We start from the raw sequence: 57,671 nt of genomic DNA, 5'->3' as shown, positions 1-57,671 counted from the left end.
CCGCCCACAATAGAGTGTGTGGTCGAGACTGGCAGACCTTTTTTGGATGCGTAAAATAGCCAAAGACCTGAGCTTAGAAGGGCTGAGATCATGATGATGACAAATTTCATCGGGTTTAGATCGCTTGGAAATTTCACGATCTCGTTTCTAATGGTATTTGTAACCTCAGATCCTGCAAATATCGCGCCGCTAAGCTCAAAAATGGCTGCGATGACAAGAGCTTGTTTTAGTGTGAGTGTTTTTGCGCCGACGCTTGTGCCAAAGCTGTTTGCAACGTCATTTCCGCCGATATTAAACGCCATAAAAAGACCAAACATGCCAGCGATCAAGAATAAAAAGTAGTTATTTGCCGGGATGTATTGATAGCCCCAGACGAAAAATCCAACGCTGCAAATCGCAAAAATAACTAACGCCAAGAAGTTATCTCGAAGCAATCAAGCCCCCTTGTAAGAGTTTTTGGCAAAATTATATCTTGAAAATTATTAAAGTTTTTAGAATTTTCTCACTTTAAATGATACTAAATTATCATATGTTAGAATTTGGCAAAAATATTAAGGATAAATTTTGGTTATAGCGATCGATCTTGGCTCAAACACCTTTCGCGTGGCACTTATAAAAAAGGTGCAAAATGGCTTTAGCAACGAGCAAATTTATGAAAAAATAGTTGGAGCTGCAAGGGGCTTAAACGAAAGTGGCAAGATAGGCTTTGAGGCTAAAAATAGGCTTTTTGAAGCGATAGCAGAGGCTAAAAGCAAATTTGACTTTACTAAATTTAAATGTGTGGCGGTTGCGACCGAGGCATTTAGAGTGGCATCAAATAGCGAAGAAATTTTTAGTGAGATAAGAGAGAAATTTGGCATAAATTTTCATATCATTGACGGGCAAGCTGAAGCAAAACTTACATTTTTAGGCGTGCAAAATGCCTTAAAAAAGCTTGGCATAAATGATAAATTTAGCCTGATCGACATCGGTGGTGCAAGCTCAGAGATAGGCGAAGATGGAAAATTTATAAGCTTTAAATTTGGCATCATCACCTTTTACGAGAGGTTTAAAATGCTTGATCTGATGCAAGAAAATGCAAAAATTTATACAAAAGAGGCAAGGGAATTTTTAACAAGCCTTAACAACAGGCTTATCGTGCTAACTTCTGGCGTGCCGACCACTATCGCAACACTAAAGCTTGGGCTAAACTACGAAAGCTACGATCCAAAAAAAGTGAGCGGATATGAGCTTAAAAATGACGATCTTGCTTGGTTTATAAATGAGCTTTTAAAGATGGATGACAAAAGCGCTGATGTGGCGGTTGGAAGAAGTAGAAAGTATCCGCTCATCGCTGGAACGCTGCTTTTAAAGGAGCTACTAAACGGGCAAAATGCGAAATTTATAGTAATAGATGACGGGCTTAGAGAGGGCGTTGGGGCGGCTTATCTGCAAGGCTTATTTCAAGAAATTATCACGAAATTTTAGTTATGATTTCAAAAATTTAAAGGAGAGAAAATGAGCATAAGAGAGCAAATTTTGGCCGACATAAAAGAGGCTATGAAAGCAAAAGATGAGTTTAAAAGAGACACCTTAAGGACGCTAAATGCAGCACTTAAACAGGTCGAAGTCGATCAAAGGATCGAGATGACTGACGAGGTCGTGCTCCCGCTACTTCAAAAAGAGATCAAAAAGAGAGCTGACTCGGTTGAGCTCTATCTAAAGGGAGCAAGAGAGGACCTAGCTAAAAAAGAGCAGAGCGAGATCGAGCTTATCAAGGCATATCTACCAGCTCAGCTAAGTGATGATGAGCTAAAAGAGAAGATTAAAAGTATCATTGAAAAGGTTGGTAAAAATTTAGGCGCTGTGATGAAAATGGCAAAAGATGAGATCGGAGCGAGCGCTGAAGCAAAACGCATAAGTATGATCGCAAAAGAGCTTTTGGCTTAAATTTTAAATACACTTTCTCAAAGCCTGTGCGTTAAATTTAATGTGCAGGCTTTAAAAATACTTCATTTTACATAAAATAGTGCGTATTATTTTACATAAAAACAAATTTTAGATAGAGTAAATTATAAATTTGGGCTAGTGTGGTTTTAAATTTATGTCTTGGAGTAGGGATTTAATTTTAACTATTTTTTGAGGCTTCAAATTTACAATCATTTTAGATTTGGTAGAAACAAAGAAAGGTTTATAAATTTGACTAAACGGTTATCAAATTTAAATTTATATTTTTAAAGTGGTGGTTAAGTTTAATCTTTTACTTTAAAACTAGAAATAAAACTCTACAGATTTTAAATTTGAAAAAAATTTGGTTTTACTAGTGCTAAGAAGTAAAATTTAAAGTAGAAAGTTGACTAAATTTGAGCTTTTGTTCTACAGCGACCAACTCATAAATTTGAAAATAAAATTTTCTATAGTTACTAAATTTATTTACACTTTAAAGAACAGAATTTAAAGTGGCAAGCTGGATAAATTTAAACTTTACTTTAAAATAATCATCTCACCACAAGATTTAAATTTAAAAATAAAAACTTTTAAAAGCAGAATTTAATGAAGCCTAATTAAATTTTTAACCTTGTTTTGTAGTGAAGAACTCGTAAATTTAAAAACAAAATCTCTTAAATTTACAGACCTTTTAAAACATACGCTCAAAACAAATCTAGCTAACCCTGACCTTATTTGATATATAAATTTAAAAAGCTAGACCCAAAGCGAGTCTAGCAAATTTGAAGTTATTTTGAAGCGACCATTTCGTTGTATGAGTTAAATATCTCTCTGCTAAGATCTTCGAGCTTTCTAAACTCAGTGACAAAATGTTTTAAATTTTTCTCGTTATAGCCCTTGCCAGCTTCTGTTAAGATGGCTTTGATGTTTTTGTTAAACTCATCAACTAAATGGCGTGATTTCTCGTATGTTTTAGTGTGGCTAAAGCTCTTTGCACACTCATTTTCATACCATGCTACAAGATCATCTGCGTCTTTTGCTATATCATCGCCGTAACCTTGCTCATTTACAGTGTCTGAATAAACACCCACTTTATAGACGATGATAGCTATCTTTGCGATGATGCCAAAGGTCTTGTCTTCTACATATTTTGATCTTTGAGCTGTCTCTTTTGCATTTTGATTAAAGCTAGCTAAAGTTTGCTTGAAATTTTCGACATTTGCTGTAGCGATCTTTGAAATTTCATCTATCTTTTTAGAGTTTTCATCTATATCTTTGGCTTCTTGCTGAAGTGTTTGGATATTTACGCCGATCTCGTGTGTCGCTTTTTGGGTATTTTCAGCTAGTTTTCTAACCTCATCAGCGACAACTGCAAAGCCGCGTCCATGCTCACCCGCTCGAGCTGCCTCGATAGCCGCGTTTAGAGCTAGTAAATTTGTCTGCTCAGCTATATCTTTTATCAAATTTACAACCGAAGTGATGTCATCTGTTCTGCTATTTAGCGTGCTTATAGCGTGGCTCGAGCCCTCTATCAGCTCCTCAAGCGAGCTCATATTTACGCTTAGTTCATTGATGCTTTGCGTCGTATCCTCAGCGATCCTAGCCGTATCTTGTGCCATGTGCGCCATTTGGCTTAGGTTTTTGATGCTCTCATTTAGATCGTTTCTAACATCTTCTATGCCGTCATTGCCATTGCCAAGTGTGTCGAGCTCTTTTGAAAGTAGGCCTCTTACTTTACTTTTGTGACTATCTTTTATACCAGTTACGCCGTTGCTCATAGAGATGGCATTTTGTTTAAATATACCGCGAAATCCCTCTGTAAAGATATTTCTATATGTTAGTCCGCTTTGAGCAGCGTCTATTGAGGTTGAAATTTCTCTTTGAAGTGCCTCAACTTGATCAAGCAAGTCATTTATACCAAGTGCTACTTCATAAAGAGGGTCATTTTCTTTTACATTTACTATCCTAGGCTCTAATATGCCGTTTCTAGCTGAGCCTACTACGCTTAAAATTTCATTTATAGAGTCAAGTTTTTTTCCAAACATCTTATAGCCTTTGTAGGTTATTTACAAATTCATCATAACTTATGTTTTTTTCTTTTAAAAATTCAGTTAAAAATTTCATCGAAGCATCCATGCCACCGCTCTTTTCTACCGATAACAAATTTTGATATATAGGCTCTATTATCTCAATCGCCTTTGGATTTGGCTTGCGCCTAACTGAGTAGTAGCCAACTGGATTGTTTTGCACATCAAGCGAAGTTGTGATATTTGCAAAAACCCAGTAGTACCCGCCATCAAAGCTTTTGTTTTTAACATAAGCGAAAATTTCTTCTTTATTTTTTATGCGCTCCCAAAGTAGCTTAAAAACAGCTCTTGGCATATCTGGGTGTCTTATGATGTTGTGAGGCTTACCCAAGACTTCAGCTTGTTTAGCTCCAACTATCTTTAAAAATGGCTCATTACAATACGTAATACGTCCTTTTAAGTCGGTCTTTGAGACCAAAAAGGCGCTCTCTTCGACCATGTGTTCTTTGTTTTCAGACATATTCTCTCCTTTAAGATTTTAATTATTTTAATTTTTAACGGCTTTTGATAGATCCCACATCGGTAAAAATATACCAAGAGCTAGTAAAAGCACCATACCTGCTATAAAAACAAGTAAGATAGGCTCTATATAGTTTGAGATGTTATCAATAATATCGTTAAATTTCATCCTGTAATAATCAGTTACTTTTCCTATCATATCATCCAAGCTACCGCTTTGCTCGCCAGCGCTTATCATCTGTATGAGCATATTTTCATATAAATTTGTATCTCTAAAAGCCTCTGTTAGGCTAACACCCCTACCAACAAGTATCTTAACGCTACTTAGCTTCTTTTTGATATCCTTGTTTGAAACCGTTATCACAGCCGTATCAAGGGCATCTGCTATAGGCAAACCAGCTCGAACAAGCTCTGTAAAGATGAGGTTAAACCTGCTCATATTCGAATAAAATATGATCTTGCCGATGAGATAGACTTTCAAAAGGTATTTATCGACCTTATCTTGAAATTCTTCACTCTCAAGGTAGTATTTTCTAAGCAAATATCCGATAAACGCAAGTGCTCCAAGGATATAAAAGCCGTAGTTTGTCATGACGTATTCGATATTTAGCAAAATTTTAGTTGGCAGTGGTAGCTCTGCATTTAACTGCTCGAAAATTTCTCTAAACTGCGGCACAACAAGTATCATAAGGATGACAAAGGCTATGATGATCGCGCAGATGACTGTTATCGGATAGCGGATAGCTTTTTTAAATTTTTGCTGATTGTCCCAGACCTCTTGCAAGATAGAGGCAAGCTTTGCAAGCGCGTCAGCCATATTACCAGTGCTTTCCCCTAGTCTTATCATCGCAAGCGTCACGTCGCCTAGCTCTTCTTTAAAATTTTCTATACTATTTGTGAGGCTTGAGCCTTGATTTAGCTCCTCATCTATAGTTTGAAATATAAATTTAAGGCGCTTATCCTCGGTGGAGTTTGCAACCTCTTTAATGCTATCGTGGATAGAAATTCCAGCATTTGTCATAACGCTAAGCTGCCTTATGGTGGCTACTAAATTTGGGATTTTCACCTTTGGATTAGTAAAAGCCTTTGCGATCACGTTTTGTAAATTTTCAAAGTTATTTATGCTAGAAGTTTGCGTCTCTTTGATCTTTACGATCATACCAGTAACATTTGCTTTGTCTTTGATCTCGCTTTTATTGTTCGCTCTTAGGCTCATCTTATGGCGTTTGCCGTTTTGGATGTACTCAACCTCAAAGTATTTCATATCTTAGCAACCCTATAAACTTCTTCAAGCGTGGTTATGCCATTTGCTGCCCTTATGACACCATCATGAAACATATCTATAAAGCCCTCTTCGCAAGCAACGCTTTTAAGCTCATCTTTAGAAGCGCCATTTGCGACCATGCTTGCTATATGGTCACTAATAGGTAAAATTTCACTTATCATCTCACGTCCCAAGTATCCTGTTTGTGAGCATTGCGGACATCCGACGCTTTTGTAAAACTGATAGTTTTCAGGGACAAATTTCTTAACCTCGTCAAATGCCTTTTGAGATAGTGTGATCTTTTGTTTGCAGTGTGGGCAGAGCTTTCTAACAAGCCTTTGAGCCTCTATACAAACGAGCGCGCCACTTACTAGATAAGGCTCGATGCCCATATCTATCATACGAGGAAGCGCGCTTATGGCGTCGTTTGTGTGAAGCGTAGAAAAGACAAGGTGACCAGTAAGTGCCGCTTGTATCGCTATGCGAAGCGTCTCTTGATCCCTGATCTCGCCTATCATTATGACGTCTGGATCTTGCCTCAAGATAGAGCGAAGAGCTGAGACAAAGGTAAGTCCAGCCTTTTCATTTACATGCACTTGTTGGATCATATTTAGCTGGTATTCGACCGGATCTTCAACTGTGATGATCTTAGTTTTTACGCTTTTTATATCATTTAGCGCACCGTAAAGTGTCGTAGTCTTACCTGATCCTGTTGGACCAGTGACTAGAATGATACCATAAGGCGCTTTCATGCTCTTTTTAAATTTAGCGAAATTATCTGGATGCATACCAAGATCTTCTAAATTTATAATGACCTTTGACTTATCCAAAATCCTTAAAACTATACTTTCACCATTTAAGATAGGTAGCGTCGAGATACGAAAATCATACTCTTTGTCTAAAATTTGAGCTGAAAATCTACCATCTTGTGGGCGGCGGCGCTCTGCGATGTCCATGTTTGATAGTAGCTTCATACGGCTAACCATCGGCGGATAGATATCTTTATCAAATATAAATGTCTCGCTTAGCATGCCATCGATCCTGCTTCTTACGATGCAGTTTGTTTCGGTTGGCTCGATGTGGATGTCGCTGGCTCTACTTTGGATAGATGTTTTTAAGATGATCTCTATTAGCTTTAAAATTCCAGAGTTTTCAGTGTTTTGACCTTGACTAGCTGAGCTTGAAAGCTCTCTTCTGATCTCTGTTATCACATCTTTTATGCTCTCATTTAGCGCTAGCTTGCTTATATATTTTTCTATCTGAGTTGGCTGAGCGATGGCAACTTTTAGTAGTTTTCTATTAAATAAATTTTGCACCTTATCTTGAGCGATAACATCAAATGGGTTTTTAAAAGCGACATATACGCTTATCTCATCCTCTTTTACTGGGATCGCGCTATATGTCTTTAGCTGAGCAGTGCTTAGCTTTTCGCTGATGCGGTAGTCGATATCGATATCATCAAGGTCAAAGTATAAAACCTTAAATTTCTCGCTTATAAATTTAACAAAAGCCTTTATATCAAGCTCAAGATCGTTTGAAATTTCATCGATATTTACATGTCCTCTTCTATAAATATCAGACAAAATTTCCATAAAATCTTCATCATTTAGTAAATTTTCATCTCTTAAAATTTTAACAAGACCTTTGCCTTCTTGCTCGCTTATCTGTTTTATCTTTTCTATATCTGATGTGCTTAGTTTGCCGTTTTGTTCTATATTTTTTAAGATTACATTTTCTACATTTTTCATTATCTATACTCTATTTGCGATTTCAGGTCGTTATTTTTAAAAATTTTAAGCACTAGCTTTGGTATTTGTCCATTTGTTGGGCTTATCTCATATCTTGTGTCAGAATTTGGCTCTTCAAAGATAAATGTGCCAAGCTCTTCGACATACTCTTTTTTTACAAATTTATCAAACAAAAATGAAAGTATATAATCACTCTTTGGAAGCCTGATATAGCTTATATCAACGCCATCTATCATAGCGTGAAATAAGAGCTTTTTCTTAAATAAGATGTCAGCAAAATAGGCAGCATTTTCTCTTGATTTTTCGCTCTTTACTAGCTTATCAATCGGAGTTGCTAACCTGTTTAGATCGTTCATCTTTATGCAAGCGATGCCAAACATAGAAATTTGCTCTTCGTTATTTTGTGTTTTTAAAAATTCCTCAACCTTTTGGTTGCAGACTTTTGCATAGTTTGCGCTATTAAAGTCATCCCTTATCTCAGTCAGGCTAACAGCAAAAACTTCACAAACAAAAACCAAAAAAATAACAAAAAATTTCATAATGTTCCACTTTTTATCTTATTTATAAGCTCATTTATCGAAGCTTTGTTTAAGTTTTTATTATACTCTCTTAGAGCTTTGACGGCATCATCACTTTGCTTTAGCTTATATTTTGACTTTGCAAAGATGATCCACGACTCCTCTAGGCTATTATCTATATCGTTTGCAGCAAGCGACCACTTTATAGCTTCTTTGAAATTATTATTTCTAAAATTTAATCTAGCAAGCTCAAGTGCGATAGTTGGATTATTGGTTTTTAAAAACTGCTCTCTTAACACGCTCTCTTCATTTGATGCTGAAGTTACTTGTATATTTACACGCTTTCTAGCTGGTTTTGACTCAAGATCTATCACTTCATCTTGTGGCACGCTTATGCCGTTTATGCCATTTTGTTCAGTAAGTGGCTCTTCATCAGGGATGTTTAGCTTAAGCCAACCTTGTGAGTTTCTTTGCCTTTTTTGGTCATTTTTTGAAGTATCGTTTGTTTCGTTTATCTTTACGACCTCTTCTAGCTTTTTAGCTATCTTGTCAGCTAGCTCATCTTGCTTTTTACCCTCTTCAAATTTAGCTTTAGCAACCTCGCTCTTTTGCTTTAGCTCGCTAAGAATGCTTGCATTTGTTTCGTTTTTTTCTACCATTTTTACTGCGGTTGCATTTTTGGCTAAAATTTTATCGCTTTTACTAGCAAGGCTTGGAGTTTTCTCTATGCTTAGCGCTATCAATGCAGCCAGCAAAATGATGATAAGTAAAAGCTCGATGATTAAAATTTTAGAGTTTTTGGCATTAAAAATTTTATGCAAAAAGCCACCATTTTTTTTCTTGTAGCTTTCATAAAGCTTTTCTAGTCTTTGAATTTCTTGTGGTTCAAGCATCGATTAGCCCAGCATCAAGTGCAGCCATGGTGAGTATCATGGTATTTGCCTTATCACCGCTAAGCTTTGAAGGCTGATACTGCTCGTAGTATTCGCAAATTTCATAGAATTTATACATGATCTTGTTTAGCGTTCTTAAATTTCCACCGCAAAATGAGTAGGCGCACTCGTAGTCTTTTTTCTCAAATTTAAGATATTTGTCATAGTTTTTTTGACTAAGCTTTCTTTGCAAGTAGATGATGATCTCATTTACATCAGCGCTACTTAGCTCGATGCTCTCCCAGATCCTAGTCTGAAAATAATCTTTTGCCAAAATATCTTCGTTTTCAGTTTTGTGTATCGTAAAGAGAAATTTAAACATCCTAGTATCAGCCATAAGCCTTATCTTCTCAATAAGCTCAGTCGGATAGAGCTGCGCTTCATCTAGGATAACCGTCATTTGATTTTTTAAAATTTCATCTTTATTGCTAAAGTCTTTTGAATAAAATTTTATAAAGCTCTCGAAGTTGTTTATATCTTCAAGCTTTTTGCCATAAATTTGCTCACAAAGTGCCTCGATAAATGTCGCCTCACTAAAAAATGGATGCGGGAAAAAGATGAGACTTTTATCCTCTTTTAGATCATTTGCGATCTTGTTTAGCAAAAAGGTCTTGCCGCTACCTGGCTTGCCATAAAACAAGATGAGCTTAAGTGGCTTTTTTAGAGCTAAAACTATCTTGTTGTAGCAGCTTATAGAGTTGTCTAAATTTACGAAATTTAAACTCTCGTCTTCATCTATAAAAACATCTTTTATATGTGTATAAATATTTTCGTTACTCATAGATCGATTTAGAAAATCCTAGATCTTTTAGCGACTGCTGAACTGGTTTTGGATCTTCAAGATCAACAACTCTTGGCGTGATGACAAAGATAAGCTCAGTAGTTTTTACGCCATCTCTTGTGCTTTTAAAGACGCTTCCTATCAAAGGTATGTCAGCTAGAAGTGGCACGGCTGTATTTTGCTTATTTTTAGTCTGTCCGATAAGTCCGCCAAGTATGATAGTATCGCCACTATTTACCTGAACTACGGTTGAGAGCTTTTTCTGAACCGTATCAGGGGCGATCTCTCTAATGGCTGTATTTTGTGATCTTATATCGTCTTCTGCATACTTAAAGCTGCTTAAGCTTGGGTTGATGCGAAGCATGATCTTGTTGTTATCTGAAACTTCTGGAAGCAAATTTAACAAGATACCGATAAATACAGAGTATTGTTTATAAGTTGTTGTAAGCCTGTTGTTATTGTTATTGTTGCTACCATTATCCGTCTCTTCCATTACGCGGTAGTTTATATTATCGCCCACAGAGATTAGTGCTTGTTGGTTGTTTAGAGTGGTTACTTTTGGACTTGAAACGACCTTTGTTTTGCCATTTGTTTCAAGGAAATTTATCATACCATCAAGGCTAAAGTTTAAATTTGCAGCGATATTTAGTGTGCGACCAAAGCCATCGCTTAAGCTGTTGCCCTTGTTTGTCCAGCTTGCACTTGAGCCGGTGCTAGAGCCTTGATTGCCGATATATGAGTTAAATCCAAGCTCAAATTTACTCCAATCAACACCTTGCTTATACTCATTATTTAGATCAACTGCGATGATAGAAACATCGATGATGACTTGTTTTTTAAGTCTTCTTTGCATCTCAGCTATATATTTTTCAACGCGTTTTAGCTGTGATGGGGTAGCTGTAACCGTGATAAGTCCAGCATTTTGGTTTATGATAGGATCTGGTGCGGTGATGTGCTCACTACTATTATTTAAGATAGCTTTTAGCTCAGCGTCAAGCTTCTCCCAGAAGTCAAATTTCTCAGTTGTTCTTATCAAGTTGTTTTCATTTTTTATGTCATTTGATCTAGTATCACTGCTTGAGCTATTGCCTACTTCTGACGGAGAGGCATCAACTGAAGCTTTTGTGATAGCTGTGCCCTCACGGATAGAGGTTATATAGTCTATTTTAAAAATTTTTGTTTGAAGCGATGAGATTTTTAAGACATTATTTGAAAACTCATAGCTTAAATTTTTCTCATTTAAAAGCAGATCAAAGACCTCGCTTAGGCTCATGTTTCTTATATTTACGCCAAAGACTTTATCATCAAGTTCTTTTTTGCTATAAGCATCTTTTGCAACGATACTAAAATCACACATTTCAGAGAGCTGATTTAAAACATCGCCAAGACTTATATCGTCTGTGATCTTCATGCTAAAATTTTTACTCAAGCATGTGCTTGGTTTTGCCATTATAGGGGTAGCTAAAAATGAAGCCAACGCCGCAGTTATAATAAATTTACTTAATTTTGATACCAACATTTTTACTTCCATTTTTAAGAGTTAGTTCTTGTTTTTCATCATCTTTAACGATGATAACCTTGCTATTTTGAACACTTGTGATATTGCAATATCTCCCACTTTATACCACTTGCCATTTATATTTGCTTTATTTAGCAAAATGGCCTTTAGTATAAACCCTCTTGCAGAAGAGTATTTTGTAGTGTTTTGATCGCCTTTTGAGGCAACTGGCAAATTTAGCTTGAAAGGATCTTGTAAGCTAGAAATTTCACCGCTATTAAGCCCTTTTCTTTGCTCCTTTATCTTAACAAAAACTTCATCATAGTTTTTCATCTCGCCTTCAAACTCATTGCCAAATAGACTTAGAGCTAAAATTAAAAATAAACCAAATTTTTTCATCAGTACTTCATACCCCACACTGAGATAGAAAGCTTAGCTCCTAGATCTTTTTGAGTGGAATTTATATCCATTTTGTGAAGATCTACTACGAGTTTTGACTCTTCAAGTCCGTTTATATAGCTAAGCATATCTTTAAAATTTCCAAGGCAAGTGACATCTATATTTAAAATTTGCTCTATCTTTTGGAAATTTGGCTCTTTTATATCGCTTTTAAGCTCTAAAATTTTTATATTATTTTGTTTTGCCAAAAGCACGATACTATCTATATAGTTTGCCCAGTTTTGATTGTCAAAAAGCAAAAATGAAAGCTCTTTAAGCTTTGAGTCAAAATAGGTATTAAATTTCAAAATATTCGTGTAGCGTAGTTTTAGATTGCTTAAATTTCTATTTTCTTCATTTATCTTGAAATTTCTATCGCCATCAGGGGAGCTCACTGAGGCTAGATAGTTTCTAGTGTTTTCTAGCTTTGTAGAAATTCTCGTATGTTTATCAAGCTTTTCATCAAAGAAATTTTGCGCAGGATCAAAGCATAGCATATAAACAAGATAAGCTATGATAAGCGCTGAGCCAAGAAAAATAAGGTTTGTTTCGTTTGGCTTTTTGCTATCAAAGTATTGATCCATTTTGCTTAAAATATCTTGTCTCATTGTCTAATCTCTATGCTTATATTACTTTCATACTCGTGTTTAGCGTCATCGGAGCGAATTTTTTTAGTATTTACCAAGTATTTTTCATCTTTGCTGATATCTTTGATCAACTGGGTTATCCTTTTTTCATTATCGCTAACTGCAGTTATAGTCAAATTTCTATCGTTATTTACGATGTTTGTGATATGAACTGCGTTTAGATTTAAAATATCGGTAATTTTAAAAAGATTTAAACCCTTCATAGCGTAATTATCTTTTTTATTTTCGATCTCAGCAAGCAAACCTTTTCTGAAATTTAGCTTTTCATTCTCTTTTTGAGTTTGCTCTTTTACCGCTTCTTGTTCTCTTGAAATTTTAGCTAGCGTCTCTTTTATCTGCATCTCTTGTGCGTTTAGGACGCTATATTCGTCATTTAGTCTTGCGCTGTCTTTTTCTAAAACAAGACCAGCTATGTAGTTGTAAGCTGGATATAACATACTTAGCGCAAATGCCGCAGCGCAAGTGAGCAAGAATTTGCCACTTTTTCTTTTGACAAATGGATCTGGACGAAGCATATTTGAGAGATTAAAATTCTCATAAAATGGCTCTTTGGTATAAAATCTACCAAATAAAGCCATAACGTTATAACGCTCGTTTATAGTATAGTTTTTGTTGTTTATCGCAACTTTTATGTTTATATACTCTGCATCTAAACCAAGTTTGGTTGAGATGAAATTTGCAAAATTTTTGATCTCATAGTCGCAATCTATGTAAATATTTTTAATTGTTATTTGATAGTCTCTATTTATTATATTTATAATGTCATTTATATAAAAAACACAATCTTCAAAAATGGCGTTTAGATCATAATTAAAATCATTTCTATCTTTATTTATAAGACCACATTGAGATAATATCTCCTGAAATCTCTTGCTATCTAGACGCTCACCACTTTGTTCGAAAAACCTATTATTTAAATAAGATAATGTATAACGAATTTTCTTTGAGGTTAAAAATTCTCCATCTGTATAGACGCTTAAAAAAGACTCTTTATCTTTTAAAGTAACAAAACAATCAACTTGAGTACTAACAAGCAAACCCTTTTTGTAAAGAACAGAATAGAGTAATGGCTCTGGCACCATGCAATCTATATATGGGATTTTTTTAGCTATATTTTTAAAAATTTGTTTTAAAGCATCATTTTTTACAATGAAAACATTAAAAAATCTATCATCACTTTGGAGAACTCTATTTTCAATATAACATACTTTATAATCTATAGTGGGATCAAGTTGAAATTCCTCATAATATTTCTCAACTATTTCGTTTTCCAAATATTCATCTTCAATACTTCTAGATATCTTAAGTGTCGCTGTTTTTAGGCTTTCATACTCGATATATGAAATAAAAAAATCATGCTTATTTACTGTTTTTAAAAAGTTAAAAGCTTCTACTTTACTATTGTGGTAACGAAATCCTTTGTAATCATACGGATCTACTACGATAACAGAATTTTTATCATTTTTTATAATTTTTGCCATATATTAAAACCATCTTACAAAATTGCAGAAAATATTTTAATATCTTCAAAATAAAAAATCAATAGCCGATTATCTGATTTAGGCTCTTTTCTTCTTTACTCCAGCCTTTTTTAACGACTACATCGAGCTTTAGAAAGACCTTTGTGTTTGTTAAATTTTGTATTAACTTTCTTGCAAAAATTCCAATTCTTTTAATGGTTTCGCCATTTTTCCCGATGATCATGCTTTTGTGGATGTCACGCTCCGTGATGATGCTAGCATAAATTTCAGTTATACCTGTTTTTTCTTTTACGCTTTTTATGATCGCATCGCTAAGATAAGGGATCTCGTCACTTAAATTTTCATAGATCGCTTCAAGTATAAATTCTCTAAAAATTTCCTTCTCATTTGTCGGCGTGAGAAATTCTGGATCATAAAAGTACTCATGCTCTGGCAAAAGCTTGCAAATTTCATCAAGAAGCGGCTTTTTATAGGTAGGCTGTTTGGTGCTAAAAGTAAGAAGTGCTGCAAATTTATCTTGAAATTTTTGATACTGAGTGATCTTTTCAAGCACTTTTGCGTTTGAGCTCTCATCGACTTTTGTTAGCACTAAGATGTGTGGTTTTTCAGGATTTAGAGCTAGAAATTTCTCGTAGTCGCTTGTATCATCATGGATAGGTGCTAAAAATACGATGAGATCGCAGTCTCCCATCGATTTTATAGCTTGGCTTATTAGCAGTTGATTTATCACCTTGTTGCTTTCGTGAAGCCCAGGTGTGTCGGTGAAGATGATCTGATCTTCACCGTTCATAACTATGCCATTTATCTTTCTGCGAGTTGCGTTTTGCTTGTGCGAGACAATGGCGATCTTTTCGTTCAACAAGGCATTTAAAAACGAGCTTTTGCCAGCATTTGTGCGTCCTATGATGCTAACAAAGCCTGATTTCAAAGTATGTACCTCGCTAGATCTTGATCCTCAACCACGTCTTTTAAGCGCTCTTTTACAAGCTCTTTTGTCACGTTTATATTCTCACCACTCTTTTCACTAGCCTCAAAGCTGATATCTTCTATCACGCGCTCGATCACCGTATGAAGGCGTCTAGCACCGATATCCTCCATCTTTTCATTTGCTGCGTGAGCGATCCTTGCTATCTCTTTTATCGCTTCATCGTCAAATTCTAGCTCGACATTTTCAGTTGAAAGAAGTGCGATATATTGTTTTAAAAGCGAATTTTTTGGCTGAGTTAAAATTTGATAAAGCGCGTCCTCATCAAGGCTATCAAGCTCGACTCTTAGTGGGAAGCGGCCTTGAAGCTCTGGGATGAGATCGCTTGGTTTGCTTATATGAAAGGCGCCAGCTGCGATAAATAAAATATGATCTGTCTTTAAATTTCCACATTTGGTATTTACATTTGAGCCCTCAACGATCGGCAACAAGTCTCTTTGCACGCCTTCTTTGCTTGGGTCTTGCCTGTTTGAGCTACCTGAGCCAACAGCAACCTTATCGATCTCGTCTATAAAGATGATGCCCTCGTTTTCAGCTCTTCTTAAAGCCTCAGTTTTTACGCTCTCAAGGTCTAAAATTTTATCATTTGCCTCGCTTTGAAGGGCTTTTTTAGCGTCTTTTACCTTCATCTCTTTTTTGATGTTTTTGCCACCGATGCCAATTATCTTTATAAAACTCTCTTGCATCTGTGCCATGTCAGGTGGTACGTTTAAGCCAGCTTCAAGTGGGTTTTGCTGCACCTCTATCTCGATGCTTAGCTCGTCAAGTTCTCCGTTTCTTAGCCTATTTAGCATCTTGTCATAGCTCTTAGCGTATTCTGCTTGCTTCTCTTCGCTAGCACCTTTTGGCAGTGGTGGAAGTAGCTTTGAAACGATCTTTTCTTCGATGTAGGCGTTAATTTTGTCTTGATTTTTCTCACTTTGCTCGTTTTTTACGAGATTATATGATGCCATTGCAAGGTCTCTTACCATACTTTCAACGTCACGACCAACAAAACCAACCTCGGTATATTTGCTAGCCTCGACCTTGATAAAAGGCAATCCCATCATCTTTGAAAGACGCCTTGCGATCTCGGTTTTACCAACGCCAGTTGAGCCGATCATCAAGATATTTTTTGGCATGATGTCATCTTGCAAGCTCTTTTCAAGCTTCATACGGCGATAGCGGTTGCGAAGTGCGATCGCTATGATCTTTTTGGCGTCCTTTTGACCGATCACATAGTCATCTAAAAATTTAACAATTTCTCTTGGTGTTAAGTTCATTTTCTCTCTTATTCTAAAACATAAGTTTTAATGTTTGTATTTGTATAGATGCAAATTTCGCCAGCGATCTTGAGGCTCTCTTTGACTAGCTCCTCTTCGTCGATATCGGCAAATTTATCTAGGGCACGAGCCGCTGAAAGTGCGTAGTTTCCGCCGCTTCCGATAGCTGCTATCTTGCCATCTTCAGGTTCTACTACATCTCCAGTACCACTAAGTAAGAAAATTTTATCCCTATCAAGCACAAGCATCATCGCTTCAAGCTTTCTTAGATACTTGTCTTTGCGCCACTCTTTGCTAAATTCTATCACCGCCTTTAGCAAATCGCCCTTTGTATGTTCTAAATTTTTCTCAAACATATCAAAGAGATTAAACGCGTCAGCGGTGCTACCAGCAAAGCCAGCTAGGACTTTGCCGTTGTGAATTTTGCGGATTTTTACGGCGTTGCCTTTTAAGACGGTGTTGCCAAAACTCACCTGTCCATCGCCGCCGATGACCGCTTTATTTTTGCCTTTGTAGGCTAAGATGGTTGTCGCATGAAACATCTACTCTCCTTGCACATCAACCTTTAAGGTCGCATTTATCGAGTGCCCAAGTTTTATAGAGACGTCATAAAGACCAACTGCTTTTAGGTGAGTGTCCAGGTCGATAGCCTTTTTCTCAACTACCAAATGATGTGTCTTTTCAAGCTCTGCTGCGATCTCCTCTTTTGAAACTGAGCCAAAGAGCGAGCCATTTGCACCAAGAGTTTTTTTGACGACGACTGTCACTTTTGCAAGCTCTTCTTTAAGCTTTTCTAAATTTGCGATCTCATATTTTAGCTCTTCAGCCTTTCTTTTTTGAGCTGCTTCGTATTGACGAAGGACATCTGGAGTGGCTGCTTTTGCAAAGCCTTTGCCGATTAAGAAGTTATTGCCGTAGCCGTCTTTTACCTCTTTTATCTCGCCAGCTTTTCCAAGTCCTTTTACATCTTTTATTAATAATACTTTCATTTTTATCCTTTTTAAATTTTGTTTTTAGTCAAATTTTCGCCCATTTTTGCGTGCGATTATAAAGCGAAGTGCGTTTAGTTTGATAAATCCAGCTGCGTCTTTTTGATCATAAACGCTATCTTCTTCAAATGTGCAGTATGCCTCGCTAAATAGATTATCATTTTTACTGCTTCTGCCAAGGATAGTCACATTGCCTTTATAAAGCTCAACTTTTACAGAGCCATTTACGTGCTCTTGGCTCTTATCGATGAGTGCTTGGAGCATATTTCGCTCAGGCGACCACCAGTAGCCGTTGTAAACTAGCTCGGCATATTTTGGCATGATCTCATCTTTTAAGTGAGCTGCACCGCGGTCAAGTGTGATGCTCTCTATCGCTCTGTGAGCTTTTAGCATTATCGTGCCGCCAGGAGTTTCGTAGCAGCCACGGCTCTTCATACCAACTGAGCGGTTTTCTACGATGTCAAGTCTGCCGATGCCGTGTTTTGCGCCAAGGCGGTTTAGCTCGGTTAAAATTTCAGCTGGGCTCATTTTTTTGCCGTTTATGCTCACTGGATCACCTTTTTCATAGCCGATCTCGATGATCTCGCTCTTATCTGGAGCATCTTTTGGACTTACTGTCCATCTCCACATATCATCTTCTGGTGCGTGGCTTGGGTCTTCAAGCACTAGCCCCTCATAACTTATGTGAAGTAAATTTGCGTCCATTGAGTATGGGCTCTTGCCTGGTTTTTTGGTGATATCTATGCCGTTTTTCTCAGCGTATGCCAAAAGTTTTTCGCGGCTGTTTAGATCCCACTCGCGCCATGGAGCGATGATAGTTAGGTTGTCACCAAGTGCGTAGTAGCCGAGCTCAAAGCGAACTTGGTCGTTGCCTTTGCCTGTTGCTCCGTGGCTCACACCATCAGCGCCAACAAGTCTTGCGATCTCGCTTTGGCGTTTTGCTATTAACGGGCGCGCGATCGATGTGCCAAGTAGATATTCGCCCTCATAGATTGCATTTGCTCTAAACATTGGAAATACATAATCACGTACAAATTCTTCTCTTAAGTCTTCTATAAAAATATTTTCAGGTTTTACGCCAAGTGCTAGGGCTTTTTTGCGTGCAGGCTCTAGCTCTTCACCTTGTCCGATGTCAGCTGTAAATGTGACTACTTCGCATTTGTATTCGTCTTGGAGCCACTTTAAAATAATACTTGTGTCAAGTCCGCCTGAGTATGCTAAAACAACTTTTTTTACATCTTTTTTCATAGCTGTCCTTTTGTTGAAATGGTCGTATTTTAGCCTAAATTGATTAATCTTTAATAAATTAATCTAATTTCTAATGTAAGCATTATTTTAAAAACTCCCTAGCAGTTTTTATAGAAATTTATCATTTAAAATTATGATAATTAATATTGTTTTTATGCTTGCTTTGTTAAATTTGCGTTTCGCTTTCATTATCAATAATTAAATTTAACAAAAGGATATCCGTGAATAGATCAAAATTTATCGCCATTTGCCTTAGCGCTTGTGTGGCAAATTCTCTCTATGCAGTAGAGAAAGAGAACAACGAAACTAAGCTAGATGGCGTCGTAGTAAGTGCGAGTGGCTTTTCGCAGCAGATCAAAGAAGCCCCTGCAAGCATCAGTGTGATAAGTGGCGATGAGCTTACAAAAGATAGCTTTACCTCACTTCACTCAATCGCCCAAAAAGTGCCAGGTGTAAATGTCGTTGGTGGCGAGGACGGGGCAGCTAGTGGTATCTCGATACGCGGCATGGAGAAGTCTCAAACGCTAGTTTTGATTGATGGCAAAAGAGTAAATTCAAGTAGCGCAAATCCAAATGGTGGAGCAGGGGATATGAACTCAAATTTCATCCCACCAGCTGAAGCGATCGAGCGTATAGAGGTCATCCGTGGGCCTATGAGCTCGCTTTATGGTAGCGACGCGGTTGGAGGCGTTATAAATATCATTACCAAAAAGGACTTTTCAAAATTTAGCGGCAACGTCGGCATCTCAACCACGATAAACACTCACAAAGGCATAGGAGATGGCAGGCAAGGCGACTTTTATCTAAATTTACCTCTTTATAAAGAGCTTTTCGCGCTTCAGCTTTGGGGCTATAAAAAGCTAAGAGATGAGGATAATTACAAAGGCGGCTATCAAAAGAGCGATAAGAGAAATTTAAGCGCAAAGCTTTGGATCACGCCAGATGAGCACAATAAATTTTTCATCTTTGGCTCAAATGAAAAACACGACTACTCGCGCACCGTCGGTAAAACAGCCACTATAAATACAAATAAGTTTTTAAACGCCTATGACTACGAGAAAAAGAGCTATGGTGTGGGCTACCTTGGCGAATTTGATAGCCTAAATGCTGATCTTAGCTAAATTTATGATGAGACGCAAAGAACAAGCCTTTTTGATAGCCTCATACCTGCAAAAGCCAAAAATCACAACTTCAACTCTAAATTTACAACCTTTCTTGGCGCTCACTCACTAACTTTTGGCTATGACTTTAGCAAGCAAAATGTCGGCACGACCTTCATCGTCTCAAACGCTTCAAGAAACGGTTTAAAAGATCCAAAAACCTACTCGATGAGCGAGCATGCGGGATTTATCGAGGATGAGTGGCAAATTTTAGATGAGAAGCTATTTTTAACGCTTGGCTCAAGGCTCACACACAACGAATTTTTTGGCAACCATCTCTCGCCAAGAGCCTACCTAGTCTATAACGCCACAGATACGCTAAGCTTAAAAGGCGGCGTAGCAACTGGCTATAAAACCCCTGATGTCAATCAAATTTCTCCAGAAGTAGGCACTATCCAAGGTGGCTGGAGGATAGTTGATTTTGGCAACAAAGATCTAAAACCAGAAAAAAGCACGACTTATGAAGTTGGGGCATATTATGACAATCAGGCTGATTTTAGAGGCTCTGTAACGCTTTTTAGAAATGAGTTTAAAGATAAAATCCTAGACACAGACGGCAGTAATGTCAATAAAATTCCAGCCTTTGGCACTTGCCCAGCAGGCACAAGGGTAAGAACAGTGGATTGCCCTGGCTGGGGAACTTACTTTAATATAGAGGGTGCGACCGTTTGGGGTGTGGAGCTAAGTGGCGACTATGACATCCTTTCTAATTTAAATTTAAGCTCAAACTACACCTACAATAAGTCAAAGATAAAAACTGGCAACCCAACGATAAACACGCCAAGAGGCCCTATGAAATTTAGCGAGACAAATCTTGCCAGACTTGACGCAAAAAGCCTTACCGCAACGCCAGAGCACGCACTTCACGCCACGCTTACGTATAAGCCTATAAAAAGCGTAAAGACATTTTTTGGTGCAAACTACGAGAGCAAGCTAACAAGCGTAAATTTTGGTGCTGGCAACAGAGTAAGAGAGAACACAAAAGACCTACTTACCTTTGATACAGGCGTTAGCTGGGACGCAAACAAGCACCTAACGCTTAGCCTAAATGCCTACAATATCTTTGATAAAGTAAGATACGATGAGGCGCTAGCAGACGACGGCAACTACTACTGGTATCCACAAGAGGGCAGGAGATTTTGGTTTAAGGTCGCTGCAAAATGGTAAGAGCCTTTAAATTTTTGCTTTTTATGCTTGGCGTGACGCAGACTTTGCACGCAGGACCTAGCCAAACGCCTGAGCCACTTAGCCAAAAAGCTGCTAGTAAATTTGAAATTTCAACCTTTAAAATGAGCGCAAATGATGAAATTTATAAAATTTTCACAGCCAAGCTAAAGGGGCAAAATGAGTTTAAAAATGTGCTTTTCTTACTTGATGCAAACGCCCAGTTTAACATGCTTTTAAATGAATTTGATGGCAAGACTGCCCCGCTAATAATAGGCATAGGATATGACAGCAACAAAAGCTATGAGGTAGAAAAACGCACAAGAGATCTCACGCCAAAGGCGAAGGGCGAGGAGTTTAGCAAGGGTGGTGGCGCAGATGCGTTTTACTACTTTTTAACTAAAAATTTAGTGCCATTTATCGATGAGAAATTTAACGTGCAGGGCAGCCAAAAGAGCCTTTATGGACACTCTTTTGGCGGGCTTTTTACGCTCTATGCCTTACTAAAAAATGATGGAGTATTTTCAAATTTCTTTATCGCTTCGCCATCTCTTTGGTGGGGTGAGTCTGAAATTTTAAAGCAAAATGTGAATGATGGTAAATTTAAAGAGAAACTAAGAGCCAAATTTGTCTTTCTTAGCGTTGGCGAGCTTGAAAAGAGAAAGGGCAAAACAGACAAAGCTGGCATTTTAAAGGCGAGCGATCTAGCCCAAATTTTAAAGCAAAGTGGCGTAAATTCTCACTTTGAGCTTTTTAAAAATGAAACCCATGGCAGCGTCATACCTCTAAATTTAAAAGAGCTTTTAAAATATCTAAAGGATTAAAAATTTAAGGCTATTTTTGTTAAAATCCGCCGCATGAGAGTAGATAAATTTTTAAACGTAGTAAATATCACCAAAAGGCGTGCCGTTAGCGAAGATATGTGCAAAAGCGGCGTTGTGAGCATTAACGGCGTGCAGGCAAAAGCAGCAAAAGATGTTAAGGTTGGCGACGTTATCACTATCAAATTTCTAGCTCGTGAGGCGAGATACGAGGTGTTAGCGATCCCAACTACAAAAAGCATACCAAAAAGCGCTCAAAGCGAATATGTAAAAGAGCTTTGATGGTTTTTGAGCTTTTAGAAAATGAGCTTAACGAGCTTGTGCGGGTGCTGCCAAAAAGTGGCGTGGTGCTGCTAAGTGGCGATCTAGCAAGTGGCAAAACTACGCTTGTAAAGGCTATCATCAAGGCTCATGGCATAGAAGAGAGCGTGACGTCGCCGACATTTTCTTTGATGCAAATTTATGGTAAAGATATCTACCACTACGACATTTATCAGATCGGATTTGACGGGATGGCAAAAAATGGCCTTTTTGAAAATTTATTTGAAGAGGGGCTTCATCTAGTAGAGTGGGGCGATGAAAATTTAGAAAAAGCTCTAAAGAAAAACGGCGAGAGCTATACGTTAGTAAAAATTTCTCCTAGCAAAAATGGCAGAAAATACGAGGTTATAAGTGCATAAACTAGAAGTAAAAGATCTAAAAAAGACGATTAAGAAAAGTGAGATCATAAAAGGTATATCTTTAGAGGTAAATAGTGGCGAAGTTGTGGGGCTTCTTGGGCCAAATGGTGCGGGAAAGACGACTACTTTTTATATGATCTGTGGGCTCATCTCGCCAACTAGCGGAGATGTCTTTTTAAATGACGAAAAGATCACAAATGTCCCGCTTCATAAAAGAGCGCACCTTGGTATTGGCTATTTGCCGCAAGAGTCAAGCATATTTAAAGAGCTAAGCGTAGAAGAAAATTTGCTCCTTGGGGCTGAAATTTTAAATCAAAGCAAAGAAGAGATCTCTAAAAGAGTAAATGAGATGCTAAATATGCTAAATATCGAGCCTATCCGCCTAAGAAAGGGCGTTAGCCTAAGTGGCGGCGAGCGCAGACGCTGTGAGATCGCTAGAAGTCTCATCATAAAGCCAAAATTTTTGCTGCTTGATGAGCCATTTGCGGGCGTCGATCCTATCGCAGTTAGCGACATCCAAAGCATCGTTAGAGACCTTAAAAAGCTAGGCATCGGCGTTTTGATAACCGACCACAACGTCCGTGAGACACTAGCCATTTGCGACAGAGCCTACGTCATCAAAGATGGCTCGCTGCTAGCAAGCGGCAGTGCTAGCGAAGTGGCAAACAACAAGCTCGTTAGAACGCACTATCTTGGCGAAGAATTTAAGCTACTTGAGTAGATGATGCTAAGGCAAAAGCAAACTTTAGCGCCAAAAATCAAACTAAACCAAACGCTAAGAAGCTGGCTTCCTATCCTTCAAAGCGGGCTTGACGAGCTAAAAGAGACGCTTGAGCCTTTTATAAAAGAGAATCCATTTGCTACGATCGAACACAAAAATTTAGAAAAAAGCGAAAAAAAGCGAAATTTTTTCGAGCAGGTTAGCAAAAACTCGGTTAGCGAGAGCATCGAAGCTTTAAGTATATATAAAGAAAGTCTCTATGAAAAGCTAGTTAGCCAGATAAATCCACCACTTTTCCCCACACAAAAGTCCCAAGATATCGCATATAAGATCATCGAGTGTTTGGATGATGAGGGATATTTTTCTTATGATGATGAAATTTTTGCGGGCTTTAATGAGAATGAGGTGGAGCGAGTTAGGGCGAGATTTGCCTACCTTGAGCCCTGTGGCGTGGGTGCAAAGGATGTTAAAGAGAGCTTTTTGTTTCAGCTTGGCGAGGCAGAGGCAAGTGAAGAGATCATAGAGTGCGCGAAAAAGATCATCTTAAATTTTGAAAATATAGAGAAGCTTAGAAAGCTTAAATTTTACGACGATGCGCTAAAGATCATAAAGAAATTTAAAAATCCCCCGGCAATTGAGTATCTTGAAGATGAAAAAGAGGCGGTGCCTGATATCTTCGTACTAAGCACAAGTAGTGGCATAAGCGTGCAGATAAATGACGAGTATTATCCTGAAATTTCTATCGACACCGAGGTACTAGACGAGAAAGAGACCTTTGTAAGTTCGCGCATAAAAGAGGCAAGCGAGCTCATAGACGCCCTTGAGATGAGAAAGGCGACGCTTTATAAGATAGGGCTCATGATAGTTGAGTATCAGTATGACTACTTTTTGGGCGGCGACATAAAGCCTATGAAGCTAAAAGACCTAGCTGACGAGCTTGGACGCAACCCTTCAACCATCTCAAGAGCGATCGCGAACAAATATCTAAGCTCCCCAAGAGGCACAGTCGCGCTTAAAAATTTCTTCGCAACTGGCTTTGACGAGGAGACTTCAAACGCTGCGATAAAGGAATTTTTACTAGAGCTTATAAAAAACGAAGATCATAAAAAGCCACTTTCTGATCTAAAAATCCAAGAGCTAATCCAAGCTAAATTTAACATCCAAATCGTTCGCCGAACCATCACCAAATACCGCAAAATCCTAAACATCGGCAGCTCAAGCCAGCGAAAAAAAATATATCAGATAAACGGCTAGCTACCACTCATTTATGGCAAAAAGCGTGGCTTTTCGCATCTGCGTAAAAAGCTCGTTGCTAAGCTCTTCGTACTCTTTGCCACGTTTTTTATATTGTGCCATGCCCGCTGCATCGTCGTTCCAAGAGCCCATACCGCCAAAGACATCAGCCAAGCTTGCCGCAGCAAAAAGGGCTAAATTTAGCTTTGGCATAAGTGGCGCATTTAGGATATTTTGCTCTATATTTTCTGGCTCATTTAGCGCTTTTAGCCCCTTTCTAAAGCAGTCGCCAAAATTCTCACACTCTATCTCATCTGCAAATTTAGAGATCCTTGTTAGGATATCTTTAAACTCCAAAGTGTTGTCACTAAATTTTTGAATTTCTGGCACGCTATCTAGGCTAAATTCTTTATAGACTATGTCCCAGCCCTTTTTATCTTCTTCAAAGCTCCAGTGCGGCACGAAGTAGCTCATCTTATCTTTATAAATGCAAAGAATTGACTTGTGACTTACATTTGAAAAGCCTTGCAGCGAGCGCTCCTCTGAAGAGACTACTAAATTTGTAGCAAATCTCACGTCGCTTAGCCCAAGCTTTTTAGCATGCTTAAACCACTCATTTATGCTAGCTTGCTCTCTTTTTTCTGGGTCATCCTCCAAAATATAGTCAAAAACTAGGCTTTTTATATATTTTTCGCCTTTATAGCTTAGCTCTAAATTTGACCTTAGAGCTTGCTTTATGGAGGCTACGATAATGCAAGCATTAAAAACTTCACCATTCATTTTTGCTCCTTTTTTGAGATATTTTATTAAAAGAAGCATAAATTTATCTCTTTAAGGATTGCAAGCGAAAACTTCAGCTTTTTATAGTAAAATAGCCAAAAATTTCAAAGAGGCAAAATGGATTTTAATGAGATTGAAAAGCTGATAAGCACGCTTAAGAAAAACTTGGAAGTTATCGAAAACAACGGCGTTGTCGAGCCTGAAACAAAGATCGATGCGCTCACTTTTAATAAAAATGTCGAAGAGATCAAAAAAAGACTTTACAGCACAACAGACGAGGGCAGTTTTTTTAAAAATGTCTTTAATACTGAAGATTACTACGAAAACATTAGCTCATACCTCGAACAGACAAACAAAAGCCTATACTACAAGATAGAAAAGGCTGGTGTGAGCCTAAAGACTAATCAAAACCTGCAAGAGAGCCTGACAAATATCTCAAATATCATGCAAATTTTGGTTGCTGAGTACCAGATACAAAATAAAAAAAAGAAGAAGAGTATATTTTCAAGAAGTGGCGATACAGCGATGATAAGAGGGCTACTTGCCGAGCTTATGGAGCTACAAAATAGGATGAATAAAATTTTACATCTTGACTCTCAAATCGTCTCAAACGTAGTTTTGGAAAATTTTAAAACTATCTACACATTTTTTTATAACTGCATAAGAGTGGCTAAGCAAAGGGGCGACGAGCTACTTTTGGTTGAGATCGCTGGCATCACAGATAGGATCATCGAGATGATAAGACCAGTGCTTTCAGGTAAAAGCCTAAAGACAAACGAGCTTATCTATCACTACCTCATTTACGAGCTACGAGAGCTAAAAGCTTACGCCATAGGCGAGGATTTAGCTTAAAATTTTATCCACTATCTCTTTTGCTCCGTTTGGCAAAAGGATATCTTTTAGAGCTTTGCTGCTTTTGCTTAGATCAAAGCTCTCGATCATTTTTATGACTTCATTTTTGTCTAAATTTTCGCCATTTTGCAGGCAAATTTCAGCTATGCCTTTATCTTTTAGAAATTTAGCGTTATAAAATTGGTGATTGCCAGCGGCATAAGGAAATGGCACAAAGATAGAGGGCAGGGCGTTTGCGCAAAGCTCCCAAAGCGAGCTAGCCCCAGCTCTTGATATGGCAAGATCAGCCTCACTCATCTTTTTTTCTATCTCTTTGCTAAAGTCAAAAATTTCTAAATTTGCCTCGCTAAAACCAAGCTCATCATATCTCTTTTTAAGCTCATCAAGGGCGTTTTTGCCGCATTGATGAATGATTTTTATCCCTTTTTCTTTAAGATATGGGGCTAAATTTATAGCTAGCTCGTTTATAGCTTTTGCGCCTTGTGAGCCACCTAAAAATAGTATCGTTTTTAGCTCATCTCTAACTCTTTGGCTTTCAAAAAATTTATTTGCCACTGGATAGAGACAGGGCGAGAGCTCATCATAAGAGCTAAAAAAGCCCTTAGCATATGGCTTTAAAATTTTATTTAGCTTGCCAGTTACGGCATTTTGCTCGTGGATGAAAAGTGGCGTTTTTGAGATGATGGCCGCTATGGCTGCTGGCGCTGCTGAGTAGCCTCCCACGCTGATGACTGCTTTAACGCCATTTTCTTTAAAAATTTGCCTGCATTTTAGAGCTAGGCTTATGATGTTTGTTAGTGATTTTAGCTTTGCAAGGCCTCTTTTATTTACGACGCCACTGCTTGGCAAGAAGAATTTTTGTGCAAATTTCTCATCATTTTCAAACCAAAATTTATCCTGACCGCTAGTTGAGCCGATAAAAATTGGCTTTATGCTTCGTCTATTTAGCTCCTCGCAAAAGCTTCTAGCGATCGCCAAATGACCACCAGTACCGCCACCACAAATAACTATCATAGTTTTGCCTTTTTACTAACCATCAAGACCATGCCGATGCCGATGCATATAGCAAGCACGGAGCTGCCGCCGTAGCTAAGAAATGGCACAGCTATACCTTTTATCGGCGTGATCGATGTGATGCCGTAGCTATTCATCAAAAACGAAAATGACAAGATAAGGCCGATACCAAGTGAAAATAGGTGATAGACCTTGTTTTCGCTCCTAGCTGAAATTCTAAATATCCTATAAAGTAGCGTGATAAAGATCGCTGTGATGCATAAAATGCCAAAAACGCCGACCTCTTCAGCTATGCCAGCTAGCACGAAGTCTGTATGCACCTCGCTTAAAAAGCCAAGCTTAAATATCCCAGCTCCAAGCCCCTCGCCAAAAAACTCGCCGTGTTTGATCGCATTTAGTGAGTGAGAAATTTGATATGGCTCTGGTGCGTCTGCCACTCTAAGCACGTTTGCCACGCTATCTGGCAAGAAAGAGAGAACCATATTTTGTATCGTGCCCCACCATGATTTTATACGCAAAATTCTGTGCTCTGAGCTAACTATCGCCACCGTCATAACAAAGGCAGCGCCTAATATACCGATACCAAAGAGCCTAACACTAGCCCCTGCAAAAAGCGCCATCGTCACAAAAGTAAGTGCCAAAACTACAACCTGACCAAGGTCGTTTTGCATAACGGCGATAAGAAAGATAGCGATACCAAAAAGAATGATATAAGGCAAAAGTATCTTTAGCTCAGCCATCAAAGTCCTCTTGCCGTCGCTAAATTTTCTAGTAAAGCTCCACGCCAAAAAATAGACAAAACCGACTTTGAAAAACTCAACAGGCGCAAGTGAGAAGCCAGGCAGCCTGATCCAGCGTCTAGCGCCTCCAGAGTCAGTCACCATCGAAGCTGGCAAGGCGTGCATGAGCCCCATAGCGATACCGCACGAGATAAGAAGTCCAAAGCCTATCCAGACGAGCGCTTTGTCGGGATTTAGCCTAGAGAGCCACCACATGAGAAAAATTCCTATGCAGCCGACTGCAAACTGGCGGATAAAAAAGTGAAATTCGTCATAGTTAAAAAATAAAACTGTAAAAACTGGCAAGGATAGTGAAAAAATGATGCTTATGGCGATCAAAGTCGCGCAAAGATAGAAAATAACCTTATCAACTGCCAAATTTAGCTCCAACTTTAAAATGAGCCAAAGTATAATAAAAAACGGCTTACAAAGATATTATTTGCTATAATTGCAGGCTTTAAGGATGGGCATGAAGATAGGTATATTTGACTCGGGGCTTGGCGGACTTAGCGTCTTAAACGAAGCTTTAAACAAGCTTAGCGAGTATGAATTTTTATATTACGCAGATGTTAAAAATGTCCCATACGGACAAAAGAGCAGGGATGAGATCTTAAAATTTAGCTTTGAGGCGGTGAAATTTCTTGTTAAAAATGGTGCAAACGCTGTCGTGGTGGCGTGCAACACCGCAACAAGCGTGGCTATAAAAGAGCTTAGAGCAAATTTAAGCGTGCCGATCATCGGTATGGAGCCAGCTGTAAAAAAGGCTCACGACCTAAGCCATGATAATGCCCTAAAAACGCTTGTCATCGCCACTCCAGTCACCGTAAATGGTGCAAAACTAAAAGAGCTAATCACAAATTTAAACGCAAAAGATAAAACCGATCTGCTTGCTCTGCCTAGGCTTGTAAATTTCGCTGAAAAGGCTGAGTTTGAGAGCGAAAATGTTAAGTCATATCTAAAAGAAGAGCTAGGTAAATTTGATCTAAGCAAATTTGACTTTTTGGTGCTTGGCTGCACGCATTTTAACTATTTTAAAGATAGCTTAAGAGAAATTTTGCCCTCAAATGTAAGTATAATAGACGGCAATGAAGGGACGATAAAGCGCCTTATAAGTGAGCTTGGACTTGCAGTTTCAAGTGTAAATTTAACTCCAAATGTGAAATTTTTCTACTCTGGTGAGGAGGTTTGCGAGCAAAACGAGCTAGAGAAAATTTCAAGAAATTTAGTTAGATTAGAAAAAATGAGAGCGATCAGCTAGGCTAAATTTAGCTAAAAATTTGAGCCAAATTTGCAAAATACATTAAATTTTATGTATTTTTATATGTATTATCTCTTTCTTTGCTTTACTATATAAATAGCACTTATTATCGCAACCACCGCCAAAAGAGCGATCGTGATCGTTAGAAGTGTCTGTTTGTCAGGATTTGAGCCTAGAAAGTAGCCAACTCCAAGCAAAACCGCGCACCAAATCCCAGCGCCAAGTGTGGTAAATAGGCAAAATCTAAAAATGTTCATCTTAGCAAGCCCAGCTGGTAGGCTGATATATTGACGAATTCCTGGGATGAGGCGTGAGTTAAATGTTGAAATTTCGCCGTGTTTATTAAAAAATGCTTCAAATTTATCCATCTTTTCGTGAGTGATACCGACAAATTTGCCGTATTTTAAGACGATATCGCGTCCAAAAAAATAGCAAAGATAGTAGTTAAAAATGGCACCAAGCAAGCTGCCAAGCGTGCCTGAGATAAAAGCAAGCACTAAGCTCATCTCGCCTTTGTGAGCTAGATATCCAGCTGGTATCATCGCCACTTCGCTTGGAAATGGGAAAAACGAGCTCTCCAGAAACATCATCACAAATATGCCAGCATAGCCCCAGCTGCTCACGCTTGAAACGATAAAGTCAATAATGTCATGTAGCATTTTTACTCCGAAATTTATCTTAGGTGAGGCATTGTAGCAAAGCTTTATTTACTAATAGTAACTAACAAAAGCGATAAATTTTAAAAAAGATAGTTAAAACGAAAAGCTATAAGGTTTAAATTTAAAGGCAAAAGCAGGGCGAAAGCTCGCCCCGTTTTAAAATGCAGGTATGACCTCGCCTTTGTAGCGAGTGATGATGAAATTTTTAGTATCTGGGCTAAGCACCGCATCGACTAAAGCTTTGATCTTAGGATTGTTCTCGTTGCCAGCTCTTGTGACGATGATGTTGGCGTAAGGGCTGTTGGCATCTTCAAGCAAAAGTGCGTCTTTTGCCACGCTCATGCCAAGATCAAGGACAAAATTTGTGCTAATAGCAGCGATATCGACATCATCAAGCGTTCTTGGGATCTGAGCGCCTTCTAGCTCGATAAACTGCAAATTCTTAGGATTTTTAGTTATGTCATTTACAGTTGCAACTTTTACGTTTTTATCGATCTCTATAAGACCAGCTTTTTCTAAAATTCTAAGCGCTCTGTTGCCATTTGACGGATCGTAAGCGATCGCTACTTTTGCGCCATCTTTTAGATCTTTTATGTTTTTTATCTTTTTAGAGTAAAAGCCAAGTGGCTCGACATGGACATTTGCAACGCTTACAAGATGCAGGCCTCTAGCCTTATTTTGCTCCTCAAGATATGGCAAATGCTGAAAGAAATTTGCGTCTAAGCTGCCATCTTCTGTGGCGACATTTGGTATCGAATAGTCTGAAATTTCAGAGATAACAAGGTCGTAGCCCTTATCTTTTAGCTTTGGTTTTACAAATTCTAAAATTTCAGCGTGTGGCACTGGCGAGACGCCAACAATGATAGTGTGATCCTTGTCGGCTGCGTGAAGGCTTAGAGCAACTAAAGATGCAGTTAAAAGTTTGATAAATTTCATTTTTTTCCTTTTTTGGTTTGATTTTAAGCGACGCTAAAAAGGTAAAAGCTTTTACGTCGCTTTTTATAAATTTAATTAAAACGCTGGGATGATAGCGCCGTTATATTTTGTTTCGATAAATTTCTTAACTTCTGGTGAGTTGATCGCTTTATCAAGAGCCTTTATCTTAGGGCTGTTCTCGTTGCCAGCTTTAACAACTACGTAGTTTACGTATGGGCTATCTTTGCTCTCGATCACAAGCGCGTCTTTTGTTGGATTGAGATTAGCATTTAGCGCGTAGTTTGTGTTGATAACTGCGATAGTAACGTCATCAAGCGTTCTTGGCACTTGAGCAGTCTCGATCTCTTCAAATTTAAGCTTCTTAGGGTTATCAACTATATCAAGCGGAGTTTTTAGTGGGTTGTTGTTTAGCTTGATAAGTCCAGCACTTGCTATGATGTCAAGTGCGCGGCTCTCGTTTGTTGGGTCGTTTGGTATAGAGACAACTGCGCCATCTTTTAGCTCTTTTATGTCTTTGATCTTTTTAGAATAAACTCCCATTGGCTCGAGGTGTACGCCAACTGTTTTTACAAGGTGAGTGCCTTTGTTTTTGTTAAATTCTTCAAGATATGGGATGTGCTGAAAGAAGTTTGCGTCAAGGTCGCCGTCCTCTGTCGCAAGGTTTGGCGTGGTGTAGTCGTTAAATTCTTTGATCTCAAGCGTGTAGTCATCTTTTGCCAAAATAGGCTTTACAACCTCTAAAATTTCAGCATGTGGGATAGGTGTAGCACCGACGATTATTGTTTTTGATTTGTCAGCAGCATTTGCGCTAACACTAAGGCCTAGGGCAACTAAAGAGGTAAGAAGTAGTTTTTTCATTTATTATCCTTTTTTAAAATTTGCCAAGCACCAAAAAAGGATAAATTTAAGCTAGAAGGTTAAATTTCTTTTTAAGCGCTTAAGCTATTTCTAAGCACTTAAAAAGAAATTCTGTGCTTAGAGATTAGTCTTTCGACGACGCGTTTTTTAGTAGGCGGCACATCTGGCACATATCTGATTTCATCTTTTGTCCTTTCAGCTAAAATTAATTTTGCAATTTTAAGGAAAAAAGCTTAAAATCAGATAAAAAATGTGGCATTATTTTTTTGAAATTTTATAGAGATAGTTGCCTAAAACTTGAAAAATTTGAACCATAATGATAAGAATAACCACTGTGTAGAGCATGATATCTGGGCGAAATCTCTGATATCCGTAGTTTATAGCGACAGATCCTAGTCCTCCACCGCCAACTGCACCAGCCATCGCTGAAAAGCCGATATTTACGATAAGCGTTAGCGTAAATGCCGAGATGATGCCAGGAAGCGCCTCTACAAACATCACGCGAAAGATGATCTGAAATTTCGAGCTACCAAAGCTTTGAGCAGCTTCGATGATGCCTTTATCAACCTCTTTTAGTGCATTTTCAATGAGTCTTGCCACAAATGGAGCCGCGCCAATAGTTAGCGGAACGATCGCAGCTGTGGTGCCGATGCTTGTGCCTACGATCATTTTTGTGACCGGAAAGAGCACGATGATGAGAATGATAAATGGAAAGCTTCTAAGCACGTTTATAACGATATCTAGCACAAAATAAAGCTGCTTGTTTGGCTTTAGCCCGTCTTTGTCTGAAAGGATGAGTAAAACCGCAGGTATGAGACCTATAGCAAAGGCGAGTAGGGTAGAGACTATGCTCATATATAGCGTCTCGCCGATAGCTGGTAAAAGTATCCTAGAAAAAACATCTGGAAATTTAGAAAAATCAATATCAAACATCAAGCAACCTCCCACAAAACGCCACTTTGCTTGATATAGTTAAGCACGTTTTCTTTATCTTTTTCATCTATGTTTATGACAAGTGAGCCAAGGACGTTGTCATTTAGCTTCTCAAGCTTACCCCAGACTATGTTAAAGTCGATATTTAGGCTTCTTGCCATGTGCGTGATCACGCTGTTTTGAGCCACTTCTTTTGGGAAAAATAGCCTAATATTTGTGCCAGTGCTTGGCAAAATTTCAACTTCGCCCAAAAACTCTTTCATCTTCTCATCTGGCTTTAAAAATAGCTCTTCGATGCTTCCAGAGCCTATGATCTTGCCGCCTTCTAGCAGTATCGCGCGTTTTGCGATCGATTTTACTACCTCCATCTCGTGAGTGACGATGACGACGCTGATGTCTAGCTCTTTGTTTATCTTTTCAAGCAGCTCTAAAATTTGATTTGTCGTGTTTGGATCAAGAGCTGAAGTCGCCTCGTCGCTTAGTAAAATTTTAGGATTTAAAGCAAGTGCTCTAGCGATCGCCACACGCTGTTTTTGACCGCCGCTTAGCTCGCTTGGATAGCTCTTTGCCTTGCTTTCAAGACCGACTAAATTTAAAAGCTCTCTCACTCTTTTTTCAGTTTCATCGCTTTTATAACCCCAAAATTTAAGCGGAGTAGCGACGTTTTCAAAGACATTTTTTCTAGCCATCAAGGCAAAGTGCTGAAATATCATCCCAACATCTCGCCTTAAATGTCTCTGTTGCGTCTCGTCTAAATTTTTTATCTCTTGATCAAAGACTTTTAGGCTGCCACCTTGATAGCTTTCAAGTCCGTTTATGCACCTTAAAAGCGTTGATTTGCCAGCACCGCTGTGCCCCACGATAGCAAAAATTTCACCCTTTTTAACCTCTAAATTTACATCAAAAAGGATCTGCGTGCCACCATAAAATTTGGTTAAATTTTCTATTTTTATCACTATTTTTCTCCAAGAGCTTCTAACTCTTCGTATACTTTTTTAAATTTAGCCTCAGCGCTCTCTAGCGCCTCTTTGTTTGTCTCTATAACCTCTTTTGGTGCGTTTGCAACGAAATTTTGGTTATTTAGCATGCCTGAGAGTTTGGCTATCTCTTTTTCAAGCTTTGTCTTTTGAGACCTTAGCCTTGTGATGATGCCGCTCATATCAAGCCCTTCAAGCGGGACAAATGCCTCTAAATTTTCGCTCACATCTCTTATTGAATTTTCGATTTTCTCATCTACAAAGCCGATCTCTTCGCATTTTGCAAGCAGCTTGATATACTCTTTGACTTCGTCAAGATCTATTTTTTCGTTAAATTTAACAAAGGCTTTTGCGATCTTTGAGTTGCCAAGATCTATGGTAGCTTTTGCACGGCGAATAGCCACGATCGCTTCGATAACTAGCTCAAATTTCTTCTCAACATCTAAATTTCGCTCTCTTGCCTCTGGATAGCTCATAACCATTATTGATTTTGCATTTTCAAGCTGTGTGCCGCTAAGCTCTTGAAATAGATACTCTGAAAGAAACGGCATGAAAGGATTTAGCAGTTTCATCGCCTCTTTAAATATACTTCCAAGCTCTTTTACGCTCGCTTTGTCAGCCTTGCTAAGCTCGATGCCCCAGTCGCAAAACTCATCCCAAAGGAATTTATAAAGTGTATTTGCTGCGTCATTGAAGCGGTAGGCGTCGATGTTTTCGCGCACCTCTCTTACGCACTCGTTAAAGCGGCTATTCATATAAATTCCAAGCTTTGTTTGAAGCTTGATATCCTCTAAATTCTCAAATTTACTCTCATTTAGCATGAGGTATTTGCTCGCATTATAAAGCTTGTTGGTGAAATTTCTTACCTGCTTCATCTTAGCGTCACTTAGCTTGATGTCGCGTCCTTGAACGGCTAGAAGCGTTAGCGTAAAGCGCAAGATATCGGCGCTATACTCATTTATGCTATCAAGTGGGTCGATGACGTTGCCAAGGCTTTTACTCATCTTTCTGCCAAACTCATCTTTTACAAGCGCGTGTAGATAGATGTCGTCAAACGGCAGCTTGCCAAGGGCGTTTTCACCCTGAAACATCATCCTAGCAACCCAGAAAAATAATATATCAAAGCCAGTTATAAGAAGGTTGTTTGGATAAAACTCAGCCAAGTCGCCTTCAAACCATTTTTCATTTTTTAGCTCATTTTCATTGCCCCAGCCAAGCGTGCTAAATGGCCAAAGACCAGAGCTAAACCACGTATCTAACACGTCTGGGTCTTGGTGGATGTTTTTACTTTTGCACTTTTTGCACTCGCACGGCTCTCCCTCGTCAGCCCACATATAACCGCACTCGTCGCAGTAAAATACTGGAATTTGATGTCCCCACCAAAGCTGGCGTGAGATACACCAGTCTCTTAGCTCTCTCATCCATGCGTTAAAGCTGTTTATCCAGTGCGGCGGGTAAAATTTAGCAAGGCCCTCTGAGACTTTTTGTATCGCTTCGTCCGCGATCTCTTTTTTGACAAACCACTGTTTTGAGATGTATGGCTCGACGACGTTTTTGCAGCGGTAGCAGTAACCTACTTGGTTTTCGTAGTCTTCTATCTTTTCAACATTGCCAAGTTTTTCAAGCTCTGCTACTACGATATCTCTAGCCTCAAGCCTCTCAAGACCTGCAAATTTATCGCACTTGTCGTTTAAGATGCCTTTTTCATCAAAGACGGTGATAAACTCAAGGTCGTGTTTTTTGCCAACTTCGTAGTCGTTTTGATCGTGCGCAGGCGTGACCTTAACAAGGCCTGTTCCAAACTCCATATCAACGTGCTCGTCTGCGATAATCTCGATCTCTCTATTTATGATAGGTAGCACCACTTTTTTGCCGATTAAATTTTTATAGCGCTTGTCGTTTGGATTTACCATTACCGCCGTATCGCCAAAATATGTTTCTGGTCTGGTGGTCGCAACAACAACAAATTCGCTTGGCTTGTCTGCAAAGTAGTATCTCAAATGATAAAGCTTGCCTTTATTTTCTTTGTGCTCGACCTCGATGTCAGAGAGTGCGCCATCATGCGTACACCAGTTTATCATGTAGTTTTTCTGGACTATTAGCCCTTTGTCGTATAAATTTACAAAGGCTTTTTTCACAGCTTTTCTTAAGCCCTCATCCATAGTAAATCTCTGGCGTGACCAAGCTGGAGTGATGCCAAGTTTTCGCATCTGATGGACGATCATGCCACCACTTTTTTCCTTCCACTCCCACACTTTTTCTACAAATTTCTCGCGTCCAAGCTCTTCTTTTTTGATACCTTGAGCCAAAAGCTGCTTTTCAACGACGTTTTGAGTAGCGATACCAGCGTGGTCAAGTCCTGGCTGCCAAAGTGTCTTGTAGCCGTCCATCCTCTTGTAGCGAGTCATGATATCTTGAAGCGTGAAGGTTAGGGCGTGTCCGATGTGAAGCGAGCCAGTCACGTTTGGAGGTGGCATCATAATGCAAAATTTACGTCCATCTTTTTGGATATCTTTGTTTGCGTCTATCTCGAAATATCCGCGTTCTTCCCAAATTTTATAAAATTTATCTTCTATCTCTTTTGCATTGTAAAAATCTGCCACTTTTGTATCCTCTTTCGTTTAAAAAATGCTTAATGTTATCTAAAATTTGTTTAAAAAAATCTTTGCAAAAGTGGGGAAATATGGGCTTGGGGCGGTTAAACGCCCCGGAGTTTAAATAGCTATTTGACGTTAAAGCTTCTCACGGCTAGGTCGTAGTCGTTTTGTCTTTCGTTATACATATTTTCAGTTGTGACTGCACCAAGCGAGCATTTACCACCAAGTCTTACGCGATAAGGTGTGTAAAGCACGGCGTCTTTTTCGTCGCTACTTAGCGTGTAAAAGCTTAGCACGCGGTCATCTTTTACGCTTTTATACTCAACTTGTAAGCTGTTTTTTAAGCTCTTGCTAAAGTTGCTTAAATTTTCATTTATCGGCTCAAAGCAGCTACTTACGATCTCGTTTATAACGCCATTTTTAACCATTGTTTTTGAGTTTATCACCACTTTTGAGTAGATGACGTCATTTACTTTTAGGCTGTCAAGACCCAGCTCTTTGCCTTTTTCATCGACAAAAACGCGGTAGATATCAAGCTCTTTTGGCTCGATTTTGTGTTTGATCTCAAGTGGCAAGTAAGCGTAGCTTAAGATAGTCGCATAAAGCTTATTTGAGCCTAGTGGAGTGATGCTAAATTCGCCATTTTTTGTAGTAAAAGAGGTGCTTAAAAGACCGTCAAATTCTTTACTTTCGCCGTTGTAGCTAAGCTTAAATTTATTATTTTTCTCGCCGCTATCTTTGCCAAAGTAGGCATTTAGCGCTCTTAGCGTAAATGCACGCTCCTGCGTTGAGCTTAGCTCATTTAAATTTCCTATCAAGAAATTTGCAAGGTCGTCTGAGTAGTCGTTTTTCTCAAAGTATTTTGCGTGCAAGTATAAGATAAAGGCGTTATCTCTTACTTTTGAGCTAAAATCAGATGGATTTTCTTCGCTTGATTTAGCATTTTTGATATCTTTTAGTGCGACCTTTGCCTCGTCATTTAGACCGTTTAGCTTTAGAGCTGCTGCCATTAGGTATTTACTTAGTGCTGTTTTATTGTAGGCTTTGTCGTCATAAATTTTATTTAAGATTGATCTATCGGCCATACTTGCACGTGAGCTTACATAAAGAGCGTAAAGTGCCTCTAGATCGTTGTTTGCGTATTTTAAAAGAGAGTTTAGCGCATTTTGTTTGACGCCTTTACTTACCTCATATCCAGCCTCACTAAGGTCAAGAAGTACGTCTGTTGCAAAGATGCTTGCAAATGCATTTGTCTCGCCTAGATCGCTCCAGTAGCCAAAACTGCCATCTGGTTTTTGCATCTTGACTAGCTCATCTATGCCGCTTGCGATAAATCTCTTTTGATCGCTTTTTTCAAGCTCATCTTTTGGTTTTAAATTTAAAAGCGCAAGCAGTCTTGAGCTTCTTTGCTCCGCGCATCCGTAAGGATACTCTACTAAATTCTTTGAAGCTGCTAAAAGCACGCTTGAGACCGAGCTTGACGCATCAACGCTCACATCGTGGTAGCCTTTTGGTAGTGAGATCTTGCTCTCTTTGTCAAAGACGCTGCTCTTTGCGTAGGTGCTGATCGTATAAGGGCTAACGACGTCAAGTAAATTTTGAAGCGTTTTTGAGCTATTTTTGTCGCTTATTGTGACATTGTATTCGCCAGCACCTGTTTCAAGGGCTGAAATTTTAAGCACAAATGCCTTGTTTTCAAATGGTTTTAGGTTGGCATTTTCTTGCGTTTTGATGTTTAAATTTTTACTTGTTGCGATGTTTATAGTAAGGTTTTTGTCGGCATTTGTCGTATTTATAAGCCTTAAGTTTGCGCTTAATTCATCGCCTTTTAAAAGATAAACTAAAGCACTTGGCTTAATGATCACATCATCTTTTACTTTTATCTCGCTATTTACGGCGTTCATTGCAGTTGCGTCATTTGCCACAGCATCTACTCTAATGGCGCCGTTAAAGCCATTTGGTGTTTTAAACTCGTATGAAATTTCGCCTTTGTCGTCTGCTTGAAGGCTCACTAAATTTGCATAAGTTTTTACATTTTTGCTATCAACTGGGCTTGCATGCTTTGCCATTTTTGCAGCCACTGCCATCGCCGCAGCATCACCACCAAAGCTTAGCGTTTTGCCCTCCACCTTGTAGTTTGTAAGCATATTATAGATGTCGTAGTCAAAGACGCCATCAGGTAAAATTTTGTCAAAAAACTTAAGCGGATCGGCTGGTTTTTGTGAAGTGATATCAAGCACGCCAACATCTGTGATAAACAAATCTACATAAGCTTTTGGCTTTATTTTTAGTGAAATTTTGATATTTTCATCGCTCTTTGCGCTTTTTGGCGCTTCTAAGCTAAGCTCTATCTTTCTTGAAGATTTATCGCCGTTTGCATAGACCTTGCCGTAGGTTCTAAACGGAGTTAGTCCAGCGTCAGTCATGCGGTAGATATTTGCGCTCACGTAAAGGCCGTTAAAGTCAAAGTCTAGCTTAAATTTAACATTTGCCGAGTTGTTTTTGATCTTGACGACTTTATAGGCTTTGACGCCCGCGTCTTCAAGCGTGACAAGTGCGATGCCTTCTTTTATCGCTGAGCTTATGTCCGCGCTTAGCTCGTCGCCTTTTTTATAGACGTTTTTATTTAGCTTGATTTGAGACTTACTAAGCTCTTTTGTAGGCGCTAGAGTTGAGTAGTTGTAGCCGCTTACGTCGATGTCTAAGCTCGTACTTGCGCCACTTACTAAATTTGTAGCAGTGATGACGTATGAGCCACTTTGCGTAAATTTATAGCTAAACTCGCCACTATTTTTATAAAAACTATCCACATCTTCAAGCGTTTGGATCCATTTTATATAGCCGTTTGCGTCCCTTTGATACTGCCATGTGACACGTTTTATATCAAATTTCAAATTTGACTTCACTGGCTTTTGGCTTGGCATATCAACAACGACTGTTCTTATCTTTACATCTTCGTTTGGATCAGCAAATGCCGTGCTAGCAGCGATGCCAACCATATCTTTGTAAGGATAGAGTGTAAAGCTTTTTGCGTCACTTACGTTTTTGCCATCGTCATTTACATTGAAATTTATGACGCCTTTTATTATTGATGGTGCGTTTTTGGTGTTAAAGCTAAGATCTATCATCTGGCTTGATTTGCCATCTTTTGAAAGAGTTAGATCATTTTCTATGCTTGGATAAGCAGCCGCTTTTAGGGTGTCATTTTTAAATTTATACTCTTTAAATTCGCTATTTTTATACTCATCGTCAAAGAAGCTAACCTGCATGCTGCCAGCTAGGTCGCTAGCTGCTCCGCCAAAGAGATAGCTACTTGTCAAATTTACCTTTACTAGTTCATTTGAAAAGAATTTATCCGCGTCTATGGCTATGTCATTTTTTATCTTGTTTGGCACGAAGCTCTCGACGTAAAATGGCACGCTTGCTATCACTTTGCTAGCGTAGATTATCTGCATGTTAAATCTACCGCTTAGATCACTTAAAATTTCTTTTTCAAAATTTATCATGCCAACATCATTTGTATTTTGCGTGATCTGGGCGCTACTTTTGCCTTGTGGATCGATAAATTTGATCTTAACTGGCATATTTTTAAGTGGGTTAAAGTCCCTATCTCTTAGATAGATAGCCCCTTTTAAGCTCTCGTTTGGTCTTATGATATTTGAGGCAAAATGCGTGTAAGCATCGATGCTCTCGCTTGGATTTTGGCTGATGAGCTTTGCCTCATTTAGCGCTTCGCCATCTTTTATGATGAGGAAATTTTGCTCCTTGCCAAGTGAGACGACTATTGATGAGATCTCTTTGTAGATATCTTTTTTGTTAAATTTAAAGACGCCAACGTCATTTGTCGCGCCAACTGCGATCTCTTCGTTTCTTTTGCCAAAAATTTTTACATTTGTGTTTGGCAGCATTGTGTTTTCGCCAAGGCGGTTTGCAAAGACGAAAATTTCATCCTTGCCAAGCTTTGCATTTATGGCGATGTCGCTTAGATAGACGACCTTTGAGACGCTCTTATCTTTGCCGTAGTTTAAGCTTATCTTATAGACGCCGTCTCCTGCTCCTGCAAAGTCAAGCTTGATCTTGTTTAGTGAAATTTCGTTTAACGCACCCTCTAGCTTGTAGCTTTTGCTTGCTACTTTTGAGCTAAAATTGCTTAGATCTTCGCTATTGTCGTTGAAATTTAAAAAGTATCTAAAATTTTGATCGCTTAACTTTTCAACGCTCACATTTAGCTCAGGTAAATTTGCACTTCTAATGCCGATCTCGCCCACGCTTGAGATGTAAGGCTCTTCGTTTGTGAAATTTGCAAATGGAGTGAAGTTACTAGCGACCACCTCGTAGGTTTTGGCCTCTCTTACGACATTTCTATCATCTCCAAAGCCAGGTTTTATCGTGATCTCGTAGCTATTTTGTGGCTTAAACTCATCGCTTGTGATATCGATGTAATAATCATACCCCTCAAGTTCAGAATTTGGAGCGCCGTTTTCATCATCATTTTTATATGCCACGTCGCTTATGCTAAAGCTTTTTACGCCTTTTATCTTTATAAATTTCTTTAGATTATTATCATCGCTTAGCCACTCTTTTAGATAAATTCTAAATGCCAAGATGCCGTTATCAAGGCTTGTTGGATAAATTTTAGCTATCTCAAAGCTTTTTGCCTCAGCATTTATATTTACGCTCTCACTGCTTGCTTGCTCACTAAATTTAATCGCGCCATCGCCTGCTAGCTTAGCGCCAAATTTACTCTCAAAATTTTCTCCAAACTCAAAAGTAGGCTCGCTTATATTTTTATCAAGATCAAGCTCAAAGCTGTTTTGAGAGAGCTGTAAGGCATTAAAGCTTGCACCTTTTACGGCTATTTTTTTTACAAGCTCATCACTAACTTCGTCATTAAATTTAAGGATAAATTTGCTATCAGAGAGCTTTTCTATCTTCTCAAGCGCAAATTCTTTCGTCTCAAAGCTAGCACTGCTGCCATTTTCCAGCTTACAGCTATACTCTACGCCTGCGTGCATATCTTTTGTAAAGAGTGTAAGGCTTTGAGCGTTAAATTTCACCGTGCCACTTAGCGCTGGCTCGCACGAGATGAGTTTTTTATCGCTTAGCGTGCCTATGAGATTTTTACTAACATCATCTTCTAGCCCAAATTCCACGCTTAAAGGCGACTTTACCTCGGCGGTGCCATCTAGGCTTAAAGCATATAAATTTACTGCTCCTAAAAGTGCTAGAAGTAGCGCTTTTTGCTGCATTTTATCTCCTTAGTTTTATTGTTATTTCACTTTGATTTGAGTTTTGATCAAGGCATTTTAAAGTGTGCTCGCCAAGAGTTAGATCTAGCCTTTTTTCGCTCGCATTTTCTATCTTAGAAAAGTTCAAATCATCTACTTTCAGGTAAATTTCATCACCTAAAAACGCGTAGCATTTTAGCATAATTTGTGTTACATTTTCATCTGTTACGATCTCTTCGCCGTTATACGGATAGGCAAAAACTGGCTTTTTATCTTTAAAAACTTCAGCGCAAGGGCTATTTTTGACCTCGTCTTTGTCTAAAAAGCCATTTTTTATCAAAAACTCAAGCTCCTCGCCTCTTAAACTCTCGCACTTATCTTGCAGTTTAACTCCAACTATCCTATCATCAAGTGCCGTTTTTTTGCACGTCTCATAGCTAAAAGCATCAAGGCATGTTGGCACTTTTTCAATGCCCTCTGGCTCGCTCATAAAGCTTAAATTTCTTTTTTGAGCGATGAGCTTAAACATATCAAAAACGATCTTTGAGACGTCATTTAGCCCAGTTAGTTTGTCGGTTTTTTCGGCGTTAAAGTTGCCCACCCAGACGGCTATTGTGTAGTCCTCATCAACTCCAATGGCGTAAAGATCGCGTGAGTTTGCACTTGTGCCTGTTTTAAAGGCGATCTTTGGCGTGTTTTGCGCGTATTGCCAAGCGTTTTTTAGATACGATCTTGAGGCCTCGCTCATCATTTTAGCAGTTAGATAGGCGCTTTGAGGCGATATGAGAGTTATATTTTTGTCTTCATTTTTGTAGCTTTTGCCCGCAAACTCAAGTGGCATATAAACCCCGCCATTTGCGTATATCGTATAAAGATGCGCAAGATCAATCAGGCTCATCTCAGCGCTGCCTAAAACTATCGAAGAGCCGTAAAACTCCTTGTTTTCATCAACTAAATTTACCTTTTCAAGTAGCTCATAAAGCGAGTTATCTTTTAGCTTTAAGTCTAAATTTATAACTGGGATATTAAGGCTAAAATTTAGAGCGTCCTTTGCGCTTACAAGCCCCAAAAAGTCGTTACTAAAGTTCTTTGGCACATATTCATTTATATAAATTTGCGTATCTATTAACTGCGAGTTTGGCGTGATAAGCCCGCTATCAAGGGCTAGCGAGTAGATAAAAGGCTTTAGCGTGCTGCCGGTGTTTCGCTTCATATTTAAGGCTGAGTTTTTGCCGTCGCGTGCGCGCTCATCGTGCGAGCCTATGAAGGCAACAACGCTCATTTTTTTATTATCAATGACCACGGCTGCGGCGTTATTTGCATTTTTAGCCTTTAGCGAAAACATCGCATCTTTTAAAATTTTAAGCATATCTTTTTGTAAATTTAGATCCAAGTTCGCCTTTGAAATTTGGTTTTTAAAAGCGACATTTGCGTAGTCGCCTGCATTTACGACGGCTCTTATCCTTACATTTTTAAATGGCTCAGCTTGAGCTCTTTTAAAGGTGCTAAGGTCGATTAAATTTGCCTTATAAAGCATCTTTATGACCCTGTTTTTTAGGGCATTTATGTTTGAAACTCTATCAAGTCTATTTTTATTTGGATTTTTAGGGATCGTGCTTAAAAGTGCGGCCTGAGCGTAGCTAAGCTCGTTTAGCTCTTTGCCAAAGTAAAAGAAGCTTGCCGCCTTTGCACCCTCGATATTGCCACCATACGGGGCTAAATTTAGGTATAAATTTAAAATTTCATCCTTGCTAAAGTGCAGTTCAAGCTGAAATGCTCTAAAAATTTCTCTTATCTTGTTTTTATAGCTTCTATCACTTGGCTCAAGCATTCTTGCCACTTGCATCGTGATAGTGCTAGCGCCTATGCGGTTGTCGCTTCTTAGGTTGTGAAAAAATGCCCTAAAAATGGAGGCAAAATTTACGCCAAAATGGTAGTAAAAGTATCTATCTTCAAAGAGAACGACGCATTGTTTTAGCGAGTTTGGGAAGCTTTGCTCGTGAAATCTCCAAATTCCGTCGCTACTAAGCTTCATATTTATGATCTCGCCATTTTTATCAAGCAAAATTTTGGCTTCATCTTTTTTAAGCGCATCTAAATTTAGTGGATAAATTTGATCCAGTATCAAAAAAATAGCGACCATTAGAGCCAAAAATAGGGCAAGGAATTTTAAAAATTTAAACTTTTTCATCCGCGTGATTATAGCTGTTAAAGTTTAAGTAGCTATAATTAGACCTTTTTAAAAAAGAGGAAACAATGCCCTTATCTAGGTTAAACAAAGAACAATACACTGCCGCAACTGCGCCATTTGGACACAATCTCATCATCGCTTCAGCTGGCACTGGTAAGACTAGCACGATTGTCGCTCGCATCGCTCATTTACTAAATTTAGGCGTAAAGCCTGAGAAAATTTTGCTTCTAACATTTACCAACAAAGCAGCCAGCGAAATGATTGAGCGCTTAAATAGGTATTTTGATAAACAAATCACCTCCAAAATCACCGCAGGTACCTTCCACTCGGTCTCATTTTCGCTTTTAAAAAGCCTTGATAAAGGCGTCACGCTAAAGCAGCCAAGCGAGCTAAAGACGCTTTTAAAAAGCCTTGTTGAGAGGCGTAAATTTTACCATTTAAGCGACGTCAAACCTTACGGCGGGGCATATCTATATGACCTTTACTCGCTCTTTCAAAACAGCGAGCAAGGCACAACTTTTGGCAAATGGATAAGTGCAAAGAGCGAAGAGCAGGGCGTTTATGCTGAAATTTATGAAGATGTTTTAGAGGAGTTTGAGGCTGAAAAGGCTAAATTTGCCTACGCTGATTTTAACGATCTTCTCATAAAAATGCGCGACGAGCTAAAAAATGGGGCAAATTTAGCTTATGATGAAATTTTGATCGACGAGTATCAAGACACAAATACCCTTCAAGGCAGCCTAATAGACGCATTTAAGACAAAGAGTCTCTTTTGCGTGGGCGATTTTGACCAGAGCATCTACGCATTTAACGGCGCAAATATCGAGATCATTGGCTCATTTAAAGATCGCTTCCCAAACGCAAATATCTACGCTTTAAATGTAAATTACCGCTCAAGCTCAAGCATACTTGCTCTTGCAAATAAGGTCATAAATAACAACCCAAGGCTTTATGAAAAGCACCTCACGGTTAGTCGTGAGGGAAATTTCAAGCCTCCAAGACTGCTTGTCTATAACGAGCTTTTTGATCAGTATCAAAATATCGCTGATATCATCTCATTTTCGCCATTTAATAGAGAAAATATCGCCATAATTTTTAGAAATAACTCATCAGCGGACGGCATCGAGGTCGCGCTAAAAGAGCGAGGCATCGGATCAAAGCGAAAGGGTGGGGTGAGCTTTTTTGAGAGCCGTGAGATCAAGGCACTCATCGACATCATGGGAATTTATGTCAATCCAAAAGATATAATGGCATTTATCCACATCTGCGAATACGCAAAAGGCGTTGGCAGCGCAGTTAGCAAAGAAATTTTTGACGCACTTCTTAAGCTTGGGCATGGAAATTTGATAAAAGGGATCCTTGAGCCAGATGAGAGCGTAAATATCTCATCAAACAAAAGGAGAAACTACCAGCTAGGCCTTTTTGACGACCTTGATGAATTTGCCGAAGTTTCAAGGTTTTCTAAGCTTGGCTTTAGCGATAAATTTCTAGGTCACCCTGTGCTAAAACTACAAAAGCTAAGCGAGAGTGGGGCGCAGTTTTTATATGAAATTTACAACTTTTTACGAGGCATGAGAAATATCTCAAAGCCAGCCACGATGATAAATGAGATAAAAACTAGCAAAATTTACTCGTTAATCGTCGAAAACATCAGCACAAAAAGGGCAACTCTAAAAAATGGCAACGTCGATCTGGCGCTCAAAGAAGAGGTCAAAGAGCGCATAATGGCAAAGAGCGTGGTGCTAAGCGAGCTAGCTAAAAAGTATCAAGATATCAGTAAATTTTATAACTTCTTAGCCCTTGGAAGCAACGAGATGAGCGAAGGGCAGGGCGTTAGCTTGCTTAGCGTGCATGCGAGCAAGGGGCTTGAATTTGACCAAGTCTTCATCGTCGATCTCGCGCAAAACCGCTTTCCAAATTTAAAGCTAATGAGCATGGGTGGCAGCTTAGAAGAAGAGAGGCGTCTCTTTTACGTAGCAGTAACAAGGGCTAAAGATGAGCTATATCTTAGCTATGCAAAATACGACAAGATAAAGAAGGTGAATTATCAGCCAAGCAGATTTTTGATAGAGGCTGGCATGGCAAAAGAGGAAGCTTAAAGAGTATTTACTCTTGTGAAGTAGAATTTACCAATTTTTTACAAAGAGAAGCGATGAAAAAAACTAAAATTTTAATAATCCTGCTTATTTTAGGCGTCGGTGGATACTTTATCTACGATAAATTTTTTAATATAAAAGATGAAAAGGTGGAGTTTATCACCAAAAAGGCAAAGAAGGGCTCATTTAGCAAGAAAGTCGATGCAACTGGAGAAATTTTCGCCACCGAGCTAATCGACGTGGGCGCACAGGTGAGCGGTCAGATAAAAAAGCTATATGTTAAGCTTGGAGATCAGGTAAAAAAGGGCGATATGATCGCAAGTATCGATAGCTCGACCCAGCAAAATAGTATCGATAATAAAGAAGCACAGCTTGCCATCTACAAAGCCCAGCTAGAAAGCACGAAGGTGGCTCTAAATATCGCTAAAACGCAGTTTGATAGAGAAAATGCACTATTTTCTAAAAACGCCACTTCAAAGCAAGAATTTGAAAGCGCAAAAAACACATATAGTGCAAATAGCGCCAAGATAAAGGAGCTTGAAGCTCAGATCAAGCAGACAAATATCGAGCTAAGCACCGCTAAGATAAATTTAGGCTACACAAAGATCACCGCTCCAAGAGATGGCACCGTAGTAAGCGTGCAGGTTGAGGAGGGTCAGACTGTAAATGCCAACCAAACTACGCCAACTATCGTAAATATCGCTGATCTTAGCCATGTAAAGATGAAGATGCAAATAGCAGAGGGCGACATCACAAAGATCAAAGTCGGCACACCTGTTGAGTACTCGATCCTCTCTGAGCCAACGAAGAAATTTCAAACGACTGTTAGCTCGATCGACCCGGGGCTTACTACGCTAAGTGATGGTAGCTACGGCTCAAGTAGCAGCAGTAAGTCTTCATATTCAAGTAGCTCAAGCAGCAGCTCGGCGGTTTATTACTACGCGCAAAGCATCGTTGATAACAAAGATGGAATTTTAAGAATAGGCATGACCACACAAAACGAGCTTTTAATAGCAAATGTAAAGGACGCCATCATCGTGCCAAGCATCGGCATCAAAAAAGATGAAAACGGCACTTTTGTCTATGTGCTAAAAGATGGCAAAGCTGTAAAAACAGCGGTCAAAACTGGTATAAAAGACAACCTCGATACGCAGATCATCAGCGGTATAAACGAAGGCGATGAGATCATCACTTCTCAAGGCTCATCAAGCGAGATCGCTAAGATGATCGCAAAAGAACATAAGAAGTTTTAAGTGATAAGCCTAAAAAACATCACTAAAAGCTTTAAGCTAGGTGACAATGAGATAGAGATCCTGCATGGCATAAATTTAGAGATAAAAAAGGGCGAGTTTATAGCTATCATCGGTCAGTCTGGCTCTGGCAAATCAACCCTGATGAACATCCTTGGCTGCTTGGATAGCCCAAGTGGTGGGCAGTACCTGCTTGATGGCAAAGAAATATCAAAATTTGATAGCGACGCACTTGCTAAACTTAGGCGAGATAAATTTGGCTTTATCTTTCAAAGATATAATCTGCTTAGCACGATGAACGCCCTTGAAAACGTAGCGCTACCAAGCATCTACGCAGGGGCAAACAAGAGCGAGCGAGAGAAAAGAGCTAATGAGCTTCTTGGCTCGCTTGGTCTTAGCGAAAAAGCGAAAAATTTACCGAATAAGCTCTCAGGCGGACAACAGCAAAGGGTCTCCATAGCAAGGGCGCTGATGAATGGCGGCGAGATCATCTTGGCTGATGAGCCAACTGGCGCGCTTGATAGCAAAAGCGGGCTAAGGGTGATGGAAATTTTAGTTGATCTTTACAAAAAAGGTCATACCATCATCATCGTCACGCACGACCCAAAGATCGCAGAGTATGCGAGTAGAGTGATAGAGATAAAAGATGGCAACATCGTAAGTGACAATGTCAAAAGTAGCGAAATTTATGAGGCCGCAAAGCAAACCCAGCCAGAAAAGAGTAAATTTACCTACTATAAAGACCAGCTAATTGAGAGCTTTAAAATGTCGGTAAATGCGATGCTAGCACACAAACTAAGATCGCTTTTAACGATGCTTGGCATTATAATTGGCATTACAGCAGTTATTAGCGTCGTTGCCCTTGGCAAAGGCTCGCAGGAGCAAATTTTAGCTGGTATCAGAAAGATCGGCACAAACACGATCGACATCATGCCTGGTAAAGGCTTTGGAGATATGCTCTCAGGCAAGGTAAAAACGCTCTCCATAAGCGACGCAAACATGCTTGCCAAGCAGTCCTTTTTAGACTCAGTCACGCCAAATACAAGCACCTCAGGCGTGCTAACCTATGAAAATATCTCGCTAAGTGCGAGCCTAAAAGGTGGCGGAGTAGGGAGCTTTGACGTAAATGGGCTAAAGCTAGAAGAGGGCAGAATTTACGATGAAGACGAGGTTTTAAACTCAGCTTCAGTCGCACTAATCGATCAAAACACTAAAAATAGCATCTTTAAAAATGATGACCCTATCGGCAAGATCATACTTTTTAACAAAAAGCCACTTCGCATTATCGGCGTTTTGCAAAAGGATGATTTTAAGATGGGCGATTCAAACACGCTTAAAATTTACGCCCCGTACACGACCGTGCTAAACAAGGTCACTGGAGATAAATTTATAAGCTCGGTCACCGCCAAAGTAAATGAGGGCGTCAATGCGCAAATCGCCGAAAAAACACTAACTGAGCTTTTAGAGATCAAGCACGGCAAAAAGGACTTTTTTACAAGAAACTCAGACAGCATCAAGCAAACGATCGAAGAGACCATCTCAACCATGCGCCTTCTCATCTCAAGCATCGCCGTCGTCTCGCTCGTAGTTGGGGGCATAGGCGTGATGAACATCATGCTGGTCTCAGTCACCGAGCGCACCAAAGAGATAGGCATAAAAATGGCGATCGGAGCCAGACAGAGCAACATCTTGCAGCAGTTTTTGATAGAGGCGGTGCTACTTTGCCTAATTGGCGGAGCCATCGGCATCGTCCTATCCTACGCCATTGGCTACATCTTTAACAACTTCTTAAACGGCTTTAGTATGATCTTTTCAAACGGCTCGATCGTGCTTGCACTTGTCACGTCGATGGCTATTGGCATCATCTTTGGCTATATGCCTGCTAAAAACGCCTCAAAACTAAATCCAATAGATGCGCTTTCAAGGGAGTAATATGAAATTTCTAAGCCTAGCTTTAGTGCTCGTTTTAAGCGGCTGCGCTGTTAAAAATATAGATGAAAACTACAAACAAATTTTACTTGAAGATAACGCCAGTGTTGAGCTAAATTTAGACACTTCTTGGTGGAAGCAATATCATCAAAGCTACCTTGATGAACTTGTAGAGCTTGCGCTTAAAAACAACACCGACCTTGCAAAAGCGGCAATAAATGTAAATAAAGCGCTTGCTCAAGCTGGCGTTTTGCAGGCAAATTTAATCCCAAGCTTTAACGCTGGTTTTGAGGCAACAAGCAGCAAAAACATAAAAGAGGGCGGCGCGGTCACTAGAAGTTTTGGCTCAAGCATAGGGCTTAGCTACGAGCTTGATCTTTGGCAAAAGCTAGCAAACAGCAAAGACGCAGCGATGTTTGAAGCGGATGCTACTAAATTTGATCTGGAGGCTAGCAAACTAAGCGTCATAAACTCCGTGGCAGACGCTTATTTTCAAATTTTATATCTAAACGAGAGCATAAAAACTTATGAGCAAATTTTAGAAATTTATAATAAGCTAAATGAGATAGTTGGGCTTAAATTTAAACTTGGCAAAGAGGAGGCGCTAAGTCTAAAGCAGATAAACTCGCAGCTCTTAAGCGCTCAAAATAAGATAGAAAGTGCCAAAAAAGAGCTTGTGAGTGCTAAAAAAACGCTTAGGATTTTACTAAATGAGAGGCCAGAATTTGAGCTTAAATTTGAAGGCCTCACGCTAAGTCCCGTTAAAAGAGTGGGCGTTGATCTAGATGTGCCAGCAAGCGCCATAGCAAACCGACCTGATCTAAGAGCGGCCATTTACCGCATAGAAGAGGGCATCTTAAACTACAAATCGAGCAAAAAAGAGTTTTATCCAAGCATCACGCTAGGAGCCAGTCTCAAAAGCAGCACCGACAAAAAAGAGGAAGCCTTTAGCCTTAAATTTCTAAATGGCAACATCGCTCTAAATTTACCATTTTTAAACTATTCTAAGCTAAAGTCAAATTTAAAGGTTAGCGAGGCAAATTTCGAGCTTGCAAAGCTAAACTACATAAGCACTCTAAATAGCGCATTAAACGAGATAGACGCATTTTACAAAGGCTATTTGTCCGACGAAGCACTACTTGCAAACTACCAAGAGCAGATAAAAAACTACGAGGAAATTTCAAAAATTTACGAGCTAAAATACTCTTACGGCAAGGTCGAGCTAAAAGAGTTTTTAGAGGCTAAAAATAGCGAGCTAGAGGCTAAAATAGGGCTACTAAAAGCAAAATACACGCTTTTACAAGATGAGCTAAATATCTACAAAGCCATGGCTGGCAAATTTAATAGGTAAATTTATGAGCTCAGCTTGGGACTACGAGGCAAATGCGTGTAGCAGTGATGGCAATTTTAGCGCTAAATTTGAAGGTTGCGAGGTCGCTATGGGCGCTCCAACCCTTGGCGAGTTACGACTTTTTATAAATAGCGAGCACTGTCTAAATTTAAAAAATGAGCCTTCAAACCACGCAAAAACGTCATTAATGGATAAAAATTTAGTTAAAGATGACATCGCCGATCAAATTTTACTTAGCGAGAGAGCAACTGCTTGCTTTTTGTTTTCAGAGGACTCTAAATTTCTAGCTTTTTCTGAATGGACGGCAGATAAAATGCAGATCGTAAAGGTAGTGCGGCTAGCTGATATGAGCATAAAGACTGACAACAATCGCAAAAGAGTAGTGGAATTTCTCTCATTTGATGATGGCTTGCTTGAAATTTTAGACTCACCAATCTTTATGCCTAAAAACTACACACTAGATATCCGCACACTTTTTGACGATAAAATTTAATTCTTGAGCGAGCGCTTTATGTACATTTATCGCAGTTTTTGCAAGGTTAGTGCTCTGCGTTTAAAAGCAAGAACAACAAACTCCAAATATAGCTTTTGCTCACATATAGCTTTTGCTCACATTTTCAAAATAGGGTAGATCAAATTTTAAGTTACGTATAAGATAAATGCAAATTTTACAATTTTTGAAAAGTGTAAAATTTAACTAATTTTCTTACAGATATTTTTGCGTCAAATTTAATGGATAAATTTAGATCACACAAAAGATAAAATGCAAAACATAGCCAAATCTAGCCATTTAAAACTTTCAAAAGAGCAGAATAATGATTTTAAAATATTAATTTGAAAATTGTAGTTTTCAATACAAAATATATAAAATACCTTGTATTTTACCTTTTATCGTATTTTGGCATTGCAATTATGGTTGATTTTAAATTTGCTTTTATGCTTAGTAATTTGAACTTGAAATGATTAAATTTTAAAAATTGGAGTGATAAATTTTAAAATTTGAGTAGAAAAAGATTTTTGGTTCAAAAGCAAAACTTGCATTTGAAAAATCAAATAAACAGATGTTCTTTGTGCCTGTCAAAATGCAATGAATAAATTTGCGGATTTTTAATAAAACTTATCTTTGATGTTTCTTTGGGTGGTCAAAAAACAAAGCTTTTGCACTGCCCTCTTTTAGCTCTTTAAATTTACACTCAAATTCTATGCAAAAAATGCCTGACGTTGGGATATTATCGATCGATGAGTCGCTTAGGTATTCGCAAATTTCAGTCACACTTGGATTGTGCGTGATGATGAAGATTTCATCTAAATTTTTATCCAAATTTCTTACGAACTCCAAAAGATCTTCAAAGCTTATATCGTAAAGCTCATCTTTTATCTCTATGGATTTTTCTTTAAATTTTAAAGTTTTAGCGATGATTTTTGCTGTTTGCTCGCATCTTTTGGCACTGCTTGAAAATATAGCTCCTGGCATCACATCATACATTTTTAGCCTGCTAGCCATAAATTTAGCGTCTTCTTTTCCTTTTGGGCTAAGCTCTCTTAAAGCGTCTTTTGCGCCGTCTTTATTCTCATCAACAGCTTTTGCGTGCCTTATAAAATAAATTTTGCTCATGATCTCTCCTTTGAGAAATTCTTTATCCAACTAAGCTCTTCCTCGCTAAATCCAGCCTTCAAGCGGTCTTTTTCGTTGATCTCTCTCATGCTTTTAAATGAATTTGGATATAAATTTAAGATGATGTCAAAGTAGCTTTTCTCATCGACGCCCTCTTTTTTGCAGGCAAATTTAAACCACTTATCACCCTTATAAACGTGAGAGACCTCCTCTTTTAAGATGACTTTTAGGCACTCAATGAGCTCCTCTTGCCCGCCCTCGCCTTGTAGTCTTTTGATGATATGAGCGTTTGCATCAAGCCCGTTTGCCTCCATATATCTTGGCAGTAGCGCCATGCGGCTAGTGAGCCTATCTGAAGTCTTTTGAAGTGCGATAAATAGGCCATCATGCACGCTTAGCTCGCCGTATCTGCCGCCCTGCTTTGTGAGTAAATTTTCTATCATACAAAAGTGCCTGATCTCATCCTCAGCCACCTCCAGCCAGTCCTCGTAAAACTCCCTTGGCAGCCCTCTAAATCTATAACAAGCATCAAGCGCGATGTCAATGGCGCTAAATTCGATGTGAGCGACTGAGTGGATGAAATTTAGGTTTTTATCTTTTGGCTTTACCTTTTTGTTTAGCTCTTTCATGCTAACGACGTCGCAAAATTTAGCGTAGCACGGTGTAGTTAGCTCATTTGGCGCAGAAATTTCATCAAAGCAAATATCTAAATTTGATCTAAATTTCTCGTAAAAGAGCTCAAATTTTAAAAATTTAAGCTCCACGTCGCCTTCGTTTAAAATGTCCCAGATCTCATCAAAAAATCTCATCTGCTCTCTTTAAGTAAAATTTAGCATACAAACAGCCAATGCCCCAGCCTATAAAGTGCGCGTACCATGCGACATTTATGCCCATAAGTAGCGGTAAAAAGCTCATGGCAACAACGATGGCAAAGTAGCCAAACCATGCCTTTTTGTCTGAGTAAAGCATCGAGGTCGCCAGCATGCCAAAGAGCATACACAAAGCGCCGCTTGCACCGACTAAATTTATAAATTTCTCATTTTCAAATGCAAAATATATATAAATAAAGCTTAAAATTTGCGTCAAAACGCCGCCAATGATATAAAAAATGATAAATTTCTTCGTGCCAAGATACAGCTCGCTCATCGTGCCAACTTGATATAAAAAGAGCATATTCATGAGCAAGTGACCTGCGCCTGCGTGCATAAAGAAAGATGTAAAGGGCTGAAATAGATAGAGTTTTTCTAAAAAATAGATGTTTAAGCCAAGCGCGAGCCATAGCTCACGCGAGTGCAAAAAGGTAACGCCAAAAAATGCAGCTAAATTTAAAAGGATAAGCGCAAATGTAGCTGGGCTACTTAGCTTTGCCATACCCAGCAAATCTGTTTGCCGCTAGGCAGCTAGCGTTTGAGCACCTTACAACGTAGCTATTTATCTCTTTGTCGCCCTTTAGGTGCGTGTTTTTTTGTTTTAAATTCATATAACTGTGGATTATCCTGCCGCCAGAGTTGTGGATAAATTTCACCGTCTCGTCTGGAAGTATGGCTGTCACGATGCCAACGTGAGTGACGTTTTTCTTGTCTTTATTTTTTTGTATGCCTTTGCCAAGGGTGTTTGAAAAGAAGATAAGATCGCCTTTTTTTGGATTTTTATGAGTGATTAAATTTTGGCTTTCATAGAAGTTGTAGATGGCTTTTGACTTTCTGCCGCCCTTGCTGTAGTAGTTATTGATAGTTTTTTCATCAAAATACATATTTTTATATTTTGCATTTACGATAGATACAAAGCCTGAGCAGTCGCCCCCTGCTCTAGTATTTAAGTATTTTTTAAAAAATGAACCAAATTCTTTATCAGCTCTGCCGTCATCTTCGTCTAAAAGCTCACTTGAAGTTTGTCTGCTAAAGTCACCATTTGTAGAGGCGGTTTGATTGTAGTCATTTTGTGGGATTTTAGGCTCGTTTGAAGTGAAAGAACAACCTGTAAAAAGTGCAACACAAAGTGCAAAAAATATTCTTTTGTTTATTAAACTTAACATATTTTTATCCAAAATAATTAATTTTCGTAATTTTAACTCTTAAATGTAAATAAAGCGAAAATAGCGCCCTGTTTTCTTTACTCTAAGTTTAAAAACAATATAATCGGCAAAAAATATATTTTCTTAAGGCAAAAAATAATGATGCACTATCTAAAAATAGAAGGCAATGCCAAATTAAGCGGCGAAGTAAAGATCAGCGGAGCCAAAAATGCCGCCCTACCTATCATCGCCCTAACCCTACTTGCTAAAAATAAGATAAATTTAACAAATATCCCAAATGTCGCTGACATAAAGACGCTTTGCCAGTTGCTTGTTAATCTTGGAGCAAAGTGCGAATTTAAAGATGAAAACTCACTAAGTATCGACACGAGCAGCGTAAATTCGACCACGGCAAACTACGATATCGTTAGAAAGATGCGCGCTTCTATATTGACACTGGGTCCTCTTTTAGCGCGCTTTGGACACTGCGAAGTGAGCCTTCCTGGAGGCTGTGCGATCGGACAAAGACCTATTGATCTGCACCTAAGCGCACTTGAGAAAATGGGTGCAAATATCGAGATAAAGCAAGGCTACGTCGTCGCAACCGCACCAAATGGTCTAAAAGGCGCAAAGATAGTTTTTGATAAGATCACCGTAACTGGCAGCGAAAACATCATCATGGCAGCAGCGCTAGCGCACGGCACGACAGAGCTTTTTAACGTCGCGCTTGAGCCTGAAGTGGTGCAAATTTGTGAAATTTTGGCTAAAAGTGGTGTTAAGATCGAAGGCATAGGCACGAGCGAGCTAAAGATCACTGGTAGTGGTCAAAAACTACTTGAAATTTGCGATATCGAGGTTATCCCTGATAGGATCGAGGCTGGCACATACCTTTGCGCTGGAGCTATCACAAATAGCAAAATTTCAGTCACAAGGGCGAATGCTGCGCACATGACAGCCATTTTAAATAAATTTGAAGAGATGGGCTTTGGCATCGAAATAGACGGCGATAAGATCACGATTTTGCCGGCAAATGAGATAAAACCAGTTGAGATAAGAACGACTGAGTATCCAGGCTTTCCAACCGATATGCAGGCTCAGTTTATGGCGCTTTGTCTTGCAGCAAATGGCGTTAGCACGATAGATGAGAGGCTTTTTGAAAACCGCTTTATGCACGTTAGTGAGCTAGCTAGAATGGGCGCTGATATCCGGTTAAATGGTCACATCGCAAGCGTTTATGCCCCTGCAAATTTAAATGCAGCTGATGTCATGGCAACTGACCTTAGAGCAAGCTCAGCGCTGATACTAGCCGCTCTTATCGCAAATGGCGAGAGTTTGGTGCATAGAATTTATCACCTCGATAGAGGTTATGAGAGGCTGGAGGAGAAGTTTAAAAGCCTTGGGGCAAAGATAGTTAGGCTTGAGGAGTAAAAATGCTAGTAAATGACGCACTTGAGGCTTTAAAAGCTAAATTTAAACCAAAAAATGAGAGTGAAATTTTACCCATCAGCGAGGCTCTTGGTAAGACCTTGGCAAATGACATGATAGCCGTTAAAAACCTGCCCTGCTTTGATAACTCAGCGCTTGATGGCTTTGCTGTTAAATTTGATGAAAAAGATGAACCTTATAAGATAATCGCAAGTGCCTTTGCAGGCGATAAAGAGCAGCTAACTATCGGCAAAAACGAGTGCGTGAAGATAATGACTGGCGCAAAGATGCCAAAGGGCTCTGACACGGTCATGAGATTTGAAGATTGCGTCGTTGAGGGCGAGTTTGTAAAAGCGCCAGCTAAGCTTAAAAAAGGCGAGGCTTACCGCTTTAAAGGCGAAGAGACAAAGGTTGGTGAAATTTTACTAAAGAGTGGCGAAATTTTAAACACAAGAAGCGTGATGATGCTAGCGGCTCAGGGCATAAGCTTTATAGATGTGAAAAAGCAGCCTAGTGTTGGAATTTACTCAAGTGGAAATGAGATCATAGAGCCTTGGCAAAGAGCTAGCGAGGATGAAATTTACAATGCAAACGCACTTGGCATCACCGCACTTTTAAGCTCAATCAGTCAAAAAAGCTCATATCTTGGCATCATAAAAGATGAGTTAAATGCTGTAAAACAGGCATTTTTAAACGCTGCAAACTACGACATCGTTATCTGCTCTGGTGGAGCGAGCGCTGGTGAGGCTGACTTTATGAAGATAGCCCTAAGTGAGCTTAGATACAACGAAATTTTCTCGCACCTTGACATAAGACCTGGCAGACCTTGCAAGGCTTATGAAAAAGATGGCAGGCTTGTTTTTATCTTGCCTGGCAACCCCATGGCTGCCTATCTTTGCACGATGATGCTTGTTTTACCACTTCTAAAAAGCGAGTGTTTTGTGACACAAAAAGCTATAAATAGTGAAAATTTAAAGGTAAAATCGGGCAGAGCAAATGCGGTTTTTGGCAATGTAGCTGATGACAAATTTATAGCAACTGACGGCGGAAAATATGGCTCAGGCATGATAAATCATATATTAAAGAGTGATTTTGTGTTGATAACTAGTCCTGATCAAGGTGAAATTTTACAAAATAGTGAAATTTCGCTCATAAAACTTCCATAATCCTTGACAAATGAAAAACAATCTGATAAAATGCGGACTTCATTTTGATTGCGGGAATAGCTCAGGGGTAGAGCACAACCTTGCCAAGGTTGGGGTCGCGAGTTCGAATCTCGTTTCCCGCTCCATCTTTTTTATACTCATTTTTTTATTTTCCACAAAACTTTTTGCAAATGAAGTCAGCATCTATCCGATGTATTGCGTCGTCAATGATCAAATTTCACTTAGCACTTTTGGCTTTGAAGGCGAAGACAATGAAATTTTAAACCTAGAGGGCAAAAGAGCTGCCAAGATAGATAGTAAAAAACTCTATGAAATTCTAACAGCAAATTTTAAAACATATAATGACAAAAGCGGCGGAAGCGTAGCTTTTGTAAAAAACTGTTCTATCATGGATGAAATTCAGATGCAATTTCTAAGAGAGATCAGCAACGAGTACCCAGGCATCAGCGTGAGCGATCTTAGCATCAGTCCGCAAAACAAACTCCCAGCAAATTTCAAAGACTTAGTTTTTAAAAATATATTTTTAAACGATCAAAATAGCCAAAAAGGCGTCTTTAGAGCCTCATTTGAGGATGTTGATCTAAGTTTAAAAAGCCTTTATTTTAAATTTAGTTTTAACGCTAAAATGCCAGTTTTTATCGCTATAAATTCAATGAATACAAACCACATTTTAAGCTTGCTTGACTACCAACCAACGATGATAGAGTTTAGCAAATGGCCGCGTGACGCACTCTTTGGACTTAGCGCCTCAACTCTTGTCACAAAAGTGCAGATAAGAAGCGGTGAAATTTTAACCAAACGTCAGTTTAACGCCATTAGTTTAGTCAAAAAAGGTCAAATGCTAAATGCAGTTTTAAGCGAAGGTGGCGTCAAGATAATCGCCGAGGTAAAGGCGCTTGAAGATGGAAATTTAGGCGATATGATAAAGATAAGAACAAGAGAAAATAAAATTTTACAGGCCACGGTTTCAGGCAAAGATGAGGCAGTTATCAGATGAAAAAGGTAGTTTTTGCAGCCACTGGAGCAAGCGGGGCTGGGCTTTTTCTAAAGCTAGTAAATGCCGCCAAAGATAGTTGCGAGGCGCATGTCATAGTTAGTAAAAATGCCATGAAAGTTTTAGAAGCTGAAGAAAATTTGAGGCTAAATTTAGATGAACTTGGCGTAAAAATTTATGATGATCAAGACCTTAGCGCAGGTCCAGCTTCTGGCTCATTTGGTACGGATGCTATGATCATAGCGCCCTGCTCTACCAACACGCTAGCAAAGGTCGCAAACGGCATAAGCGACACGCTCATCACAAGGGCTGCAAGTGTCGCACTAAAAGAGAGGCAAACCCTAGTTTTGGGCGTTAGAGAGATGCCATTTTCTGCGATCGCACTCTCTCAGATGCAGCTGCTCTCATCTCTTGGAGCCATCATCGCACCGCCAGTTTTAGGCTACTACGCAGGCATAAAGAGCCTTCTTGATATGGAGCATTTCATCATCGGTAAGTGGCTTGATGCCTTAAAAATCGAAAATAATCTTTACAAAAGGTGGCAAATTTGAAAAAATCTTGCATCTATCCAGGGACATTTGACCCCATCACAAACGGCCATTTAGACGTTATCATAAGAGCTACAAAAATTTTTGACAAGGTAATCGTCGCAGTCGCAAAAAGTGATAGCAAACAGCCGATGTTCGCACATGAAAAGCGCATAGAGATGGCAAAAGAGGCAGTTTGT

At 39.1% G+C, this 57,671-nt stretch carries 52 protein-coding genes, 1 tRNA gene and 1 pseudogene (2 of these 54 cut by a window edge); 22 read left to right on the top strand and 32 right to left on the bottom strand.

Annotation, left to right across the window (positions count from 1 at the left end):
* Window positions 1–434: the 5' end (the start) of an inorganic phosphate transporter gene (locus HMPREF1019_RS01200; RefSeq protein ID WP_009293853.1), read on the bottom strand. It extends 1,105 nt beyond the left edge of the window; 434 of the gene's 1,539 nt are visible here — the first part of the coding sequence; it begins with the start codon at window positions 432–434; the stop codon falls past the left edge of the window.
* A 130-nt stretch (window positions 435–564) separates the two neighbouring features.
* Between HMPREF1019_RS01200 and HMPREF1019_RS01195 the strand changes: the two genes are divergently transcribed.
* A complete protein-coding gene (locus tag HMPREF1019_RS01195) occupies window positions 565–1,467 on the top strand; it encodes a Ppx/GppA phosphatase family protein (RefSeq protein ID WP_009293852.1) in 903 nt (300 codons plus the stop codon).
* A 30-nt stretch (window positions 1,468–1,497) separates the two neighbouring features.
* Window positions 1,498–1,929, top strand: a complete 432-nt coding sequence (locus HMPREF1019_RS01190) for a GatB/YqeY domain-containing protein (protein WP_009293851.1) — start codon at window positions 1,498–1,500, stop codon at window positions 1,927–1,929.
* A gap of 785 nt (window positions 1,930–2,714) precedes the next feature.
* On the opposite strand, the pseudogene HMPREF1019_RS10615 reads toward HMPREF1019_RS01190, so the two are convergent.
* The 16 genes and pseudogenes from HMPREF1019_RS10615 to HMPREF1019_RS01110 form a co-directional block, all read right to left on the bottom strand.
* Window positions 2,715–3,434: pseudogene (locus tag HMPREF1019_RS10615) on the bottom strand (methyl-accepting chemotaxis protein); the annotation flags it as partial.
* A gap of 538 nt (window positions 3,435–3,972) precedes the next feature.
* Complete coding sequence (locus HMPREF1019_RS01180) at window positions 3,973–4,473, bottom strand: PAS domain-containing protein (RefSeq protein ID WP_009293849.1); 501 nt, start codon at window positions 4,471–4,473, stop codon at window positions 3,973–3,975.
* Window positions 4,474–4,500: 27 nt separating this feature from the next.
* Window positions 4,501–5,736 carry a type II secretion system F family protein gene (locus tag HMPREF1019_RS01175; protein ID WP_009293848.1) on the bottom strand — a complete coding sequence of 412 codons (1,236 nt, stop codon included), beginning with the start codon at window positions 5,734–5,736 and terminating at the stop codon, window positions 4,501–4,503.
* Window positions 5,733–7,484 (bottom strand): GspE/PulE family protein, encoded by a 1,752-nt coding sequence (locus HMPREF1019_RS01170; RefSeq protein ID WP_009293847.1) that lies wholly within the window; start codon window positions 7,482–7,484, stop codon window positions 5,733–5,735. Before HMPREF1019_RS01170 ends, HMPREF1019_RS01175 begins: the two co-directional genes overlap by 4 nt.
* Entirely contained in the window at window positions 7,484–8,023 is a 540-nt protein-coding gene (locus tag HMPREF1019_RS01165; RefSeq protein WP_009293846.1) for a hypothetical protein, read from the bottom strand. The genes HMPREF1019_RS01170 and HMPREF1019_RS01165 overlap by 1 nt, the downstream gene beginning before the upstream one ends.
* The gene (locus HMPREF1019_RS01160) at window positions 8,020–8,895 is read right to left on the bottom strand and encodes a CDC27 family protein (protein WP_009293845.1); all 876 of its coding nucleotides are present in this window, start codon (window positions 8,893–8,895) and stop codon (window positions 8,020–8,022) included. The genes HMPREF1019_RS01165 and HMPREF1019_RS01160 overlap by 4 nt, the downstream gene beginning before the upstream one ends.
* A complete protein-coding gene (locus HMPREF1019_RS01155) occupies window positions 8,888–9,715 on the bottom strand; it encodes an ATP-binding protein (protein WP_009293844.1) in 828 nt (275 codons plus the stop codon). The genes HMPREF1019_RS01160 and HMPREF1019_RS01155 overlap by 8 nt, the downstream gene beginning before the upstream one ends.
* A complete protein-coding gene (gene mshL, locus HMPREF1019_RS01150) occupies window positions 9,708–11,234 on the bottom strand; it encodes a pilus (MSHA type) biogenesis protein MshL (protein WP_009293843.1) in 1,527 nt (508 codons plus the stop codon). The genes HMPREF1019_RS01155 and mshL overlap by 8 nt, the downstream gene beginning before the upstream one ends.
* 21 nt (window positions 11,235–11,255) lie before the next feature.
* Complete coding sequence (locus HMPREF1019_RS01145) at window positions 11,256–11,612, bottom strand: hypothetical protein (RefSeq protein ID WP_009293842.1); 357 nt, start codon at window positions 11,610–11,612, stop codon at window positions 11,256–11,258.
* Window positions 11,612–12,259, bottom strand: coding sequence for a hypothetical protein (locus HMPREF1019_RS01140; protein WP_009293841.1), 648 nt, complete (start codon window positions 12,257–12,259; stop codon window positions 11,612–11,614). The genes HMPREF1019_RS01145 and HMPREF1019_RS01140 overlap by 1 nt, the downstream gene beginning before the upstream one ends.
* Window positions 12,256–13,779: a hypothetical protein gene (locus tag HMPREF1019_RS01135; protein WP_009293840.1), complete on the bottom strand. Its 1,524-nt coding sequence runs from the start codon at window positions 13,777–13,779 to the stop codon at window positions 12,256–12,258. The genes HMPREF1019_RS01140 and HMPREF1019_RS01135 overlap by 4 nt, the downstream gene beginning before the upstream one ends.
* A gap of 58 nt (window positions 13,780–13,837) precedes the next feature.
* Window positions 13,838–14,707 carry a GTPase Era gene (era, locus tag HMPREF1019_RS01130; protein ID WP_009293839.1) on the bottom strand — a complete coding sequence of 290 codons (870 nt, stop codon included), beginning with the start codon at window positions 14,705–14,707 and terminating at the stop codon, window positions 13,838–13,840.
* Window positions 14,704–16,026, bottom strand: coding sequence for an HslU--HslV peptidase ATPase subunit (gene hslU / locus HMPREF1019_RS01125; protein ID WP_009293838.1), 1,323 nt, complete (start codon window positions 16,024–16,026; stop codon window positions 14,704–14,706). Before hslU ends, era begins: the two co-directional genes overlap by 4 nt.
* Window positions 16,027–16,034: 8 nt before the next feature.
* Window positions 16,035–16,568 (bottom strand): ATP-dependent protease subunit HslV, encoded by a 534-nt coding sequence (hslV, locus tag HMPREF1019_RS01120; RefSeq protein ID WP_002940451.1) that lies wholly within the window; start codon window positions 16,566–16,568, stop codon window positions 16,035–16,037.
* On the bottom strand, window positions 16,569–17,015 hold the full coding sequence (gene rplI, locus HMPREF1019_RS01115) for a 50S ribosomal protein L9 (RefSeq protein ID WP_009293837.1): 447 nt from the start codon (window positions 17,013–17,015) through the stop codon (window positions 16,569–16,571).
* 24 nt (window positions 17,016–17,039) lie between these two features.
* A complete protein-coding gene (locus HMPREF1019_RS01110; RefSeq protein ID WP_009293836.1) occupies window positions 17,040–18,263 on the bottom strand; it encodes an argininosuccinate synthase in 1,224 nt (407 codons plus the stop codon).
* Window positions 18,264–18,484: 221 nt separating this feature from the next.
* On the opposite strand from HMPREF1019_RS01110, the gene HMPREF1019_RS10260 reads away from it, so the two are divergent.
* Genes HMPREF1019_RS10260 through HMPREF1019_RS01075 form a run of 7 tightly spaced genes read left to right on the top strand, consistent with a single transcriptional unit; the run spans window position 18,485 to window position 24,063 of the window.
* Window positions 18,485–19,384 carry a TonB-dependent receptor plug domain-containing protein gene (locus tag HMPREF1019_RS10260; protein WP_009293834.1) on the top strand — a complete coding sequence of 300 codons (900 nt, stop codon included), beginning with the start codon at window positions 18,485–18,487 and terminating at the stop codon, window positions 19,382–19,384.
* Entirely contained in the window at window positions 19,385–20,590 is a 1,206-nt protein-coding gene (locus HMPREF1019_RS10255; protein ID WP_262359227.1) for a TonB-dependent receptor domain-containing protein, read from the top strand.
* Window positions 20,584–21,411 carry an alpha/beta hydrolase gene (locus HMPREF1019_RS01095; protein WP_009293830.1) on the top strand — a complete coding sequence of 276 codons (828 nt, stop codon included), beginning with the start codon at window positions 20,584–20,586 and terminating at the stop codon, window positions 21,409–21,411. The genes HMPREF1019_RS10255 and HMPREF1019_RS01095 overlap by 7 nt, the downstream gene beginning before the upstream one ends.
* A gap of 33 nt (window positions 21,412–21,444) precedes the next feature.
* A complete protein-coding gene (locus HMPREF1019_RS01090; RefSeq protein ID WP_009293829.1) occupies window positions 21,445–21,690 on the top strand; it encodes an RNA-binding S4 domain-containing protein in 246 nt (81 codons plus the stop codon).
* Window positions 21,690–22,088, top strand: a complete 399-nt coding sequence (gene tsaE / locus HMPREF1019_RS01085) for a tRNA (adenosine(37)-N6)-threonylcarbamoyltransferase complex ATPase subunit type 1 TsaE (RefSeq protein WP_009293827.1) — start codon at window positions 21,690–21,692, stop codon at window positions 22,086–22,088. Before HMPREF1019_RS01090 ends, tsaE begins: the two co-directional genes overlap by 1 nt.
* Entirely contained in the window at window positions 22,081–22,809 is a 729-nt protein-coding gene (lptB, locus tag HMPREF1019_RS01080; RefSeq protein WP_009293825.1) for an LPS export ABC transporter ATP-binding protein, read from the top strand. The genes tsaE and lptB overlap by 8 nt, the downstream gene beginning before the upstream one ends.
* 3 nt (window positions 22,810–22,812) lie before the next feature.
* Entirely contained in the window at window positions 22,813–24,063 is a 1,251-nt protein-coding gene (locus HMPREF1019_RS01075) for an RNA polymerase factor sigma-54 (protein WP_009293823.1), read from the top strand.
* Here the strand turns inward: HMPREF1019_RS01075 and HMPREF1019_RS01070 are convergent, their stop codons facing one another.
* The gene (locus HMPREF1019_RS01070; protein WP_009293821.1) at window positions 24,064–24,822 is read right to left on the bottom strand and encodes a hypothetical protein; all 759 of its coding nucleotides are present in this window, start codon (window positions 24,820–24,822) and stop codon (window positions 24,064–24,066) included.
* A gap of 117 nt (window positions 24,823–24,939) precedes the next feature.
* On the opposite strand from HMPREF1019_RS01070, the gene HMPREF1019_RS01065 reads away from it, so the two are divergent.
* Window positions 24,940–25,674, top strand: a complete 735-nt coding sequence (locus HMPREF1019_RS01065; protein WP_009293819.1) for a hypothetical protein — start codon at window positions 24,940–24,942, stop codon at window positions 25,672–25,674.
* Here the strand turns inward: HMPREF1019_RS01065 and murG are convergent.
* Together murG and HMPREF1019_RS01055 are read right to left on the bottom strand one after the other, a co-directional pair.
* Window positions 25,666–26,688 (bottom strand): undecaprenyldiphospho-muramoylpentapeptide beta-N-acetylglucosaminyltransferase, encoded by a 1,023-nt coding sequence (gene murG, locus HMPREF1019_RS01060; RefSeq protein ID WP_009293818.1) that lies wholly within the window; start codon window positions 26,686–26,688, stop codon window positions 25,666–25,668. The two genes, HMPREF1019_RS01065 and murG, sit on opposite strands and share 9 nt — an antisense overlap.
* Window positions 26,685–27,845, bottom strand: coding sequence for an FtsW/RodA/SpoVE family cell cycle protein (locus HMPREF1019_RS01055; protein ID WP_009293817.1), 1,161 nt, complete (start codon window positions 27,843–27,845; stop codon window positions 26,685–26,687). Before HMPREF1019_RS01055 ends, murG begins: the two co-directional genes overlap by 4 nt.
* Window positions 27,846–27,936: 91 nt before the next feature.
* Between HMPREF1019_RS01055 and murI the strand changes: the two genes are divergently transcribed.
* Window positions 27,937–28,725, top strand: coding sequence for a glutamate racemase (murI, locus tag HMPREF1019_RS01050; RefSeq protein WP_009293816.1), 789 nt, complete (start codon window positions 27,937–27,939; stop codon window positions 28,723–28,725).
* A 68-nt stretch (window positions 28,726–28,793) separates the two neighbouring features.
* Here murI and HMPREF1019_RS01045 read toward each other — a convergent pair whose 3' ends face one another.
* The 8 genes from HMPREF1019_RS01045 to pbpC form a co-directional block, all read right to left on the bottom strand.
* Entirely contained in the window at window positions 28,794–29,384 is a 591-nt protein-coding gene (locus tag HMPREF1019_RS01045) for a DedA family protein (RefSeq protein WP_009293815.1), read from the bottom strand.
* A 156-nt stretch (window positions 29,385–29,540) separates the two neighbouring features.
* Window positions 29,541–30,320, bottom strand: a complete 780-nt coding sequence (locus tag HMPREF1019_RS01040; RefSeq protein ID WP_009293814.1) for a MetQ/NlpA family ABC transporter substrate-binding protein — start codon at window positions 30,318–30,320, stop codon at window positions 29,541–29,543.
* Between the two features lie 75 nt (window positions 30,321–30,395).
* Window positions 30,396–31,178, bottom strand: a complete 783-nt coding sequence (locus tag HMPREF1019_RS01035; protein ID WP_009293813.1) for a MetQ/NlpA family ABC transporter substrate-binding protein — start codon at window positions 31,176–31,178, stop codon at window positions 30,396–30,398.
* 258 nt (window positions 31,179–31,436) lie between these two features.
* The gene (locus HMPREF1019_RS01030) at window positions 31,437–32,111 is read right to left on the bottom strand and encodes a methionine ABC transporter permease (RefSeq protein ID WP_009293812.1); all 675 of its coding nucleotides are present in this window, start codon (window positions 32,109–32,111) and stop codon (window positions 31,437–31,439) included.
* Complete coding sequence (locus HMPREF1019_RS01025) at window positions 32,111–33,067, bottom strand: methionine ABC transporter ATP-binding protein (protein ID WP_009293811.1); 957 nt, start codon at window positions 33,065–33,067, stop codon at window positions 32,111–32,113. Before HMPREF1019_RS01025 ends, HMPREF1019_RS01030 begins: the two co-directional genes overlap by 1 nt.
* On the bottom strand, window positions 33,067–35,691 hold the full coding sequence (locus tag HMPREF1019_RS01020) for a valine--tRNA ligase (RefSeq protein ID WP_009293810.1): 2,625 nt from the start codon (window positions 35,689–35,691) through the stop codon (window positions 33,067–33,069). The genes HMPREF1019_RS01025 and HMPREF1019_RS01020 overlap by 1 nt, the downstream gene beginning before the upstream one ends.
* 119 nt (window positions 35,692–35,810) lie before the next feature.
* On the bottom strand, window positions 35,811–40,934 hold the full coding sequence (locus HMPREF1019_RS01015; RefSeq protein ID WP_009293809.1) for an alpha-2-macroglobulin family protein: 5,124 nt from the start codon (window positions 40,932–40,934) through the stop codon (window positions 35,811–35,813).
* A 1-nt stretch (window position 40,935) separates the two neighbouring features.
* Window positions 40,936–43,104 (bottom strand): penicillin-binding protein 1C, encoded by a 2,169-nt coding sequence (gene pbpC, locus HMPREF1019_RS01010; protein WP_009293808.1) that lies wholly within the window; start codon window positions 43,102–43,104, stop codon window positions 40,936–40,938.
* A gap of 65 nt (window positions 43,105–43,169) precedes the next feature.
* On the opposite strand from pbpC, the gene HMPREF1019_RS01005 reads away from it, so the two are divergent.
* Genes HMPREF1019_RS01005 through HMPREF1019_RS00985 form a run of 5 tightly spaced genes read left to right on the top strand, consistent with a single transcriptional unit; the run spans window position 43,170 to window position 50,223 of the window.
* Window positions 43,170–45,203 (top strand): ATP-dependent helicase, encoded by a 2,034-nt coding sequence (locus tag HMPREF1019_RS01005; protein WP_009293807.1) that lies wholly within the window; start codon window positions 43,170–43,172, stop codon window positions 45,201–45,203.
* Between the two features lie 53 nt (window positions 45,204–45,256).
* Window positions 45,257–46,453 (top strand): efflux RND transporter periplasmic adaptor subunit, encoded by a 1,197-nt coding sequence (locus tag HMPREF1019_RS01000; RefSeq protein ID WP_009293806.1) that lies wholly within the window; start codon window positions 45,257–45,259, stop codon window positions 46,451–46,453.
* Window positions 46,454–48,382, top strand: a complete 1,929-nt coding sequence (locus tag HMPREF1019_RS00995) for a MacB family efflux pump subunit (protein ID WP_009293805.1) — start codon at window positions 46,454–46,456, stop codon at window positions 48,380–48,382. It begins immediately after the preceding gene.
* A gap of 1 nt (window position 48,383) precedes the next feature.
* Complete coding sequence (locus HMPREF1019_RS00990; RefSeq protein ID WP_009293804.1) at window positions 48,384–49,730, top strand: TolC family protein; 1,347 nt, start codon at window positions 48,384–48,386, stop codon at window positions 49,728–49,730.
* A gap of 4 nt (window positions 49,731–49,734) precedes the next feature.
* The gene (locus tag HMPREF1019_RS00985; protein ID WP_009293803.1) at window positions 49,735–50,223 is read left to right on the top strand and encodes a hypothetical protein; all 489 of its coding nucleotides are present in this window, start codon (window positions 49,735–49,737) and stop codon (window positions 50,221–50,223) included.
* 624 nt (window positions 50,224–50,847) lie between these two features.
* Here HMPREF1019_RS00985 and HMPREF1019_RS00980 read toward each other — a convergent pair.
* From HMPREF1019_RS00980 to HMPREF1019_RS00965, 4 genes are read right to left on the bottom strand one after another with little or no spacing between them, the layout of a single operon-like run.
* A complete protein-coding gene (locus HMPREF1019_RS00980; protein WP_009293802.1) occupies window positions 50,848–51,345 on the bottom strand; it encodes a SixA phosphatase family protein in 498 nt (165 codons plus the stop codon).
* Window positions 51,342–52,154, bottom strand: coding sequence for a ferritin-like domain-containing protein (locus tag HMPREF1019_RS00975; protein WP_009293801.1), 813 nt, complete (start codon window positions 52,152–52,154; stop codon window positions 51,342–51,344). The genes HMPREF1019_RS00980 and HMPREF1019_RS00975 overlap by 4 nt, the downstream gene beginning before the upstream one ends.
* A complete protein-coding gene (locus HMPREF1019_RS00970; protein ID WP_009293800.1) occupies window positions 52,141–52,716 on the bottom strand; it encodes a rhomboid family intramembrane serine protease in 576 nt (191 codons plus the stop codon). Before HMPREF1019_RS00970 ends, HMPREF1019_RS00975 begins: the two co-directional genes overlap by 14 nt.
* A complete protein-coding gene (locus tag HMPREF1019_RS00965; protein ID WP_009293799.1) occupies window positions 52,700–53,380 on the bottom strand; it encodes an NlpC/P60 family protein in 681 nt (226 codons plus the stop codon). Before HMPREF1019_RS00965 ends, HMPREF1019_RS00970 begins: the two co-directional genes overlap by 17 nt.
* Window positions 53,381–53,518: 138 nt before the next feature.
* Here HMPREF1019_RS00965 and murA point away from each other — a divergent pair, with 138 nt between their 5' ends.
* The 6 genes from murA to coaD all read left to right on the top strand — a co-directional run.
* On the top strand, window positions 53,519–54,787 hold the full coding sequence (murA, locus tag HMPREF1019_RS00960) for a UDP-N-acetylglucosamine 1-carboxyvinyltransferase (RefSeq protein WP_009293798.1): 1,269 nt from the start codon (window positions 53,519–53,521) through the stop codon (window positions 54,785–54,787).
* A gap of 2 nt (window positions 54,788–54,789) precedes the next feature.
* Window positions 54,790–55,950 carry a molybdopterin molybdotransferase MoeA gene (locus HMPREF1019_RS00955; RefSeq protein WP_009293797.1) on the top strand — a complete coding sequence of 387 codons (1,161 nt, stop codon included), beginning with the start codon at window positions 54,790–54,792 and terminating at the stop codon, window positions 55,948–55,950.
* A gap of 50 nt (window positions 55,951–56,000) precedes the next feature.
* Window positions 56,001–56,075, top strand: a tRNA-Gly gene (locus tag HMPREF1019_RS00950).
* Window positions 56,076–56,140: 65 nt separating this feature from the next.
* Window positions 56,141–56,947 (top strand): flagellar basal body P-ring formation chaperone FlgA, encoded by an 807-nt coding sequence (flgA, locus tag HMPREF1019_RS00945; RefSeq protein ID WP_021089076.1) that lies wholly within the window; start codon window positions 56,141–56,143, stop codon window positions 56,945–56,947.
* The gene (locus tag HMPREF1019_RS00940; protein WP_009293796.1) at window positions 56,944–57,495 is read left to right on the top strand and encodes a UbiX family flavin prenyltransferase; all 552 of its coding nucleotides are present in this window, start codon (window positions 56,944–56,946) and stop codon (window positions 57,493–57,495) included. Before flgA ends, HMPREF1019_RS00940 begins: the two co-directional genes overlap by 4 nt.
* Window positions 57,492–57,671, top strand: partial view of a pantetheine-phosphate adenylyltransferase gene (gene coaD, locus HMPREF1019_RS00935; protein ID WP_009293795.1) — the 5' portion only. 291 nt of this gene lie beyond the right edge of the window; the window shows 180 of its 471 coding nt (coding positions 1–180); it begins with the start codon at window positions 57,492–57,494; its stop codon lies off the right edge, out of view. The genes HMPREF1019_RS00940 and coaD overlap by 4 nt, the downstream gene beginning before the upstream one ends.

This window comes from Campylobacter sp. 10_1_50 (assembly GCF_000238755.1).
Lineage (GTDB): Bacteria > Campylobacterota > Campylobacteria > Campylobacterales > Campylobacteraceae > Campylobacter_A > Campylobacter_A concisus_R.
The sequence above is the reverse complement of the archived record's forward strand: the minus strand, read 5'-3'. Positions and strand labels throughout refer to the sequence as shown.

Bases quoted from the DNA above. Each gene is read 5' to 3' on its own strand.
- murI (WP_009293816.1), top strand. From the start codon at position 27,937: ATGAAGATAGGTATATTTGACTCGGGGCTTGGCGGACTTAGCGTCTTA.
- HMPREF1019_RS01070 (WP_009293821.1), bottom strand. From the start codon at position 24,822: ATGAATGGTGAAGTTTTTAATGCTTGCATTATCGTAGCCTCCATAAAG.
- HMPREF1019_RS01000 (WP_009293806.1), top strand. From the start codon at position 45,257: ATGAAAAAAACTAAAATTTTAATAATCCTGCTTATTTTAGGCGTCGGT.
- HMPREF1019_RS01005 (WP_009293807.1), top strand. From the start codon at position 43,170: ATGCCCTTATCTAGGTTAAACAAAGAACAATACACTGCCGCAACTGCG.
- HMPREF1019_RS01040 (WP_009293814.1), bottom strand. From the start codon at position 30,320: ATGAAATTTATCAAACTTTTAACTGCATCTTTAGTTGCTCTAAGCCTT.
- HMPREF1019_RS01030 (WP_009293812.1), bottom strand. From the start codon at position 32,111: ATGTTTGATATTGATTTTTCTAAATTTCCAGATGTTTTTTCTAGGATA.
- murG (WP_009293818.1), bottom strand. From the start codon at position 26,688: ATGATAGTTATTTGTGGTGGCGGTACTGGTGGTCATTTGGCGATCGCT.
- HMPREF1019_RS00985 (WP_009293803.1), top strand. From the start codon at position 49,735: ATGAGCTCAGCTTGGGACTACGAGGCAAATGCGTGTAGCAGTGATGGC.
- HMPREF1019_RS00965 (WP_009293799.1), bottom strand. From the start codon at position 53,380: ATGTTAAGTTTAATAAACAAAAGAATATTTTTTGCACTTTGTGTTGCA.
- HMPREF1019_RS01140 (WP_009293841.1), bottom strand. From the start codon at position 12,259: ATGAGACAAGATATTTTAAGCAAAATGGATCAATACTTTGATAGCAAA.
- HMPREF1019_RS01190 (WP_009293851.1), top strand. From the start codon at position 1,498: ATGAGCATAAGAGAGCAAATTTTGGCCGACATAAAAGAGGCTATGAAA.
- hslV (WP_002940451.1), bottom strand. From the start codon at position 16,568: ATGTTTCATGCGACAACCATCTTAGCCTACAAAGGCAAAAATAAAGCG.
- HMPREF1019_RS01160 (WP_009293845.1), bottom strand. From the start codon at position 8,895: ATGCTTGAACCACAAGAAATTCAAAGACTAGAAAAGCTTTATGAAAGC.
- HMPREF1019_RS00940 (WP_009293796.1), top strand. From the start codon at position 56,944: ATGAAAAAGGTAGTTTTTGCAGCCACTGGAGCAAGCGGGGCTGGGCTT.
- HMPREF1019_RS01065 (WP_009293819.1), top strand. From the start codon at position 24,940: ATGGATTTTAATGAGATTGAAAAGCTGATAAGCACGCTTAAGAAAAAC.
- hslU (WP_009293838.1), bottom strand. From the start codon at position 16,026: ATGAACTTAACACCAAGAGAAATTGTTAAATTTTTAGATGACTATGTG.
- HMPREF1019_RS01015 (WP_009293809.1), bottom strand. From the start codon at position 40,934: ATGCAGCAAAAAGCGCTACTTCTAGCACTTTTAGGAGCAGTAAATTTA.
- mshL (WP_009293843.1), bottom strand. From the start codon at position 11,234: ATGTTGGTATCAAAATTAAGTAAATTTATTATAACTGCGGCGTTGGCT.
- HMPREF1019_RS01145 (WP_009293842.1), bottom strand. From the start codon at position 11,612: ATGAAAAAATTTGGTTTATTTTTAATTTTAGCTCTAAGTCTATTTGGC.
- tsaE (WP_009293827.1), top strand. From the start codon at position 21,690: ATGGTTTTTGAGCTTTTAGAAAATGAGCTTAACGAGCTTGTGCGGGTG.
- murA (WP_009293798.1), top strand. From the start codon at position 53,519: ATGATGCACTATCTAAAAATAGAAGGCAATGCCAAATTAAGCGGCGAA.
- flgA (WP_021089076.1), top strand. From the start codon at position 56,141: ATGTATTGCGTCGTCAATGATCAAATTTCACTTAGCACTTTTGGCTTT.
- HMPREF1019_RS00990 (WP_009293804.1), top strand. From the start codon at position 48,384: ATGAAATTTCTAAGCCTAGCTTTAGTGCTCGTTTTAAGCGGCTGCGCT.
- pbpC (WP_009293808.1), bottom strand. From the start codon at position 43,104: ATGAAAAAGTTTAAATTTTTAAAATTCCTTGCCCTATTTTTGGCTCTA.
- HMPREF1019_RS01045 (WP_009293815.1), bottom strand. From the start codon at position 29,384: ATGCTACATGACATTATTGACTTTATCGTTTCAAGCGTGAGCAGCTGG.
- HMPREF1019_RS01095 (WP_009293830.1), top strand. From the start codon at position 20,584: ATGGTAAGAGCCTTTAAATTTTTGCTTTTTATGCTTGGCGTGACGCAG.
- HMPREF1019_RS01090 (WP_009293829.1), top strand. From the start codon at position 21,445: ATGAGAGTAGATAAATTTTTAAACGTAGTAAATATCACCAAAAGGCGT.
- HMPREF1019_RS00970 (WP_009293800.1), bottom strand. From the start codon at position 52,716: ATGGCAAAGCTAAGTAGCCCAGCTACATTTGCGCTTATCCTTTTAAAT.
- HMPREF1019_RS01165 (WP_009293846.1), bottom strand. From the start codon at position 8,023: ATGAAATTTTTTGTTATTTTTTTGGTTTTTGTTTGTGAAGTTTTTGCT.
- HMPREF1019_RS00980 (WP_009293802.1), bottom strand. From the start codon at position 51,345: ATGAGCAAAATTTATTTTATAAGGCACGCAAAAGCTGTTGATGAGAAT.
- HMPREF1019_RS01175 (WP_009293848.1), bottom strand. From the start codon at position 5,736: ATGAAATACTTTGAGGTTGAGTACATCCAAAACGGCAAACGCCATAAG.
- HMPREF1019_RS01155 (WP_009293844.1), bottom strand. From the start codon at position 9,715: ATGAGTAACGAAAATATTTATACACATATAAAAGATGTTTTTATAGAT.
- HMPREF1019_RS01075 (WP_009293823.1), top strand. From the start codon at position 22,813: ATGCTAAGGCAAAAGCAAACTTTAGCGCCAAAAATCAAACTAAACCAA.
- HMPREF1019_RS00975 (WP_009293801.1), bottom strand. From the start codon at position 52,154: ATGAGATTTTTTGATGAGATCTGGGACATTTTAAACGAAGGCGACGTG.
- HMPREF1019_RS01035 (WP_009293813.1), bottom strand. From the start codon at position 31,178: ATGAAAAAACTACTTCTTACCTCTTTAGTTGCCCTAGGCCTTAGTGTT.
- HMPREF1019_RS01110 (WP_009293836.1), bottom strand. From the start codon at position 18,263: ATGAAAAAAGATGTAAAAAAAGTTGTTTTAGCATACTCAGGCGGACTT.
- HMPREF1019_RS01180 (WP_009293849.1), bottom strand. From the start codon at position 4,473: ATGTCTGAAAACAAAGAACACATGGTCGAAGAGAGCGCCTTTTTGGTC.
- HMPREF1019_RS00955 (WP_009293797.1), top strand. From the start codon at position 54,790: ATGCTAGTAAATGACGCACTTGAGGCTTTAAAAGCTAAATTTAAACCA.
- rplI (WP_009293837.1), bottom strand. From the start codon at position 17,015: ATGAAAGTATTATTAATAAAAGATGTAAAAGGACTTGGAAAAGCTGGC.
- HMPREF1019_RS01170 (WP_009293847.1), bottom strand. From the start codon at position 7,484: ATGAAAAATGTAGAAAATGTAATCTTAAAAAATATAGAACAAAACGGC.
- HMPREF1019_RS01135 (WP_009293840.1), bottom strand. From the start codon at position 13,779: ATGGCAAAAATTATAAAAAATGATAAAAATTCTGTTATCGTAGTAGAT.